Source organism: Ornithinimicrobium pekingense DSM 21552 (assembly GCF_000421185.1).
In the GTDB taxonomy this organism is placed as follows: domain Bacteria; phylum Actinomycetota; class Actinomycetes; order Actinomycetales; family Dermatophilaceae; genus Ornithinicoccus; species Ornithinicoccus pekingensis.
Window position 1 is genome coordinate 286,697 of record NZ_ATWJ01000009.1, and the last position, 57,671, is coordinate 344,367.

51 protein-coding genes (2 of these 51 running past the window's edge) are annotated in these 57,671 nt (G+C 71.5%); 8 read left to right on the plus strand and 43 right to left on the minus strand.

What is annotated here, in order from left to right:
• The 3 genes from K330_RS0108840 to K330_RS0108850 all read right to left on the minus strand — a co-directional run.
• Positions 1 to 944, minus strand: partial view of a baeRF3 domain-containing protein gene (locus tag K330_RS0108840; RefSeq protein WP_156875751.1) — the 5' portion only. 196 nt of this gene lie to the left of the window's left edge; only the first 944 of its 1,140 coding nucleotides appear in the window; the start codon lies at positions 942 to 944; its stop codon lies off the left edge, out of view.
• An 87-nt stretch (positions 945 to 1,031) separates the two neighbouring features.
• Positions 1,032 to 2,189: an FUSC family protein gene (locus K330_RS0108845; RefSeq protein ID WP_022921475.1), complete on the minus strand. Its 1,158-nt coding sequence runs from the start codon at positions 2,187 to 2,189 to the stop codon at positions 1,032 to 1,034.
• The gene (locus K330_RS0108850) at positions 2,186 to 2,611 is read right to left on the minus strand and encodes an HIT family protein (protein ID WP_022921476.1); all 426 of its coding nucleotides are present in this window, start codon (positions 2,609 to 2,611) and stop codon (positions 2,186 to 2,188) included. Before K330_RS0108850 ends, K330_RS0108845 begins: the two co-directional genes overlap by 4 nt.
• Positions 2,612 to 2,746: 135 nt before the next feature.
• On the opposite strand from K330_RS0108850, the gene K330_RS0108855 reads away from it, so the two are divergent.
• Positions 2,747 to 3,793, plus strand: a complete 1,047-nt coding sequence (locus tag K330_RS0108855; RefSeq protein ID WP_022921477.1) for a zinc-dependent alcohol dehydrogenase family protein — start codon at positions 2,747 to 2,749, stop codon at positions 3,791 to 3,793.
• 177 nt (positions 3,794 to 3,970) lie between these two features.
• On the opposite strand, the gene K330_RS0108860 is transcribed toward K330_RS0108855, so the two are convergent.
• From K330_RS0108860 to dnaE, 9 genes are all read right to left on the minus strand, one after another.
• Entirely contained in the window at positions 3,971 to 5,551 is a 1,581-nt protein-coding gene (locus K330_RS0108860) for an AbgT family transporter (protein ID WP_022921478.1), read from the minus strand.
• 89 nt (positions 5,552 to 5,640) lie between these two features.
• Complete coding sequence (locus tag K330_RS0108865; protein WP_022921479.1) at positions 5,641 to 6,990, minus strand: M20 family metallopeptidase; 1,350 nt, start codon at positions 6,988 to 6,990, stop codon at positions 5,641 to 5,643.
• 44 nt (positions 6,991 to 7,034) lie between these two features.
• A complete protein-coding gene (locus K330_RS0108870; RefSeq protein ID WP_022921480.1) occupies positions 7,035 to 8,012 on the minus strand; it encodes an ATP-grasp domain-containing protein in 978 nt (325 codons plus the stop codon).
• 200 nt (positions 8,013 to 8,212) lie between these two features.
• Positions 8,213 to 10,351 carry a S9 family peptidase gene (locus tag K330_RS0108875; protein WP_022921481.1) on the minus strand — a complete coding sequence of 713 codons (2,139 nt, stop codon included), beginning with the start codon at positions 10,349 to 10,351 and terminating at the stop codon, positions 8,213 to 8,215.
• A 61-nt stretch (positions 10,352 to 10,412) separates the two neighbouring features.
• Complete coding sequence (locus tag K330_RS0108880; protein ID WP_022921482.1) at positions 10,413 to 11,057, minus strand: hypothetical protein; 645 nt, start codon at positions 11,055 to 11,057, stop codon at positions 10,413 to 10,415.
• Positions 11,054 to 11,410, minus strand: a complete 357-nt coding sequence (locus K330_RS0108885) for a hypothetical protein (protein ID WP_022921483.1) — start codon at positions 11,408 to 11,410, stop codon at positions 11,054 to 11,056. Before K330_RS0108885 ends, K330_RS0108880 begins: the two co-directional genes overlap by 4 nt.
• Positions 11,411 to 11,422: 12 nt before the next feature.
• On the minus strand, positions 11,423 to 13,411 hold the full coding sequence (locus K330_RS20235; RefSeq protein ID WP_022921484.1) for a S8 family serine peptidase: 1,989 nt from the start codon (positions 13,409 to 13,411) through the stop codon (positions 11,423 to 11,425).
• Positions 13,412 to 13,413: 2 nt separating this feature from the next.
• The gene (locus tag K330_RS0108895) at positions 13,414 to 14,382 is read right to left on the minus strand and encodes a hypothetical protein (protein ID WP_022921485.1); all 969 of its coding nucleotides are present in this window, start codon (positions 14,380 to 14,382) and stop codon (positions 13,414 to 13,416) included.
• 138 nt (positions 14,383 to 14,520) lie between these two features.
• On the minus strand, positions 14,521 to 18,105 hold the full coding sequence (gene dnaE, locus K330_RS0108900) for a DNA polymerase III subunit alpha (RefSeq protein ID WP_022921486.1): 3,585 nt from the start codon (positions 18,103 to 18,105) through the stop codon (positions 14,521 to 14,523).
• On the opposite strand from dnaE, the gene K330_RS0108905 reads away from it, so the two are divergent.
• Together K330_RS0108905 and K330_RS20240 are read left to right on the plus strand one after the other, a co-directional pair.
• Positions 18,099 to 18,650 carry an ArsR/SmtB family transcription factor gene (locus tag K330_RS0108905; protein ID WP_308423435.1) on the plus strand — a complete coding sequence of 184 codons (552 nt, stop codon included), beginning with the start codon at positions 18,099 to 18,101 and terminating at the stop codon, positions 18,648 to 18,650. The two genes, dnaE and K330_RS0108905, sit on opposite strands and share 7 nt — an antisense overlap.
• Positions 18,647 to 20,317, plus strand: a complete 1,671-nt coding sequence (locus tag K330_RS20240; RefSeq protein ID WP_022921488.1) for a SulP family inorganic anion transporter — start codon at positions 18,647 to 18,649, stop codon at positions 20,315 to 20,317. Before K330_RS0108905 ends, K330_RS20240 begins: the two co-directional genes overlap by 4 nt.
• 26 nt (positions 20,318 to 20,343) lie before the next feature.
• Here K330_RS20240 and K330_RS0108915 read toward each other — a convergent pair whose 3' ends face one another.
• From K330_RS0108915 to mraZ, 31 genes are all read right to left on the minus strand, one after another.
• Positions 20,344 to 21,000, minus strand: a complete 657-nt coding sequence (locus tag K330_RS0108915; RefSeq protein WP_022921489.1) for a hypothetical protein — start codon at positions 20,998 to 21,000, stop codon at positions 20,344 to 20,346.
• 9 nt (positions 21,001 to 21,009) lie between these two features.
• The gene (locus tag K330_RS0108920; RefSeq protein ID WP_022921490.1) at positions 21,010 to 21,939 is read right to left on the minus strand and encodes an RluA family pseudouridine synthase; all 930 of its coding nucleotides are present in this window, start codon (positions 21,937 to 21,939) and stop codon (positions 21,010 to 21,012) included.
• Positions 21,936 to 22,559: a signal peptidase II gene (gene lspA, locus K330_RS0108925; RefSeq protein ID WP_022921491.1), complete on the minus strand. Its 624-nt coding sequence runs from the start codon at positions 22,557 to 22,559 to the stop codon at positions 21,936 to 21,938. The genes K330_RS0108920 and lspA overlap by 4 nt, the downstream gene beginning before the upstream one ends.
• Complete coding sequence (locus K330_RS0108930; protein WP_022921492.1) at positions 22,532 to 22,969, minus strand: TraR/DksA family transcriptional regulator; 438 nt, start codon at positions 22,967 to 22,969, stop codon at positions 22,532 to 22,534. Before K330_RS0108930 ends, lspA begins: the two co-directional genes overlap by 28 nt.
• Positions 22,970 to 23,193: 224 nt before the next feature.
• Positions 23,194 to 24,534: a DivIVA domain-containing protein gene (locus K330_RS22655; RefSeq protein WP_022921493.1), complete on the minus strand. Its 1,341-nt coding sequence runs from the start codon at positions 24,532 to 24,534 to the stop codon at positions 23,194 to 23,196.
• Between the two features lie 144 nt (positions 24,535 to 24,678).
• Entirely contained in the window at positions 24,679 to 24,963 is a 285-nt protein-coding gene (locus K330_RS0108940; RefSeq protein ID WP_022921494.1) for a YggT family protein, read from the minus strand.
• Between the two features lie 73 nt (positions 24,964 to 25,036).
• Positions 25,037 to 25,759: a class I SAM-dependent methyltransferase gene (locus tag K330_RS23285; RefSeq protein WP_084617338.1), complete on the minus strand. Its 723-nt coding sequence runs from the start codon at positions 25,757 to 25,759 to the stop codon at positions 25,037 to 25,039.
• A 43-nt stretch (positions 25,760 to 25,802) separates the two neighbouring features.
• The gene (locus K330_RS0108950; protein ID WP_022921496.1) at positions 25,803 to 26,324 is read right to left on the minus strand and encodes a cell division protein SepF; all 522 of its coding nucleotides are present in this window, start codon (positions 26,322 to 26,324) and stop codon (positions 25,803 to 25,805) included.
• Positions 26,325 to 26,383: 59 nt separating this feature from the next.
• On the minus strand, positions 26,384 to 27,115 hold the full coding sequence (locus K330_RS0108955; RefSeq protein ID WP_022921497.1) for a YggS family pyridoxal phosphate-dependent enzyme: 732 nt from the start codon (positions 27,113 to 27,115) through the stop codon (positions 26,384 to 26,386).
• A complete protein-coding gene (gene pgeF, locus K330_RS0108960; RefSeq protein WP_022921498.1) occupies positions 27,112 to 27,882 on the minus strand; it encodes a peptidoglycan editing factor PgeF in 771 nt (256 codons plus the stop codon). Before pgeF ends, K330_RS0108955 begins: the two co-directional genes overlap by 4 nt.
• Positions 27,883 to 27,886: 4 nt before the next feature.
• A complete protein-coding gene (locus K330_RS0108965) occupies positions 27,887 to 28,954 on the minus strand; it encodes a DivIVA domain-containing protein (protein WP_022921499.1) in 1,068 nt (355 codons plus the stop codon).
• Between the two features lie 20 nt (positions 28,955 to 28,974).
• A complete protein-coding gene (locus tag K330_RS0108970; protein WP_022921500.1) occupies positions 28,975 to 29,868 on the minus strand; it encodes a type II secretion system F family protein in 894 nt (297 codons plus the stop codon).
• A complete protein-coding gene (locus K330_RS0108975) occupies positions 29,868 to 30,800 on the minus strand; it encodes a type II secretion system F family protein (protein ID WP_022921501.1) in 933 nt (310 codons plus the stop codon). The genes K330_RS0108970 and K330_RS0108975 overlap by 1 nt, the downstream gene beginning before the upstream one ends.
• A 5-nt stretch (positions 30,801 to 30,805) precedes the next feature.
• Positions 30,806 to 32,302 carry a TadA family conjugal transfer-associated ATPase gene (locus K330_RS20250; protein WP_040657984.1) on the minus strand — a complete coding sequence of 499 codons (1,497 nt, stop codon included), beginning with the start codon at positions 32,300 to 32,302 and terminating at the stop codon, positions 30,806 to 30,808.
• Positions 32,299 to 33,486, minus strand: a complete 1,188-nt coding sequence (locus K330_RS20255; RefSeq protein ID WP_022921503.1) for a CpaE/TadZ family protein — start codon at positions 33,484 to 33,486, stop codon at positions 32,299 to 32,301. The genes K330_RS20250 and K330_RS20255 overlap by 4 nt, the downstream gene beginning before the upstream one ends.
• Positions 33,483 to 34,361: a Flp pilus assembly protein CpaB gene (gene cpaB / locus K330_RS22660; protein WP_022921504.1), complete on the minus strand. Its 879-nt coding sequence runs from the start codon at positions 34,359 to 34,361 to the stop codon at positions 33,483 to 33,485. Before cpaB ends, K330_RS20255 begins: the two co-directional genes overlap by 4 nt.
• Before the next feature lie 31 nt (positions 34,362 to 34,392).
• Positions 34,393 to 35,352 (minus strand): pilus assembly protein TadG-related protein, encoded by a 960-nt coding sequence (locus K330_RS23290; protein ID WP_169448529.1) that lies wholly within the window; start codon positions 35,350 to 35,352, stop codon positions 34,393 to 34,395.
• 35 nt (positions 35,353 to 35,387) lie between these two features.
• The gene (locus K330_RS0109000) at positions 35,388 to 35,786 is read right to left on the minus strand and encodes a TadE/TadG family type IV pilus assembly protein (RefSeq protein ID WP_040657907.1); all 399 of its coding nucleotides are present in this window, start codon (positions 35,784 to 35,786) and stop codon (positions 35,388 to 35,390) included.
• Between the two features lie 88 nt (positions 35,787 to 35,874).
• Entirely contained in the window at positions 35,875 to 36,072 is a 198-nt protein-coding gene (locus K330_RS0109005; protein ID WP_022921507.1) for a Flp family type IVb pilin, read from the minus strand.
• A gap of 343 nt (positions 36,073 to 36,415) precedes the next feature.
• Complete coding sequence (gene ftsZ, locus K330_RS0109010) at positions 36,416 to 37,705, minus strand: cell division protein FtsZ (protein WP_022921508.1); 1,290 nt, start codon at positions 37,703 to 37,705, stop codon at positions 36,416 to 36,418.
• A gap of 133 nt (positions 37,706 to 37,838) precedes the next feature.
• The gene (locus K330_RS0109015) at positions 37,839 to 38,645 is read right to left on the minus strand and encodes a cell division protein FtsQ/DivIB (protein ID WP_084617342.1); all 807 of its coding nucleotides are present in this window, start codon (positions 38,643 to 38,645) and stop codon (positions 37,839 to 37,841) included.
• Positions 38,642 to 40,114, minus strand: a complete 1,473-nt coding sequence (murC, locus tag K330_RS0109020; RefSeq protein ID WP_022921510.1) for a UDP-N-acetylmuramate--L-alanine ligase — start codon at positions 40,112 to 40,114, stop codon at positions 38,642 to 38,644. Before murC ends, K330_RS0109015 begins: the two co-directional genes overlap by 4 nt.
• Positions 40,111 to 41,217: an undecaprenyldiphospho-muramoylpentapeptide beta-N-acetylglucosaminyltransferase gene (gene murG, locus K330_RS0109025; RefSeq protein WP_022921511.1), complete on the minus strand. Its 1,107-nt coding sequence runs from the start codon at positions 41,215 to 41,217 to the stop codon at positions 40,111 to 40,113. Before murG ends, murC begins: the two co-directional genes overlap by 4 nt.
• Positions 41,214 to 42,524: a putative lipid II flippase FtsW gene (gene ftsW, locus K330_RS0109030; protein WP_022921512.1), complete on the minus strand. Its 1,311-nt coding sequence runs from the start codon at positions 42,522 to 42,524 to the stop codon at positions 41,214 to 41,216. Before ftsW ends, murG begins: the two co-directional genes overlap by 4 nt.
• On the minus strand, positions 42,521 to 44,050 hold the full coding sequence (gene murD, locus K330_RS0109035) for a UDP-N-acetylmuramoyl-L-alanine--D-glutamate ligase (RefSeq protein WP_022921513.1): 1,530 nt from the start codon (positions 44,048 to 44,050) through the stop codon (positions 42,521 to 42,523). Before murD ends, ftsW begins: the two co-directional genes overlap by 4 nt.
• The gene (gene mraY, locus K330_RS0109040; RefSeq protein WP_022921514.1) at positions 44,047 to 45,162 is read right to left on the minus strand and encodes a phospho-N-acetylmuramoyl-pentapeptide-transferase; all 1,116 of its coding nucleotides are present in this window, start codon (positions 45,160 to 45,162) and stop codon (positions 44,047 to 44,049) included. The genes murD and mraY overlap by 4 nt, the downstream gene beginning before the upstream one ends.
• The gene (locus K330_RS0109045; protein WP_022921515.1) at positions 45,163 to 46,623 is read right to left on the minus strand and encodes a UDP-N-acetylmuramoyl-tripeptide--D-alanyl-D-alanine ligase; all 1,461 of its coding nucleotides are present in this window, start codon (positions 46,621 to 46,623) and stop codon (positions 45,163 to 45,165) included. It lies immediately after the preceding gene.
• Positions 46,624 to 48,441: a peptidoglycan D,D-transpeptidase FtsI family protein gene (locus K330_RS20265; protein WP_022921516.1), complete on the minus strand. Its 1,818-nt coding sequence runs from the start codon at positions 48,439 to 48,441 to the stop codon at positions 46,624 to 46,626.
• Between the two features lie 166 nt (positions 48,442 to 48,607).
• Positions 48,608 to 49,081 (minus strand): cell division protein FtsL, encoded by a 474-nt coding sequence (ftsL, locus tag K330_RS0109055; protein WP_022921517.1) that lies wholly within the window; start codon positions 49,079 to 49,081, stop codon positions 48,608 to 48,610.
• 9 nt (positions 49,082 to 49,090) lie between these two features.
• Positions 49,091 to 50,086 (minus strand): 16S rRNA (cytosine(1402)-N(4))-methyltransferase RsmH, encoded by a 996-nt coding sequence (gene rsmH / locus K330_RS0109060; RefSeq protein WP_022921518.1) that lies wholly within the window; start codon positions 50,084 to 50,086, stop codon positions 49,091 to 49,093.
• Positions 50,087 to 50,348: 262 nt separating this feature from the next.
• Positions 50,349 to 50,783 (minus strand): division/cell wall cluster transcriptional repressor MraZ, encoded by a 435-nt coding sequence (gene mraZ, locus K330_RS0109065; RefSeq protein ID WP_029202493.1) that lies wholly within the window; start codon positions 50,781 to 50,783, stop codon positions 50,349 to 50,351.
• 535 nt (positions 50,784 to 51,318) lie between these two features.
• Here mraZ and K330_RS0109070 point away from each other — a divergent pair.
• The 5 genes from K330_RS0109070 to K330_RS20275 form a co-directional block, all read left to right on the plus strand.
• Positions 51,319 to 52,296, plus strand: a complete 978-nt coding sequence (locus K330_RS0109070; RefSeq protein ID WP_022921520.1) for an AAA family ATPase — start codon at positions 51,319 to 51,321, stop codon at positions 52,294 to 52,296.
• 51 nt (positions 52,297 to 52,347) lie between these two features.
• A complete protein-coding gene (locus K330_RS20270) occupies positions 52,348 to 53,661 on the plus strand; it encodes a DUF58 domain-containing protein (protein ID WP_022921521.1) in 1,314 nt (437 codons plus the stop codon).
• Positions 53,658 to 55,979 carry a transglutaminase TgpA family protein gene (locus K330_RS0109080; protein ID WP_156875752.1) on the plus strand — a complete coding sequence of 774 codons (2,322 nt, stop codon included), beginning with the start codon at positions 53,658 to 53,660 and terminating at the stop codon, positions 55,977 to 55,979. Before K330_RS20270 ends, K330_RS0109080 begins: the two co-directional genes overlap by 4 nt.
• A gap of 115 nt (positions 55,980 to 56,094) precedes the next feature.
• On the plus strand, positions 56,095 to 57,465 hold the full coding sequence (locus K330_RS0109085) for a sensor histidine kinase (protein ID WP_022921523.1): 1,371 nt from the start codon (positions 56,095 to 56,097) through the stop codon (positions 57,463 to 57,465).
• A 70-nt stretch (positions 57,466 to 57,535) separates the two neighbouring features.
• Positions 57,536 to 57,671, plus strand: partial view of a response regulator gene (locus tag K330_RS20275; RefSeq protein ID WP_022921524.1) — the start only. It continues 566 nt past the right edge of the window; only the first 136 of its 702 coding nucleotides appear in the window; the start codon lies at positions 57,536 to 57,538; its stop codon lies beyond the right edge, outside the window.

The following is a 57,671-nucleotide window of genomic DNA, read 5'->3' on the forward strand; positions in this document are numbered from 1 at the left end:
TCGACCCGACCCTCCTCGGCGGCGGTCGCCACGGCCTCGGCCCCGGCGGCGCCGGTGCCCCGGGCGCGCTGCTCGTGGAAGCGGTCCAGCAGCCGGGCGCCGTCCTGCTCGAGCCGCTTCTCGACCAGCTCCCAGGCCGCGGCCCGCAGGTCCTCGGCGCTCATCGCGTCGGGGTTGTGCTCGATCGCCGCGTCGACGAGGTGGGGGTAGGAGTTGAGCTCGCGGTAGACCGCGACCCACTCGGGCAGGCCGGCCAGGATCATCGGGATCGAGCGGCCCGCCAGGTGCTCCTCGACGCCGCGGGAGACCTCGCGGAAGAACTCGACCACGTCCTCCTTGTGCACGTTGTCGGTCGAGCTGGCGCCGTAGTAGACCGCGCCGCCCTGGCTCGCCCGCCCCGAGGCGTTGGGCCGCGGGACGGAGTCGGACTGCGGCCCGTCGGCCTCGAAGACGTCGCCGAAGGCCTCCGGCACGGCGGGCACGTCGAGCTCGCCGATGCGGTCGCGGCTGCCGCGCAGCACGCGGACGTGCTTCTGGCTCAGCGTGAGCACGACGTAGTTCTGGTCGCTGAGCAGGGGCAGCACCGGGCCCAGGACGAAGCCGGGGCCCACGGCCGCGAGCTCGGGCAGCTCCAGCGGGACCCGGTAGGTGGCGCTCCACCCGGGGGCGAGGTACATGGCGAGCCCGTCACCCATGTGGCTCCACGCCATACCGTCGCCGTGCAGCTCCCGGGCCGGCGCGAGCAGCTGCTCGACGTCACGCCGCTCGTGCCCGTCCTCGAGCAGCGCACCCTCGACGGCGGCCAGCAGGTTCTTCCACCGGAGGCGGTCGGCGTCGGCCTCCTTGGGGCCACCCACGCGGTGGGTCGGGGCGAAGAGCGACACCCGTGTGCCCTCCCCGTCTCCCACCAGCTGCTCGAACTCGGCCCGGGTCATCAAGTCCATGAGGTCCTCCAGTCGATCGGGGTTGCAGCCGAGGCTACGCCGACCCGGGCACTCTCGCAGGTGGGCGCCGGGAAGCGAGGTATGCCGTCAGGGCTGCCGCGGGCGGTCGGCCCTGCCGGCGGCGTCCTCGAGGGCCCGCACGGCCGCCGCGTAGGACAGCCCGAGGACCCGCAGCATGTCGACGGCGGCGGCGCGGACCTGCCACGCCAGGGCCTGCTCCGCAGGTGACGGGCCCGCCCGCAGCACGGTGGAGGCGGTGACGGCGGCGCGCAGCACCTCGTCGCGCGCCGTGGACATCTGCGCCTGGCCGCGGACCCAGCCGCGCAGGACCAGCAGGGCCTCGGCGAGCTCGTCGACGGAGGTGACCAGGGCCGCGTGGGGGTGGCTGCCGTGCCGGGCGATGGTCGCCACCGCCCGGGCGGTCGAGCGCGCGGAGGTCACCATGATCCCGGCCCGCACCGCCAGCTGCTCGATCGCCCGCAGCCGGCGCCGCTGCGTCAGCCGCACCCGCGCGGGCGCGAGCGTGATCCGCTCGCCGGTGGCGTCGATCGCGGTCTGCAGGTCGCGCCCGGCCGTCTCGAGCCGAGCCAGGTCACGGTGGGCCGCGCGGGCCAGCTCCAGGTCGGCCTCGTCGAGGGCCCGCGCGAGCTCGCGGTAGGCGGCGGCCAGCCGCTCGAGGAGCTGCTCGGAGGTGGTGAGCGCGATGCGGTGCGGGTCGGGGGCGAGCACCGCGTTGAGCGCGACCGCGACGGCGCCGCCGATCATCGCGTCGCCGAGCCGCACCAGCGCAGGGGTGTCCTGCAGCGGCACGAGCACCATGACGAAGACGCCCGCGACCGCCGCCTGGTTGGCCATGAGCTGGCTCGCGCGCAGCGCTACCGCCGCCGACATGCCCAGCAGCACCGCGATCGCCAGCTGCCAGGGGCCGGCGCCGATGACCCGGGTGAGCAGGTCGGCCATGACCAGCCCGAGGACGACCCCGGCGCTGATCTCGACCGCGCGCACGAGCCGCTGACCGGCGGACAGCCCGGTGGCGACCACCGCCGCGATCGGGGCGAAGACCGCGTCCTCGGCCGTGAACACCAGGCTGGCCAGCAGGTAGGCCAGCCCGGCGGCGCTCGCCGCCAGCAGGAGGTGCGGGGCGTGCCGTCGGACGCGCCGCACCGCGCGGACCAGCCGCGTGCGCGGCCGGGCCCGCCGCAGCCACTGCGCCGGGTCCCGCCTGCGGTCGGGGTCGGTGCTCACCCCGGGTCGGCCCCTGGTGCCAGCACCGCCCGCAGCCGGCGCCCGTAGTCCGCCGCCTCACCCTCGGCATACTTCGTGCGCGGCCAGAAGAAGCCGCGCAGGCCGTCGCCCTTGGTGCGCGGGACGACGTGCACGTGCAGGTGCGGCACGGACTGGCTGACGACGTTGTTCATCGCCACGAACGAGCCCTGCGCCCCGAGGACCTGCGTCATCGCCCCGGCCACCGTGCGTGCCGCGGTGAACAGCGGCGTCACCTGATCGTCGGGCAGGTCGGTCAGCGTGGGTATGTGGTCACGCGGCACCAGCAGCACGTGCCCCTTGAACACCGGCCGGGTGTCGAGGAAGCCGACCGCCGCGTCCGTCTCGAGGACGACCTCGGCGGGCACCTCGCCGGCGACGATGCGGCAGAACAGACAGTCCACGCGCCGATGATGGCACGCCACAGCCCTTCACCCGGCGCTACTACATACCGTAGGATCAAGGTGCAGCCCGGACGTCGACGGTCGACGGGGCCACCGCCGACCGCGCAGCGGGCGCCACGGCGAAAGGAAGCGCACATGAAGGCGCTCGTCTACCACGGACCCGGCTCCAAGGCCTGGGAGGACGTCCCGGACCCCGTCCTGCAGGACCCCACGGACGCCATCGTCAAGGTCGAGACCACCACCATCTGCGGGACCGACCTGCACATCCTCAAGGGCGACGTGCCGGCGGTGACCGACGGCCGCATCCTCGGGCACGAGGGGGTCGGCGTGGTCACCGAGGTCGGCGAGGCCTGCACGAGGGTCAAGGTCGGTGACCGGGTGATCATCTCCTGCATCAGCAAGTGCATGGAGTGCGACTACTGCAAGGGGGGGCTGACCTCCCACTGCCAGACCCTGGGCGGCATCGGCTGGATCTTCGGCCACCTCATCGACGGCACCCAGGCGGAGTACGTGCGGGTGCCCTTCGCCGACAACGGGCTGATCCCGCTGCCGGAGGGCGTCACGCCCGAGCAGGGTGCGATGCTCTCGGACATCCTGCCGACCGGTTTCGAGATCGGCGTGCAGTACGGCCACGTCAAGGACGGCGACGTCGTCGCGGTCATCGGCGCCGGACCGGTGGGGCTCGCGGCGATCATGACCGCCGCGTCATCCGGTGCGGCCAAGGTCATCGCCGTGGACGGCAACAAGTTCCGCCTCGAGGCGGCGCGCGACTTCGGGGCGACCGACACCCTCGAGGCCGGGCCCGACGTCGTCGACCAGCTACGTGCGATGGGCCGCGGCGGGGGCGGCGTCGACGTGGCGATCGAGGCGGTCGGCATCCCGGCGACCTTCACCACCTGCCTGGACTCCATCCGCCCCGGCGGCCGCGTCGCCAACGTGGGCGTCCACGGCGCGCCGGTGAGCTTCCCGATCGAGCGTGACTGGATCAACAACATCACCGTCACGACCGGGCTCGTCAACGCCACGACCACCGAGCAGCTGCTCGGTGACATCTCGGCGGGGAAGATCGCGCCGGAGAAGTTCGTCACCCACCGGTTCACCTTCGACCAGTGGGAGGAGGCCTACGACACCTTCGCGCGCGCCGCCGACGAGCACGCGCTGAAGGTCATCGTGACGGCCTGACAGCCGGGGCGCCCGACGCCCGGCCCGGCGCAGGGGGTCGGGTCGGGCGCCGTCGCGCCGGCCCACGGCGTCCCCGCGCGAGCCGCGACCCGGCACGAGCAACCTTCGTGCAGCTCTGTCGTGTCACATCGGTCGTTGGGACGACCGATGTGACACGACAGCAGCGCACGAGGGTCCTCACTCGCCCAGGAAGACGCCGTTCCCCGGGCCGAGCGGCAGGTCGGCGAAGTACCAGACGCCCGCCAGGGTCGCCCACGCCAGCCAGAAGGGCACGACGAACGGCAGCAGCCGGGCGATGACGGTGCCCAGCCCGGCATCGGGCTCGTAGCGGCGCAGCAGGCCCAGGATGACGATCATGTAGGGGTTGAGCGGCGTGATGACCTGGGTCGCAGAGTCACCGACGCGGAACGCCGCCTGGGTGAAGGCCGGCTCCAGGCCGATGAGGGCGAACATCGGCACGAAGACCGCTCCCATCAGCGTCCACATGGACGAGCCGGAGATGATGAAGAGGTTGAGCAGCGAGGCCAGCAGGATGAAGCCGAGGACGGCGGGGAAGCCGGTCAGGCCGCTGGCCTGCAGTCCCTCGGCGCCGCGGACGGCGATCCACGACCCCAGCCCGCTCCAGGCGAAGAGCGCGATGAACTGGCCCAGGATGAAGGCCAGGACGAGGAAGCTCATCATGTCCCCCAGCGCCTGGCCCATCATCGTGACGGCGTCCTTCATCGACCGCAGCACACCCATCACGCGCCCGTAGACGGCGCCCATGAGCATGAAGTAGGCGACGACGATGAAGACGATCGAGGACAGCAGCGGCGAGCGGGGCAGGAAGCCGCCCTCCTCGTTGCGCCACGGCGACCCGGGCAGGAGGACCGCCACCAGCAGCAGTGCGGTGAACGCCAGCCCGGCCAGGAGGGACAGGCGCAGCGCCGTGTTCTCCCGCGGGCTCAGCTCGGCCCTCGGCTCCTCCGCGACCTCGCGCTCGCCCTCCTGCGCCTCCTCCGAGCGCTCGGTGGTCACCCCCTGGCGCACCAGCCGCGGCTCGAGCACCTTGTCGATGATGAAGCCGCACAGCATGCCCAGCACGATCGCGGCGGCGATGTTGAAGTAGTAGTTCGAGACGGGGTTGACCGGGGCGTACTCGATCCCCGGCAGCGTCTCCATGACCGCGGTCGTGATGCCGGCGAACAGCGCGTCGAGCGAGGTCGGCACGAGCGCGGTGGAGTAACCCGCGCCCACCGCGGCGAAACCGCCGAGCAGACCGGCCACGGGGTGACGGCCGGCCGCCTTGAAGACCAGCGCGGCCAGCGGCGGCACGACGATGAAGGCGGAGTCGGCCATGATGGAGGCGGTCACGCCGACGAGGCCGACGACGTAGGGCAGCATCCAGCGCGGCGCGGAGCCGAACGACTTGCGCACGACGGCGCCGAGCATGCCGGTCTTCTCCGCGATGCCCACGGCGAGCAGGATCGGCAGCACGGTCTTCAGCGGCGGGAAGCCGAGGTAGTTCTCCCCCAGGTTGGAGGTGAACCAGGCCAGACCCTCGCCGGTGAACAGGCCCTGCATCACCACCGGCTCGCCGTCACCGCCGGGCACGACGACGGAGACGTCGGACCACGCCATTGCGGTGGAGATCACCCCGGTGAGCAGGAAGAGGATGACGAAGAGGGTGAACGGCTCGGGCAGCTTGTTGCCGACGTTCTCGACGCCCGTGAGCATCCGGTCGGTGAAGGTGCGACGTTCGGTGGTCGTGCTGCTCATGGCACTCCTGCAGGGTCAGGGTGGGGCAGGTCGGGGTGGGGCGGTAGGACGTCAGGGGTATGCGGTCGCGCCGGGGCGGGCGCGGTCGGTCAGGCGAAGTAGGTGGCCGGGTCGAGCGGGCCGCCGGCGTCGGCAAACTCCTGGGCGACGGCGGTGGCCAGCTCGTCGTCGGCCAGGAAGTCCCACGCCGAGTGGGCCAGGCCGATGGCGCCGTCGACCGCGGCCGCCTCACCGCGCGGCCCGCCGGCGGCGTCGGCGAACTCCCGCGTGTGCAGGGCCTGGTCGGGCGTGCCCACGGCGATCATGGGGTGGATGCCGGGGACCCGGACGCTGACGTTGCCGAAGTCGGTGGAGGCGGCGAGGACGTCTGGGACGACCCCGGCGGGCAGCACCTCGCGCCCGCGCTCGGCGAGCGACCTCGCCCAGTGGGCACCGAGGGTGAGGTTGCCGCGCACGGGCAACGACGGCGGGTAGTGGTCCCACTCGACCTCGACCGAGGTGTCGGTCATCATCGCCGCGCCGTGCATGATCCGCTCGACGCGGGCGGACAGGTCCAGGAGCGTCTCGGGGTAGGCCGAGCGCACGTAGAGCTGCATGGTGGAGCTGTCGGTGATGATCGAGGGTCGCGTGCCGCCGTCGGTGATCACGGCGTGGACGCGGTCCGAGGGCGGCATCTGCTGCCGCAGCAGCCCGATCGCTTGGTAGGCGAGGCTGGCGGCGTCCAGCGCGTTGCGGCCCTGGAACGGCTGGGCGGAGGCGTGCGCCGGCTGCCCGGTGAAGGTGACCCGGAGCAGGCGGCGACCGATGAAGAGCACGTCGACCACGTCATACCCGTAGGGGTGCGTCATCACGGCCGCGTCCAGTCCCTCCCACGCGCCCTCGGCGGCCATGACCTCCTTGCCGGAGTGACCCTCCTCGGCGGGGGTGCCGAGGAAGACGACCTTGCCCTCCACCTGGCTGCTGCCCGAGGAGATCAGCCGGGCCAGCGCCACGAAGGCGCCCACGCCCGTCGCGGCGATGACGTTGTGCCCGCACGCGTGCCCGATCTCCGGCAGGGCGTCATACTCGCTGAGCACGGCCACCGTGCGGTGCCGCTGCGGGTCGAACCCCGCGGTGGCGACCTCCGCGCGCAGGGCGGTGGGCACGCCGTGGGCGCCGGTCTGCACCGCCGCCCCGGTGAGGTTCGTGATGACCTCGGCCAGCAGCGCCGCGGAGCGGGTCTCCTCGAACGCCACCTCGGGGTCGGCGTGCAGGGTCCGCACGATGCGGTGCAGCTCGCCGGCGGCCTCCTCCACCGTCGCGGTCAGGTGGCTTCGGTCAGCCTTCGGCGCCCCGGCGAAGGGGGTCGACGGAGGCTCGGCGGCGGCCATCGTCGCCTGCGTCTGGGCCTCGAGCCGGTCGAGGAAGGCGGTGGAGACCGACGGCCGTGACGCGTTCATGCCGGGCACGATATACACGCGTCCGGCCGCGCCGCCATCTGATCTCAGACGCCGCTGGTCACCACCGGGCTGGCGAGGGAGGCGAGGTAGCGGGCCAGCGTGCGCGGCGCGGAGCGCGGAGCCACCGCCTCGACCGCGGCGTTGTAGTTGGTGTTGGTGTTGACGTCGTAGGTGAGCAGCCGCCCGTCGACGGACTCGATGAACTCGATCCCGCACACCTCGATGCCGTTGGTCCGGGCGAACTCGATGTACTGGTCGATGATCGGGTGGTCGAAGCCCTCCCGCAGGGAGAACAGCTGCTGGTCGGCCTCAGGCTCGACCGTGGCGCCGGGAGGCATGATCGGGCGGCCGGTCTCGGGGTCGATGGCGCACGCGTCGGCCGGGCAGAGCTGGAAGCCGCCGCGCGCGGTGTCGGCGTCGATGGCGTAGACGAACTCGCCGCCGACGATCTCGACGCGCGTGATCCGCGGTTCCCGCGCGACGACGAACTCCTGGACCAGCGTGATGCCGTCCTGCGGCTCCTCGAACTCCTCGGACTCCACATAGGCCACCAGCTCGTCGTAGGTGTCGAACCGGCGCACCCCCAGGCCCTTTCCGCCCTGGTTGTGCTTGGTGACGAACGGGGTCGGGAAGCCCTGGGCGGCGCGCAGCACCTGGTCACGGCCGATCGCGGCCACCGTGCGCGGGGTCTGGATGCCCGCGGCCCGCAGCGCCGTGAGCTGGTCGACCTTGCTCATCTCCAGCTCCAGGACCCGGCGGCCGTTGACCGTGCGCCGACCGTGCGACTCGAGCCAGGACAGCACCGCGCGGGTGTAGTCCTTGGACAACCCGTGGTCCCGGGTGTGCGCGGAGGCGCTGATCCGCGACCAGAAGATCCCCTCCGGCGGGCTCGCACCAAGGTCGAGGGTGCCCTCGGTGAGCAGCCACTCCTCGACCTCCACGCCCTCCTCGGCGAAAGCCTGGGCGAAGGGCGGGAACCACTCGGGGTTCTCGTGCAGGGCGTAGATCCTGGGGGCGGTCATGGCACGGTCAACACGGTGAGGGGCGGCTCGTGTTCCCCCGCGGTGGCTCAAGAGGGGCGCCGCGCGCGCCCTCCCGCACCGACGTGCGTCGCTGTCGTGTCACACGTGTCGTCCAGACGACCGATGTGACACGACAGACTCGCACGAAGGTTGCGCGCGGCTCGCCACACTCCCGTCAGAGAGTCAGGACCGCCCGCAGGTCAGCTGCCGCCCACGGCCTCGGTGGCACCCAGCTGGTCGACCATGAACGCGATCTCGAAGGCGGTCTCGCGCCACGCGTCATACCTGCCCGTCTTGCCTCCGTGGCCGGCGACCATCTCGGTCTTGAGCAGGATCGGCCGCTCGGCGGGGTCGTTGGTGACGGTCTCGCGCAGGCGCGCGACCCACTTGGCCGGCTCGACGAAGAAGACGCGCGTGTCGTTGAGGCCGGTGGTCGCCAGGATCGCCGGGTATGCGGTCTCGCGGATGTTCTCGTAGGGGCTGTAGGAGCGCATGATCTCGTAGATCTCGGCCGACTCGACCGGGTTGCCCCACTCCTCCCACTCGCCCACCGTCAGCGGCAGGGCCGGGTTGAGGATGGTCGTGAGCGCGTCGACGAAGGGGACGCCGGCGTGGACGACGCGGAAGCGCTCCGGTGCGAGGTTGAGCACCGCACCCATGAGCAGGCCGCCGGCGGAGCGGCCCTCGGCCGCGAGCCGGTCCGGCGCGACCCAGCCGCTCTCGACGAGGTGGTCGGCGCAGGTGACGAAGTCGGTGAAGGTGTTGCGCTTGTGCTCCATGCGACCGGTCTCGTACCAGCCACGCCCCATCTCGCCGCCGCCGCGCACGTGCGCGATCGCGTAGACGACACCGCGGTCGAGGTAGGACAGGCGCGACACCGAGAAGTAGGGGTCGATGGAGATCTCGTAGGAGCCGTAGCCGTAGATGAGCCCGGGGTTGGTGCCGTCGGGCCGCACGTCCTTGCGGGCGACGAGCGAGATCGGGATCTGCGTGCCGTCCGCGGCGGTCGCCCAGAGGCGGTGCTGCTGGTAGTCGGCCGGGTCGAAGTCGCCGAGGACCGGCTGGCGCTTGACCAGGTCGAGCTCGCCGCTGACCAGGTCGAGGTCGTAGATGCTGCGCGGGGTGACCAGCGACTCGACCACGACCTGCAGCGTCTCGGTGTCGTAGGTGGGGTTGGCACCGGTCTCGATCGAGTAGACCTCCTCCTCGACCGGCACCTGGTAGCCGTGCCCGACGGGCAGTCCGGCGGCCGAGAGCGGCAGGACCTGCACCTGGGTCAGCCCGTCGCGTCGCAGCGACAGCGCCAGGTGCCCGGAGAAGGCCTCGACGCCGCTGACCCGCACGCCCTCCTCACCCGGGATCACGGTGCGCCAGTCCTGCGCCGAGGTGCTCTCCAGCGGGGCGACCGCCAGCTCGAAGTCGCGGTGCTCGCGGTTGTGCACGATCCACAGCCGACCGCCGGCCGGCTCGACCTCGTACTCCACACCCTCCTGCCGGGGCGCGACCACGCGGAACTCGCCCAGCGGGTCCTCCGCCGACAGCAGCCGGAACTCGGAGGTGTTCTTGCTGCCCAGGCCGATGACGACGTGCCGGTCGTCGCGCGAGCTGCCCACGCCCATCCAGAAGCGCTCGTCGTCCTCCTGGTAGACGAGCACGTCGCTGTCGGCCGCCGCGCCGACCTCGTGCCGCCACACCTGGAAGGGGCGCCACGCGTCGTCGACACGGGTGTAGAAGATGTGCGCCGCGTCGGCCGACCAGGCCGTCCCGTAGCCGATCCCGGTGACGGCCTCGTCGATGACCTCGCCGGTCGCCAGGTCCTTGATGCGCAGGTCGAAGCGCTCGTCACCGCTGGTGTCGACGGCGTAGGCCAGCCGGTCGCCGGAGGCGCTGACGTCGAAGGCGCCGAGGGAGAAGAACTCCAGGCCCTCGGCCTCCGCGTTGCCGTCGAGCAGCACCTGCTCACCCTCTGGGGTCGCCCCCGGGTCGAGCACGGGGCGGTCGGGTGACTCGCCGACCGCGATCCGGCCGTGCACGGCATACTGCTGGCCCTCGATCGTGCGCGTGTAGTACCACCAGTCGCGGTGGCGCACCGGCACCGACAGGTCGGTCTCCTGGGTGCGGCCCTTGATCTCGCCGAAGATCGACTCGCGCAGGCCCTCCAGGTGAGCGGTCATCGCCTCGGTGTAGGAGTTCTCCGCGGTGAGGTGCGCGACGACGTCCGGGTCCTCCTTGTCGCGCAGCCACTCGTAGGGGTCGGTGACGTCCTCCCCGTGGTGGCTGCGGACGGTGTCGCGGCGTTCGGCGACGGGCGGGAGGGGGCGCGTGGTCTCGGCAGTCACCCGCCCAACGCTACCTGTGCGTCGCCGAGTTCGGGTATGCAGCACGCGCTCGGGTGCTCGCTCACCCCGCGACGAAGCACAGCGCCGAGATGATGCGGGTCCCGCCCGGGTCGACCGGCAGGGTCTCGTGGGGCAGCAGACCGCCGAGCAGCACGATGCTCTGGCCGGGAGCGGCCTTGACCAGGCCCAGGCCGACCTCGCCGAGCCTGCGGACCTCGTGCAGGTCCCGGCCCAGGTGGGCGGCGTGGACGAGCAGCCCGCCCGAGGGCCGGTCTGGTCCCGCGTCGTCGCGCAGCACGCTGATCAGGGTGACGTCGCAGGTCTCGATGTCCAGGTGCAGCCCGAGGTGGTCGCCGGGGTGCACGTAGTAGCTGTAGCTGCCGCGGGTGCCTGTCGGGCGGACCCGGGTCCCGCACAGGTGCGAGAGATAGTCGCTGAGCCACGGCGCGTTGTAGAGCGCGTCCTGCACCGGGCCGCCGCCGGAGGTGTACAGGTGCCGCGCCGGGGTGCCTCCACGACCGGCGGTCCCGTCGTCGACGTCGACGTCCTGCCGGTCGGACTCTGCGTAGCGACTGTGCGCCTCCTGCGTCAGCGCCCCGAGCACACCCGGCTCGGGCAGCCCGTCGACGACCATGACGCCGCCGGCCGCCCCCACGGGGCCGCGCAGCAGGCGCTGCGCGGCCCCGGGCAGGGTCGCCGTGCTCATGTCGGCTCCGGACCGTGCAGCTCGGCGGGCCGCTCGAGGGCGACGGCGACGAGCTCGCGCTGCAGGTCCTCCGGCAGGCCGGAGAGGGGCAGCTCGTCACCGACCTCCGTCGTCCAGCCCCCGTCGGCCGCCGGCACCGGTGCGACGCCGAAGGTGTCCTCGAAGGTCGCGACCGGTGCCTCGACCGCGAAGGTCGGGCCGCTGGCCGGGCCGCAGGCGAAGCCTGCCTCGGTCAGACGACCGGCGACCGCGTCGACGGCCTCGGTCGTCCGGGCCAGGACGAGGGCCACGACGGCCCTGCCCCCGTCGCCGTGGTCCGGCGGCGGCGACGGCACCGAGGGTGGGACGGACATGCTCGGCCTCCCTCAGATCTCGGGCGGGTTGTCGGACTCGATGATGAAGCGCTCCAGCTCGGCCAGGTCCTCGGCGGTGATGCCAGAGCCCTGGCCGGGGGCCGGCGCGGCGCCGGGCTGCTCCATACCCATGGCCTGCTCGGCACCACCCATGACCTGCTCGGCGCCGTAGGCCTGCTGACCCGGCTCCTGCCATCCCGGCTGCTCCTCGAAGGGGCCGGGGTCGATCGGCGGCCGGAAGGGCAGCACCGGCGGCCGGAACGGCAGGATCGGCCCGATGACGGGGTGGAACGGCCGCACCGGGCCGATCGCCGGGTGGATGGGGCGCACCGGCCCGATCGCCGGGTGGATCGGGCGCACCGGCAGCGTCGGCAGCACCGGACGGAACGGGCGCACCGGGCCGATCGCCGGGTGGATCGGCACGACGGGCACGACCGGACCGACGATGCAGCGCAGCTTGGCGATGAGCACCGCGCGGTGGGCGTCGACGAGCCCGTTGCCGGTGGCGGTGTCCGGCCCCACCACCGCGGAGTTGCCGAAGTTGGGGTGGTTGGTGCCCTGGGTGACGTCCCGGGCGGTGTCCATGAGCACCTGGCGCACCTGCGCCGGGGTCAGCCGCGCGCACACCTGCCGGATCAGCGCGCAGACGCCGGCGATCTGCGGGCAGGAGGCACTGGTGCCGCTGAAGGCGCCCCATCCGTCGTTCGTCGCCGTCTCGTCCCCGTTGGGGTGCGTGCCGCCGCCGCTGCCCTGGTCGATGGCGCAGCCGGCCGGGATGGGCAGCATGAGGTAGGCGGCTCTGGGCAGCATCCCCACCAGTCCCGAGACGTCGGGCACTCGGCGGCCGGGGTAGATGTTGGACATGAAGCCGCTGGAGTAGTCGGAGGCCTCGAGCGTGCCGTCCGGACGCCGGTGCACCCCGCCGACGGAGATGACGTCGGGGTGCTGCCCGGGGAAGCCCCAGCCGCCGTTGCTGGCGGAGAAGCAGACGATGATGCCGTTGGCCACCGCGCCGGCGACGGCCGCGGCGAGCGCCTGGTTGGCCGCGCTGAGCGGCCCGAACCGCTGGCTCGAGCCCCAGCTGTTGGTGATGATGTGGGGGTTCAGTGCTGCCGCGGCGTTGAAGGCCGCGGTGACGTTGACGAGCGCACCCGAGGCGGTCGCCGTCTTGACCGGGTAGAGCGTGATGTCGGGGGCGGTGGCGAAGATGTTGGCCGACTCCCCCGTCCCGTGACCGTTCTCGTCGATCGTCGGGTCGGCCGTGCCCGGGCCGAGCGTGGTCGGCTCGACGCGGTAGCCGTGGTCGGTGAAGAAGGCATGGTCCTGGAAGCCGGTGTCGACCATCGCGACCCGGATGCCCTTGCCGGTGATGCCGTTGCGGTGCGGCCGCTCGGCGTTGAGCGCCACAGACACGTCGTCGGGGACGCGCAGGTGCCAGTAGTCGACGATCGGCGGCAGGGACAGCGGCGCGTGCAGGTAGTAGGGCTCCTCGATCGCGACACCCTCCAGCACCTGGGCGAACTCGGTGCCCTCGGTCTCGACGAGGCCGGGCACCGCGGTGTCGGCGTTGTCGATGAAGGTCGCCTCCGCCTCCACCGCACCCGGCTTGATGACGGCCCTCTGCTCGGTGAAGAGGTGCGCACCGAAGGCCTGCTCGAAGGTCTGCGCGTCCCCGGCGAAGTTGATGAGCAGGTTGCTGACCTGCAGCACCGTGAAGCCGGCGTCCTCCAGCGCGGCGGCGGCCTGCTGGACGTCGTCGTCGGAGGAGACGAAGGCGTCGACGGTCTCGGCGGTCGCCACCACGTCGGGGGTGAAGAGGGAGGTCCCACCCACGGACGGGGGCGAGGCCACCGCATAGATGAGGTCGGGGAAGTCCCGACCCCGCCCGGACGAGCGCGGCGAGCTGCCCTTCCCCTTCGCGGCGCTCCTGGACCTGGTCGTGCTCTTCGTGGTCCTGCGGGTGCTGTTGCCTGTCGCCGGGTTGTCGTCGTCGTTGGCCATTGCTAGCTCCTGGTGTGCATGGGCATGAGCACCGCCGTGGGCGTGGACCGGTGGGCGAGCCAGCCCAGCGCGGTGCGGGTGTCGGTGGAGAAGTAGTGGCAGAGCAGCCAACGGTCGACCGGGGTCGCCCCCGGGTCGGCCAGCTCACCGTTCTGCGCGACGTGCGCGGGCGACAGGAACCCGGTGGTCAGCCCGGGGAGGGCGCCCAGCGAGAGCCAGGTGGCGACCTCCTCGACGATCCACTGGTTCGCCGACGGATAGGGCAGCGCCCGCGCGCGCTGCTCCCCCGAGGCCAGCAGGTGGGCGGCCTCGACACGCTCGAGCGTGCCGTAGCCGCTGCCCGCCGTGTGGGCGGGCGTGAGCGACATCCACACCACGAGGTGCCAGACGCACCGGACAAACCACTCGTGCAGCGCCGCCAGGTGCGTGCTGCGGCCGTGGTTGAGCAGGACCACCCCGGTGTTGAAGGGGGGTATGGCGTGCACGCCCAGCCCGTGCACGAGGCGCAGCAGCGCGGGCAAGTCGAGGAAGTCCCGGTCCGGGCCGTAGCGGCTGGGGCCGGTGTGCACCTCCTCGCGGGCGTAGACGTCGGCCTCGGTGTAGCGGGCGGCCAGGTCCTCGACGTCGCCGGCGAAGAGGGTGTCGGCGTCGCAGCACAGCACCCGGTCGACAGGGCCCAGGGCGCCGTGGGACAGGAACTTGTGCAGCGTCGGGTTCGCGGCCAGCACCGGCCAGCCCTCGGGGCACAGCGAGGCGAGGCGGGCGGCATACGAGCCCATCTCGAGGAGGTCCGCACCGTAGGTGCGGCAGATCTCCGGCAGCCCGGCGGGAGGCTCGTCGTGGACGAGGACGACCGCGGGGACGCGGGTGTTGTGCCGGCGCAGGCTCCACAGGCTGGTCCGCAGCTGGTCGAGCAGCCGGGACGGGTCCGTGGCCGGATCGAACGAGAGCGAGTACTGCACCAGCATCATGCCTCCCCGAAAGGGCCCGATACCGCTGGGGGCTCATGCTCCTCCTGAGCCGAACCCGCGCGCAAGACCCATCTGCGCAGAGACGGGGCGACCGGCGCAGATACGCCCTCTACGCCGGCCGGCCGGCGACCTCCGGGGTCAGCCGCTGATGCAGGCCGGCCCGAGCAGCGCCTTCAGCTCGCCGAAGAGCTCCGCCGAGGCTTTCACCCGCAGCGACTCGTCGAGCTTGAGCAGCACGTTGCGTCCTGGCTGCACCAGGTTGACGTGCACCTCGGTGCTGCCCGGATGGTTGGTCAGGACGCCCTTGAGCTTGTGCGCGAGCCCGTCGGTGGCGCGGGACAGCGGCATGTTGAGCACGACCGGCCCGCGCGGGCCCTGCTTGATGTCGGGCAGCATCAGCTCGTTGGCGAGCAGCTCGGAGCCGTCGTCGCCCTTCTTGAGCCGGCCCTTGACCACGGCGACGGTGTCCTCGGCCAGCATCGTCGAGATCGTCATGTAGGTCTTGGGCCAGAAGACGACGTCGATCGAGCCGGCCATGTCCTCGATGGACAGGCGGGCGTAGGGGTCGCCGTTCTTGGTGCGCTTGAGCTGCAGGTTGGTCATCATCCCCGCGACGGTGATGAAGTCACCGTCCTTGGCCCCGTCCTCGCCCACGATCTCCAGGATCGAGGCGCTGGCGTGCTGGGACAGGATGTGCTCGATGCCGTTGAGCGGGTGGTCGGAGACGTAGAGGCCGAGCATCTCCCGCTCGAAGGCAAGCAGCACCGACTTGTCCCACTCCAGGGAGGGCACCGGTGGCAGGGTGACGATCTGCATGCTCTCGTCGGGCTGCCCGTCGTCGCCGAAGCCGAACCCGGAGAACAGGCTGTCCTGCCCGATCGCCTCCTGGCGCTTCTCGTCCACGAGCGCCTCGACATACCTCTCGTGCACGCTGACCAGACCCTGGCGGGTGTGCCCGAGGCTGTCGAACGCGCCGGCCTTGCACAGCGACTCGATGGTCCGCTTGTTGCAGACGACCACCGGCGACTTGCGCAGGAAGTCCTCGAAGGAGGTGAACTCCCCCTTCTCCTCGCGCGCAGCCACGATCCCGGCGACGACGTTGCGGCCGACGTTGCGGATCGCGGAGAGGCCGAAGCGGATGTCGTCGCCGACCGCGGCGAAGTTGGCGACCGACTGGTTCACGTCGGGCGGCAGCACCGCGATGCCCATCCGCCGGCACTCGGCCAGGTAGAGCGCGGTCTTGTCCTTGTCGTCGCCCACGCTGGTGAGCAGGGCTGCCATGTACTCGGCCGGGTAGTTGGCCTTGAGGTAGCCGGTCCAGTAGGAGATGACGCCGTAGGCCGCGGTGTGGGCCTTGTTGAACGCGTAGTCGGAGAAGGGGACCAGCACGCCCCACAGCGCGGCGATCGACGCCTCGTTGTAACCGTTGGCCTTCATGCCCTCGGAGAAGGGGACGTACTCGGCGTCGAGCACCTCCTTCTTCTTCTTGCCCATCGCCCGGCGGAGCAGGTCGGCGTTGCCGAGCGTGTACCCCGCGAGCTTCTGGGCGATCTCCATCACCTGCTCCTGGTAGATGCAGAGACCGTAGGTGTTGCCCAGGATCGGCCCGAGCGCCTCCTCCATCTGCGGCTGCAGCTTGCCCTTCAGCTGCGGGTCGAGCGGGACGACCTCCTGCTGGCCGTTCTTGCGCAGGGCGAAGTTGGTGTGGGCGTTCACGCCCATCGGGCCGGGCCGGTAGAGCGCGAGCGCCGCGGAGATGTCCTCGAAGTTGTCCGGGCGCATGAGCCGCAGCAGCTGGCGCATGCCGTTGCCGTCGAGCTGGAAGACGCCGAGCGTGTCACCGCGACCGAGCAGCTTGTAGGTCGCCTCGTCGGTCATGTCCTTGGACAGCGCGTCGAGGTCGATGTCCTCGCCGCGGTTGTCCTTGATGTTGTTGATCGCGTCGTCGAGGACCGTGAGGTTGCGCAGGCCCAGGAAGTCCATCTTGACCAGCCCGAGGGTCTCGCACGTCGGGTAGTCGAACTGGGTGATGATCTGGCCGTCCTGGTCGCGGCGCATGATCGGGATGACGTCCAGCAGCGGCTCGCTGGACATGATGACGCCGGCCGCGTGCACGCCCCACTGACGCTTCAGGCCCTCCAGGCCCTTGGCGGTCTCGAAGACCTCGGCGGCATGCGGGTCCTCGACGAGCAGCTCGCGGAACTCGCCGGCCTCGCCATACCTCTTGTGGTCGGGGTCGTGGATCCCGGTGAGCGGGATGCCCTTGCCCATGACGTCCGGCGGCATCGCCTTGGTGAGCTTCTCGCCCATCGCGAAGGGGTAGCCCATCACACGCGAGGCGTCCTTGAGGGCCTGCTTGGCCTTGATCGTGCCGTAGGTGACGATCATCGCCACGCGGTCGTCGCCGTACTTCTCGGTGACGTAGCGGATGACCTCGGAGCGTCGCCGGTCGTCGAAGTCGACGTCGAAGTCGGGCATCGACCTGCGCTCGGGGTTGAGGAAGCGCTCGAAGATCAGGCCGTGGGGGATCGGGTCGAGGTCGGTGATGCCCATCGCGTAGGCGCACATGGAACCGGCACCCGAACCACGACCCGGCCCCACCCGGATGCCGTTCTTCTTGGCCCAGTTGATGAAGTCGGCGACGACGAGGAAGTAGCCGGCGTAGCCCTTGGAGATGATCACCTCGGACTCGTAGGCGGCCTGCTTCGTCGCGTAGTCCGGCACCCCCTCGGGGAAGCGCCGCTGCAGGCCGGTCTCAACCTCGGAGAGGAACCAGCTGGTCTCGTCGTGACCCTCGGGGCAGGGGAAGCGGGGCATGTAGCGCCCCTCCCCCTCGGTGAAGGAGATGTCGCAACGCTCGGCGACGACGAGGGTGTTGTCGCACGCCTCGGGCAGCTCGCGCCAGATGTGGCGCATCTCCTGGGCGGTCTTGAGGTAGTAGCCGTCGCCGTCGAACTTGAACCGGTTGGGGTCCTGCATCGTCGAGCCAGACTGCACGCACAGCAGCGCCGAGTGCGCCTTGGCGTCCTCCTGCGTGGTGTAGTGCAGGTCGTTGGTCGCCAGCAGCGGCAGGCTCAGCTCCTTGGCGAGCCTGAGCAGGTCCTGGCGCGTCTGGCGCTCGATGGCGATGCCGTGGTCCATCAGCTCGACGTAGACGTTCTCCGCGCCGAAGATGTCCTTGAGGTCGGAGGCCCACTGCACCGCCTCGTCCCACTGCCCCAGCCGCAGGCGCGTCTGCACCTCGCTGGACGGGCAGCCGGTCGTGACGATCATCCCCTGGCCGTACTGCTCCAGCAGCTCGCGGTCCATGCGCGGCTTGAAGTAGTAGCCCTCCATCGAGGCCAGCGAGGCCATCCGGAAGAGGTTGTGCATGCCGTTGTTGTTGCGCGCCAGCATCGTCATGTGGGTGTAGGCACCACCACCGGAGACGTCGTCGCGGCCACCCTCGCCGTACTTCACCCGGGTCTTGTCGGTGCGGTGCGTGCCCGGCGTCAGGTAGGCCTCGAGGCCGATGATCGGCTTGACGTCGTACTTCTGCGCGGTCTTCCAGAACTCGTAGGCGCCGAAGATGAACCCGTGGTCGGTCGTCGCGATCGCCGGCATGCCCAGGTCGGCCGCGGTGGAGAGCATGTCCTCGATCCGGGCCGCACCGTCGAGCATCGAGTACTCGGTGTGGTTGTGCAGGTGGACGAAGTTCTGCGCGGGGCTGGCTGGCGATGACATCGCAGACGATCCTAGATCGCCCCACCGACAGGTATGACGAGCCGGTCACCGACTCGTCCGGGCCGCTGCGCCGACCTGCACCGACGCCAGGGTCCGGCGCGGCGGACCGCACACCCGACAGCTCTTCCGAGCGGATTGAGCAGATGCTAAATTCATCAAACCATCCTATCTCGATCCGAGGAACCGTGCCCGACAGCTCCCCCGACGCCCCGCTCTACGAGATCAAGGCCAACCTCTTCAAGGCCCTGGCCCACCCCGCCCGCGTGCGGATCCTGGAGATCCTCGTCGCCGCCGGCGGCCCGTGCCCCGTCAGCGACCTTCTCGACGCGCTCGGCCTCGAGGCGTCGCTGCTCTCCCAGCACCTCGCCGTCCTGCGCCGCCACCACGTCGTGACGTCCACGCGCAGCGGCAACGCCGTCACCTACGAGCTGGCCCACCCGCAGGTCGCCGACCTGCTGGCGGTCGCCCGCTCCTTCCTCCTCGACCGGCTCACCACCCAGCAGAAGCAGCTCGCGCTGGCCACCCGGCTGGAGTCGGCACGATGAGTCTCGCCGCCCTGCGGGGACTGCTGCCCAGCCCGGCCGACTACGCCGACGTCCCGCGGCACTGGCGCTCCGACCTGGCGGCGGGCGCGACCGTCGGCATCGTCGCACTCCCCCTGGCGCTCGCCTTCGGCATCAGCTCCGGGGCCGGCGCCGCCGCAGGCCTCGTCACCGCCGTCGTCGCCGGCCTCGTGGCCGCGGTCTTCGGCGGGTCCAACGTCCAGGTGTCCGGGCCGACGGGGGCCATGGCCGTCGTCCTCGTGCCGATCGTCGGCGAGCACGGCGTGGCCGCGCTGGCGGTCGTGGGCATCCTCGCCGGCCTGATGCTGATGGTCGCGGGGGCGCTGCGGCTGGGCCAGCTGATCGGGCTCGTCCCGTGGCCGGTGATCGCCGGCTTCACCGCCGGGATCGGCGTCATCATCTTCCTGCAGCAGGTCCCGCTCGTGCTCGGACCGGTGGAGGCGGGCACCCGGCCTGTCACCGCAGCCTGGCACGCGCTGCAGGGCGCGGACTGGGCCGCTGCGGTGTGGCCGCTGGCGGTCGTCGCCGTGGTCGTCGCGCTCATGCTCGTCGTTCCGCTGTGGAACGACCGCCTCCCCGTCTCCCTGCTGGCCATCGTCCTCGTGACCGTCGCAGCCGAGGTGCTGGACCTGCCGCTGGCCCGGATCGGGCAGATCCCCTCCTCGCTGCCGGTGCCCACGCTCCCCTCGGTCGACCCCGCGCTCCTGCAGACGGTGCTCACCGCCGCGATCGCCGTCGCCGCCCTGTCAGCCATCGAGTCGCTGCTGTCGGCGCGGGTGGCGGTCGACCTGTCGGGCGACGCCCGCTACAACCCCGACCGCGAGCTCGTCGGGCAGGGTATGGCGTGCATCGCCTCCGGCGCGTTCGGCGGCATACCCGCTACCGGCGCCATCGCGCGCACGGCCGTCAACGTGCGTGCCGGCGGGCGCACCCGGCTGTCCGTGATCACGCACTCCCTCGTCCTGCTCGGCGTGATCTACCTCGCCTCCGGGCCGGTCTCCCGCATCCCGATGGCCGCGCTGGCCGCCGTGCTGATGCTCACCGCCGTGCGGATGGTCCCGGCCCGCGAGATCCGGACCATCCTGCGCTCCACCCGCTCCGACGCCGTCGTGCTGGTGCTCACCATGGTGGTCACGGTGCTCGTCGACCTCGTCGAGGCGGTCCAGATCGGCATCGCGGTCGCGGCGGTCTTCGCCCTGCGCGCCGTCGCCCGCACCAGCGGCGTCCGCCGGGAGCCGATCGACAGCGCGCCGGACCCCGCCGACGAGCGCATCGCGGTCTACCGGCTGTCCGGCTCGATGTTCTTCGGCGCCGCCGAGCGCGTCCGCAGCGACGTCCAGGCCGAGGGTCACATCGACGTCGTCATCCTCGCCTTCTCCCAGCTGCGCACGCTGGACGCCACCGGCGCCAACACCCTGGCCGAGATCGTCCGCGCCCTGGAGCGCCAGGGCGTCACCGTGCTCATCAAGGGGGTTCCGAGCCAGCACATGGCCCTCATGCGCTCGGTCGGCGTCATCGACGCCCTGCGCGACCGACGGCACCTCTTCGACGCCTTCCCCGACGCGCTCGAGCACGCCAGGGGCCACGTGCGCCGCGCAGCCGCCTCGCCCCCGGCCGCGCCGCTCGGCGAGCCGGTCCCGACGGGCTGACCTCACCGACCGTCGGGCGTGTGTCCTCAGAAGTCGAACCCGCCGAAGTCGCCGCCGAAGTCGCCCGAGCCGAGCTCCCCGCCGAAGTCTCCGCCGCCGAACTCCTGGCCGCCGAACTCCCCGCCACCGGCCTCGGCACCCGCCGCGTCACCACCGTCACCGGCGCCCGTGTCACCGACACCCTCTCCGGCGTCCGCGGCCTCGGGCGACGTCTCGTAACCACCGAAGAGCGACTGGGCGATGGCACTGCCCACGACGACACCGGCGATGGTGCCCAGCATCGAGCCGGCCATCATCGAGCCCATGCCGGGGCCGGCGAAGGCCGACTGCATGTATCCGGGCTGCCGCATCTCGGCCCGCGTGGCCGACCGCGCCAGGTCGCCCGGGTCGTCGGACTGCGGCGCCTCACCGGTGGGCAGGTCCTGGCTCAGCCGGCCGAGGACCTGCTGGCGCTGCTCCGGCGACAGCTGCGCGAACGCCTCGGCGTGCACCTCCTCCAGGCGCTCCGGCGGGGCGGTGCGCAGCAGGTAGCGGTAGCGCGCGACGGCCCGCTCGTTCTCCGAGGAGACGGCCTCGCCGACGGGCCGCATCGAGCCCTGCTGCGCCGGGAGAGGCGGCTCGTAGCCGCCGGTCGGCCGCTGCTGCTGCGGCTCACGTCCGAGAAGTCGATCGAGGAAGCCCATGCCTCGACGTTAGCCGCGGATGACGTCCAGCGCGTGCTGCAGGTCGTCGGGGTAGGGCGACTCGAACTCGACATACTCCCCGCTGCCGGGGTGCAGGAAGCCGAGCTTGGTCGCGTGCAGCCACTGCCGGGTCAGCCCCAGCCGCTTGGCGAGCGTGGGGTCGGCGCCGTAGGTCAGGTCGCCGCAGCACGGGTGGTGCAGCGCGGAGAAGTGCACGCGGATCTGGTGCGTGCGTCCAGTCTCGAGGTGGATCTCCAGCAGGCTGGCGGAGCGGTGCGCCTCGAGCAGCTCGTAGTGCGTCAGGCTCGGCCGGCCGTCGCGACGGACCGCGAAGCGGTAGTCGTGCCCGGGGTGGCGCCCGATCGGGGCGTCGATCGTGCCCTCGTGCGGGTCGGGCAGGCCCTGCACCAGTGAGTGGTAGGTCTTGTCGACGGTCCGGTCGCGGAAGGCCTGCTTGAGCACGGTGTAGGCCCGCTCGGACTTGGCGATCACCATGAGCCCGGAGGTGCCGACGTCCAGGCGCTGCACGATCCCCTGCCGCTCCGGCGCGCCGGAGGTGGAGATGCGGTAGCCCGCGGCGGCCAGCCCGCCCACGACGGTCGGACCGGACCAGCCGACGCTCGGGTGGGCGGCGACCATGGCCGGCTTGTCGACGACGACCATCTCGGTGTCGTCGTGCACGATGCGCATGCCCTCGACCGGCTCGGCCACCACCTCCAGGCCGGGCGGCGGCCCGACTGGCGGCAGGACGACCTCGATCCAGCTGCCACCCACGACCCGGTCGGACTTGCCGACGACGCGTCCGTCCTGGCTGACGTGCCCGCCGGCGGCGAGGTCGGCGACCTTGGACCGCGACAGGCCGAGGAGCCGTGCGAGGGCGGCGTCGACCCGCTCGCCCTCCAGCCCGTCGGGCACCAGAAAGGTGCGCGACTCGCTCACCGGCCGGGCTCCGTCCGGTCCGCGGAGGTATGCGGTGCCGCCGCGTCGTGCGTGGTGTCGTCGTCGTCGGCCTGCGTGCGCGGCGACTCATAAGCCTCGTCGGACTTGCCCTCGCGCGTGCCGTCGGGGTGGAAGCCGCGCAGCGCCAGCAGCGCGATCAGGCAGGCGGCCGTCGTCACGCCGATGTCGGCGACGTTGAAGATCGGGAAGTTGGGCAGGCGCAGGAAGTCCACGACGTGGCCAAGCCCGGGGGCGGGGGCGCGGAAGAAGCGGTCGACGAGGTTGCCCACCGCGCCGCCGAGCAGCAGCCCGAGCGCGATGGCCCAGGGCAGGCTGCGGACCTTGAGCGCCTGCCAGACGATCAGCACGGAGATGATCGAGGCGACGACGGTCAGCACGCCGGTCGAGCCGGTGCCGAGCGAGAACGCCGCCCCGGAGTTGTAGATCAGGTGCAGCCGCAGCAGGTCGCCCACGACCTGCACCGGCTCCCCCAGGGTCAGGGCTCGTTCGGCCCACAACTTGGTGACCTGGTCGAGGACGATCCAGACCGCGGCGATGCCGAGGACGAGGAGGGTCCGACGGGGGCGTCGGCTCAGCGGCGTTCCTGCTTCTGCTTGCATGTCATGCATAGCGTCGCACGGGGAAAGGCCTGGAGCCGCATCTTGCCCACGGGCCGCCCGCACGACTCGCAGTCGCCGTAGGTGCCGTTGTTCATCCGCTCCAGGGCGTGGAGGGTCTGCAGCAGCAGCGCCTTGGCGTTGTTGGTCAGCGACAGCTCGTGCTCCCGCTCCCAGGTGGCCGCCCCCGCGTCTGCCTGGTCGTCGCCGGCCCCGTCGCCGTAGCTGCGCATGAGCTCGACCAGGTCGTGCTCGGCCTCGTGCACCTCGGCGCTCAGGCGCTCGGCGTCGGCCTCCAGCTCGGCGCGCACCTCGGCCAGCTCCTCGGCCGACCAGGGCGCCTCGTCGTCGCGCACGCTCAGCGTCTCGTGCACGTCCTCGGGTGGGGTGGTGATGTTCTTCGCCTTGGCCACACCGGTGCCCTTCTCTGGCAGGAAGCCCGACCGGTCCCTGCTGCCGGATCGCGCGTGGTGCGGGAAGGATAGGACACCGAATAGCCGTTGACAACGACTTTGGTCACTCCGGTCCCTCGTGTCGCCGCGCGCCGAGGCCGGGCCCCAACGAGACCATGACCACGGCATACACGACGAGGGCGCCCCGGCCGCAGCCGGGACGCCCTCGCGCGTCGTGAGAAACGTCAGTCGTTGGAGTTCTCGACCTTGGACAGCTGGTCGGACAGGAACGCCCGGAGCCGGTCGCGCAGCTCGACCTCCTGGGTCTGCAGCTCGCCGATGCGGCCGGTCAGGGAGTTCTGCCGCGTGGTGAGGTCCTCGAGGATGCCAGCGCGCTGCTGCTCGGCCTCGCCGACCATCTGGTCGCGGGAGGTCTGGCCCTCGGTGACCAGCGTGTCGTGCGTCTGCTGGCCGGTCGTGACCAGCTCGTCGTGCTTGGCCTGACCCTCGGTGACGAGGCGGTGCCGCTCCTGCTGGCCCTCCTGGACGAGGTTGTCGTGGGTCTGCTGGCCGGTCTGGACGAGCTCGTCGTGCTTGGCGTGCCCCTCCTGGACCAGGCGGTCGTGCGTCTCCTGGCCGGTCTGCACGAGCTCGTCGTGGCGGGTCTGGCCCTCGGTGACGAGACGGTCGTGGGTCTCCTGGCCGTCGGTGATGAGCTCGTCGCGCTTCTGGTCGGCCTCGGTCACGACGCGGTCGCGGTAGGTCTCGGCCTCCTCGACCAGGCGGGCCTTGGTCGTCTCGCCCTCGGCGACGTGCTGGTCGTGCAGGCGCTGGGCCAGGGAGATGATCGTGGTGGGGTCCTCACCGGGCTGGCCCGGTGCGGCGGCGGCCATCATCGGGGCGGCGGCGCCGACCTCCTGCGCCTGGCGGGCCGACTCCTCGGCCTCGAGCGCGCGCTGCTGGGCCTGCTGCAGCTCGTCCTCCAGCTGGCGGACGCGCTCGTCGGCGGCGGTCACGCGGCCCCGCAGGTCCTCGGCCTCGGCGGTCGAGCTCTCCGCGCCCTCGCTGTGGGCCTGCTCGGCGGCACGGGCGCGCTCCTCGGCCTCGGCGCGGGCCGCCTGGCACTCCTGGAGCTGGCGCCGCAGGTCCTCGACCTCGCCGGAGCGGTCCTCGACGGCCGGAGCGGCCTCGGCGGCCTGCTCCGCCTCGCCCTGAGAGGCGACGCGCTGCTCGAGCTCGGCCGCGGTGCGGCGGGCGTCGTCGGCCTCGGCCTGGGCCCGCTCGGCGGCGGCGCGCTCGGACTCGACCTGGGCGCGGAGCTGCTCGAGCTCGGCCTCGAGGTCGTCACGGCCCTGGTCGGGCGCGAAGGAGGCGGTGCGGAAGTTGTCGGTCTGGTCCCCGCCGTAGCCCTGCCCCGCACGGCAGTCCTCGAGGTCGGAGCGGAGCCCGTCGTTCTCGGCGAGCAGCCTGCGCAGCTCGACGACCACCTCGTCGAGGAAGTCGTCGACCTGGGTCTCGTCATACCCTCGCCTCAGGTGCGTCGCACTGAAGCTCTTCTTGATGACGTCCTCGGGGGACAGCGCCATGTTTCACCTCGATCAGGAAGTCACCGGCCGTGCCCCCTCACGACAGGGCATGCCCGATGACGTGCGGTCATGCACGTGCAACGGCAACTCTAACCCACACCCGGCACGCCGGCCACGCGCGAAGCAGCAGGCCAGCGGCCCGCCTCAGAAGGGCAGGGCCAGGACCAGCTGCCGACCGAAGCTCACGGCGATGATCAGCACCAGGAAGCCTAGGTCGAGCGCGACGTTGCCCAGCCGCAGCGGCGGGATGACGCGGCGCAGGGCGCGCAGGGGCGGGTCGGTGAGCGCGTAGATCCCGTTGGCCAGCACCAGGATCGGCCCCTTGGGCCGCCAGTCCCGCGCGAAGACCTGCACCCAGTCGAAGACCAGGCGTCCGATGAGGACGAAGAGGTACAGGCTGAGGATGAGCGAGAGGAGCTGGCCGACCATGCGCCAAGGTTACGTGACCGTCATGGCCGTCAGGTCCACGAGCAGGGCACCTGCCCCCGCCAGGGCTGCGGACTCACCGGGGACCGTGGTGATCAGCCAGAGCAAGGGGCCGGCGCGCGGTCACGAACACCGAGACACCGGGCGCTCGACGGACGGGCAGGTGGCGTTCGAGGCGGACGACGAGTCCCAGAGCGGTGTTGACGACGGCGCGTGGCTCGTCCAGATCACTGCCGGACGAACGACGTCGGTGCAGAGCGACGAGGGGTCTGAGCAAGACCATCCACGAACGTGACTCCACCACCTCCAGCCCGGCGCTCTCGAGCAGGGCGAGGAACTCTGGTCGTCGGTATCGACGCAGATGCCCCACCGCAACGTCATGGGCGGACCACAGTCCCGGGTCGACCGGGACAGACGCGATCAGCGTTCCCCCTGGTTTGAGGACACGGACCACCTCGGCCACGGCGCACCTGTCATCAGACAGATGCTCAAGAACATCAAGCGCAACCACCAGGTCGAACGCGCGGCTCGCGACCGGCAGGTGGTGCGCATCCGCCCTGACGACCTCCAGCCCGCGCTCCCGTGCGGACTGGCCGCCTTCCCGCGTGAACTCAAGGGCGATCACCTTCCACCCGAGAGCCTTCAGCACACGGGTGTTTCCGCCTCCCGCCGCGCCGATGTCGAGCGCCAGCCCCGGTGCGAGATCCCGGGCGCGACGCCTGAGCAGGTCACGTCGTTCGGCATACCACCAGTGCCGATCCTCCAGCCGCACCAGCTTCCGGATCTCTTCCGCGTCCAAGCCGGCGCCGTCAGACGTAGATGCGCTGGGAGGGGTCCAGGCCTCAGCTCTGGTTGAAAGGACCCTGGGCGTTGCGCGCCGGGGTCTCCGCCCCGCCGTCCACCTCGATGTACTCCGGGCTGAGCAGGAAGACCTTGCTCGTGACCCGCTCGATGGAGCCGTGCAGGCCGAAGGCCAGGCCGGCGGAGAAGTCGACCAGGCGCTTGGCGTCGGCGTCGTCCATGTCGGTGAGGTTGATGATCACCGGGACGCCGTCGCGGAAGGCCTCACCGATGTTCTTGGCCTCGTTGTAGGTGCGCGGGTGGATCGTGGTGATGCGGTTGAGTTCGCTCATCTGGGGCTCCCGGACGACCTGCTTGGCGGGCGTGCGCCGCGGAAGGGGGGTGACCTCGGCGCCCACGTGCGGGCGCTCCTCGTCGTCGCGCACGGCACGCACCGGCGAGACCGGGGCCTCGTCGCGGACGGGCTCGCGACGGGTGTCGTCGTAGGCGTCGTAGTCGTCGTAACGCTCGTCGGACTCGGCGAGTCCGAGGTACTCCATCGTCTTGCGCAGCGCCCCGGCCATGTGTGCGAGCTCCTTGGTGCGACGGGCTGACACCCGTGGTGGATCGGTCGCTGCCGACGCTACAGCCGGGACCCCATGATGGCGGTGCCGACACGCAGGTGTGTCGCACCACAGGTCACAGCAGTTTCAAGGTCGCCGCTCATGCCCGCGGACAGCCACGTGGCCTCCGGGTGCTCCCGGCGCAGGTCCTCGCCGAGCCGGGCCAGCCGCTCGAAGGCCGCACGCGTCCCGTCATCGTCGAGACCGAGGGGCGCGACGGCCATGAGCCCGCGCAGCTGCAGGTGCTCGGCGGCCGCCACGGCGTCCGCGAGGGCGGGCACCTCCTCGGGCGCCGCTCCCCCGCGGCCCCGGTCCTCCCCCTGCCCCAGGTCGACCTGCAGGGTCACGGCGAGGGGGGTATGGCGTGCGCCCTCCTCGAGGGCGTTGCCCACGCCGCGGTCCAGCGCCCGGACCAGCTTGGCGCGGTCGACCGACTGGACGACGTCGGCATACCTCGTGACGTGGTTCGCCTTGTTGGTCTGCAGCTGGCCGATGAAGTGGACCGTGAGCCGCGACCGCACCTGCTCGTCCAGCTCGGCGACCTTGGGCCCGGCCTCCTGGTCGCGGTTCTCCCCCACGTGCTCGACCCCGAGCCCGGCCAGCTCGACGACGTCATCACCGGGGAAGAACTTGGTGACGACGACGAGGGTGACCTCGGACGGGTCGCGGCCCGCAGCACGGCAGGCGTCGTCGATGCGGGTCTGGACGGCGGCGAGGTTGGCGGCGAGCTCGTCGCGTCGGCTGTCGGTCACGCGACCTGCTCCCGCTCGAGCAGGCGCACGACGCCGACGAACCGGCCCGTCTGGCCGTCGCGGCGGTGGGAGTAGAGGTCGGGGTTCTCCCGGGTGCAGCCGGGCAGCCACCGCACGGGGACACCCTCCCGCACGAGCTGCTCCACGACACCGGCCGCGACGTCGATCGCGGGCGTCCCTGTCCAGGTGACCGCCGCGGCGCTCGGAGCGACGGCGGCCGCGGCGTCGCGCATCTCGGCCGGCACCTCGTAGCAGCGCGCGCACACCGACGGCCCGACCAGCGCCTCGATGTCCTCGGCGCCCAGCTCCCGCATGCCCGCGACGGTGGCGGGTACGACGCCGGTGACCATGCCGAGGCGGCCCGCGTGCACCGCGGCGACGAAGCCCTCGGTGCGGTCCACCAGCAGCACCGGCACGCAGTCGGCCACCATCACGACGAGGGCCTCGTCCGTCCGGCCGGAGATCAGCCCGTCGACGGAGGGTGCGGCGTCCGCCTGCTCCTGGTCGTGGTCCTGCGTGCCCGGCGTGACGGCCACGTCGCAGCCGTGCACCTGATCCATGAAGCGCAGGTCGGCCAGCCGCAGCCCTAGCTCGTGGGCCAGGCGGTGGCGGTTGGTCGTCACCGCCTCGTCGAGGTCACCGACGTGGCGGGCGAGGTTGAGCTGGTCGAACGGTGCCTGGCTCGACCCGCCCCGGCGGTCGGTGAAGGCCCACTCGACGCCGTACCGCGCGCCGCTCGGCTCGATCCGCTCCCGCCAGAAGAACACCTGGTCAGGGTAGCGCCGGGGCGTGGGCCTCCGAGCCCGTGGTCGCGCCGAGCCGCCACTCCTCGTCGTCGAGGCTCGCGAGCTGCTGCTGCACGAGCGCCCGCAGCCGGTCGCGGTAGGCACCCTGCTGCTCGTCCAGCTCGACGATGCGCCGCTCGAGCACCGCGCGCCTGGCCTGCAGGTCGGCGAGGATGCCGGCACGCTCGGCCTCGGCGTCGGCGATGAGCCGGTCCCGCTCGGCCTGGCTCGCCTGCACCAGCCGCTCCTTCTCCACCGTCGCCGCGTCCGTCATCTCGCGCGCCTGCTGGTGCGCGGTCGCCAGGATGCGCTGGGCCGACGCGGTGGCCTGCTCCTTCTCGGCGGCCGCCTCGGCCTGCAGCCGCTCGGCCTCCGTCCGCGCGCCAACGCTGAGCCGCTCACCCTCGGCGCGCCCCTGCTCGACGAAGTGGTCGTGCAGCTCGGCGGCGATCGTGGCTATGACCTTGAGGTCGTCCACCTGTCCTGTGTCGTCCGTGCCGGTGGTGAAGAGGTCGTGCTGGCCGAGGACCTCAGTAGCCTGCGTCTCAGCCGTCAGCCGCAGGGTGCGCAGCTCCTGCACCAGCGTCTCGTGCGAGCCGAGGAGCACGTCGTGCTCGTGCGTGAGCCGCTGCAGACGGCGGGAAGCCTCGGCCTCGGCGGCCTCGGCCTGCTGCTGCCGCTCCCCCGCCTCGGTGGCGGCGCGATCGGCGTCGGCGACGCGCGCGTCGGCGCTCTCGATGTCGGCACGGGCGTTGTCGAGACGGGTCTGGTAAGCGGCGAGCTCGGCGACCAGCTCGCGCCGCTCGGTGCGGATCAGCTCGAGCTGCTGCCGCTCACGCACGACGCGCTCGCTCTCCTGCTCCTCGTCCAGCTGCTGCAGGCTCAGGGGTCGGAGGCGCGCCGCCTTGAGCTCGTCGACCTCTGCGTGCAGACGCCGAAGCTCGACGACGACCTCCTCCAGGAAGGAGTCGACCTCCGTCTCCTCGTAACCACGCTTGAGGTAGTTCGCAGAACGGAAGCTCTTGCGGACGACGTCCTCCGGGAGTAAAGGCATGTCTGGTCCCTACCGATCGACTAGCTGAAGACTTCGATGATGTTGATGGCGGCCGGGCCGAGGATGACGATGAACAGGGCCGGCAGGATGAAGAGCACCAGGGGGAAGACGACCTTGACGGGGATCTGCATCGCCTTCTCCTCGGCGCGCTGCCTCCGCTTGAGCCGCATCTCGTCGGCCTGGGTCTCGAGGACCTTGGCCACCGAGACGCCGTGCTTCTCGGCCTGGACGATGGCCCGGACAAACCGCCGGAGGTCGGGCACCGCTACTCGCTCGGTCAGGGCCGTGTAGGCGTCGCGACGCGGCTGGCCGACCTGGATGTCCTGGAGCGTGCGCAGGAGCTCGTCGGCGAGTGGCCCCTGGCTGTTACGGGCCACGTGAGCCATGGCCGCCTCGAACCCTAGGCCCGCCTCCACCGCGATCGTGAGCTGGTCGAGGGTATCGGGGAGCGCGAGCTGCACCTTGTCGCGACGCTTGATGGCTGCGTTGTAGAGAAGCAGCTCTGGCATGAACCACACGAACGCCAGCACGAATGCGGCAAGGAGGATCGTCCGCAGCGCTGGTGCACCGCCCACGAGCAAGAACGCGAATCCTGCCGCCCCGGCCGTGGACACCATCTTCAGGACTATGACCCGCTCCAGCGGCCAGGAGGCCGGTCGTCCTGCACGCCCGAGCAGGCGGTCCAGCGTCCGGACGGAACCCGTCGGTGTCAGACGCCGCGCGAGTCTGACCAGGGTGCCCCCGCGCAGCTGGGGGCCGTCGTCAGCGTCACGGCCTGCCGTCAGGCCGCGTTGCAGGTTGGCTACCGCTCGACGCCGGACCGCGTCGGGCTGGGCGGTGAACGACCACAGCAGCAACGGGACGGCGAGCGCCAGGCAGGCGGCGGCTGTCAGCACTCCAGGGGCGAGCGTCATCAGAACTTCACCTCGATGGCCTTCCGCAGCCAGAGCGCACCGATCGTCATCAGGACCGCTCCTGTGGCGATGAGGATGTACCCGAGGACGTGGCTGGTGAGCGAACCGATGTAGGTGGGGTTGAGGACCATGAGTGCCAGCAGCACGACGAACGGCAGCGCCAGCAGGATGATTGCCGACATCTTGCCCTCGGCCGCGAGTGCCTTGACCTGCCTGCGGATCTGGCCGCGTTCGCGGATGGTGCCGCTGACGCCGTCCAGCACCTCGGCGAGGTTACCGCCCACCTGTCGGTGGATGGCGATTGCCTGAGCGACCCACCGGAAGTCGTCGCTGTCCATACGCTCGGCCGCTGCCTCGACGGCCTCTCCGAGGTCCCGCCCGACCCTCACCTGGTTGACGATGCGCGTGACCTCCGTGGCGCCTGGCTCGTCGAGCTCGGCGGCGACAGAGACCATCGCCTGCTGGACGCTGTGCCCGGCCCGCAGGTTGCTGGCCAGGAGCTGGAGCAGGTCATCCAGCTGGTCGGCGAAGTCGCTCTTGCGTCGGTCGGCCTTCAGAGCGACGTAGAAGTAGGCCCCCACCGCTCCGACGAACGCCATGAGCACGCCGCCAAAGATGCCTCCGATGACGGCTCCTGCAGCGAAACAGGCGATGATGCCCGCTCCCACGAGGAGAAGGAAGTCAGCGGGGTCCTGACGGATGCCGGCGCGGTCCAGCTTGTTGGCGAACCGCTCGGACTGGCCACGCCTGTTGAGCACCCCGGCGATCGCTGCTGTGCTCTTCTCCGCCGACCGGCCCAGGAACCCGACTGACTGCACCCCGTGGCGTCGGCGGTACAGCGGTACGCTGCGGGACGGCACCATGGCCCACACCGCCGATCCACCCGCCAGGAGGAGCGCCAGGACTGCCATCTGGACGAGCGGCGAGCTCATCGCACTCACCGGAACCGCCCCCGCGGCTGCTCAGGCGTCTCGAAGATGGACGGGGCGACGTGGATGCCCTGCTCCTCGAACCGCTCCGTGAAGTGGGGCCGGACGCCGGTCGACTTCGTGGTACCAAGGAACCGACCCTGCGCGTCGACGCCGGCCGAGTAGTCGAAGACGAATGCGTCCTGCAAGGTGACGATGTCCCCCTCCATCCCCTGGACCTCGGTGACGTGAGTGACCCGACGCGTGCCGTCGCGCAGGCGGGTGAGCTGCACGATGACATCCACAGCTGAGGCGATCTGCTCGCGGATAGCGCGCAGCGGCAGGTCCATCCCGGCCATGAGCACCATCGTCTCCAGACGGGAGATCGCATCGCGCGGGCTGTTGGCGTGCAGGGTCGACAGAGACCCGTCGTGACCGGTGTTCATCGCCTGCAGCATGTCCAGGCTCTCACCGCCACGAACCTCGCCGACGATGATGCGGTCCGGCCGCATGCGCAAGGAGTTGCGCACCAGGTCACGGATGGTGATCTCCCCGTGACCCTCGATGTTCCGGGGCCGGCTCTCGAGCCGCACGATGTGCTCCTGCTGCAGCTGGAGCTCGACGGCGTCCTCGATCGTCACGATGCGTTCACCGTCCGGGATGAAGGAGGACAGGACGTTCAACATGGTCGTCTTTCCGGTGCCCGTGCCACCGGAGACCAAGATATTGAGCCGCGCCTCGACGCACGCCCGAAGCAGCTCCACCATCTGCGGCGAGACACTTCCACGCGCGACCAGGTCCTCAACTCGCATCGGCTTCTTGCCGAACTTTCGGATCGTCAGGGTGGATCCGCTGAAGGCCAGCGGCGGGATGACGGCGTTCACACGCGAACCATCCTCGAGGCGGGCGTCCACCAGCGGTGAGCTCTCGTCGATCCGTCTGCCGACACGGCTCACGATGCGCTCGATCACCCGTCGCAGGTGGTCCTCGGAGGTGAACCGGGCCTCGGCACGGCGTAACGTTCCCGAGGACTCGATGTAGATCTTCTCCGGCCCGTTGACCATGATCTCGGTGACGTCATCGTCGTCGAGCAGCTTTTGCAGCGGGCCGTATCCGAGGACGTCGTCCGTGATCTCCTTGATCAGACGCCGACGCTCATCTGTCTTCAGCGGGACGGACGCTGCGTTCACGAGATTAGTGACCTCGCGGCGCACCAGCTCCTGCAGTTTTCCTTCGTCCAGCGCCGAGTCGCTGATGCGGTTGCCCAGCCGTGTGAAGAGCTCCTCTCTCGCCTCTTCCTTGAGCCGGACCACGACGTCCGACTCACGAACAGGCGGTGGCGCTGGAACCGCGACGGCGTTGTCAGACTCGACGGGTGTGGGAGTCGGCACCTCAAGATCGACGGTGGACATCGGCTCAACCGTCTGCGACGAGGCGACGGGGGCCTGGGGGGACGGCAGCACGGTTGGCGCTGCCGGCAGCTCCTCACGGCTGCGCGCCGACCGCAGTCGCTCCGAGAGGTTCATCGCCGGCCCCTCGCTCGGTGCCCCAGCCACGCAGACCGCGTGGTGGCAGGGGAAAAGCGGTGCACGAGCTGTACAAGTTCCCTGCTCAGCGGGTCTCTCGGTTGGCTCTCCACGATGGGCGACCCCTCGTTCGTCGACCTCATCACCTTCATGGACCGCGGCAGGACAAGATCGACCGAGGCCCCGATCGTCGCCTCCACATCCGGGACCGCGAGCCCGCCGCCCTTCTCAGCCATGTTGACGACGATGTGTCGCGTGGCGGGTGTCAGCTCCAGCTCACCGAGAAGCTCAAGCTCCTTCCGCAGGCCACGGACGCCGGGGACGTCCAGGCTGGTGATGAGGACGAGATCGGTGGTGTGATCCATCGCCGCAAGTGTTTCTTCACTCATGCCGGGCGCCGTGTCGATGACCACGAACCGGAACTCCTGCTTGAGCGAGGCGATCAGTGTTGCGATCTGCGCCGCCCCGATGTGGTCCGCCTCAGCCGGGGACTTCACGCCGGGAAGGACGTGAAGACCTGACGGATGTGCGGTGAGCAGCGCCTTGAGAGCGATGGGGTCCTGCGCGCTCGGCCCGCTGACCACATCGCTCAGCGTGTAGACCGGGTCCAGATCCAAGGCGGCCGCCACGTCGCCGAACTGGATGTCGAGGTCGATCAGGACGGTTCCCTGCGGAGACTGCTGGGTGAGCCCCATCGCGATGTTGGTAGCAAGCGTGGTCTTGCCGACCCCTCCCTTAGGAGACGCCACGGTGATAACCCGCCCACCGAAGCTGTCCGCAGGCGCGCCGCTTGATGAACGCCCGGTTGTGATCTCGCTCGCGCGGCGGATCGCCCACCGGAACTCCTCGACGTCGAGCTGGGGGCTCATGAGGTCCTTGACACCCGCCCGGAGCGCCGAGAGGGCCAGCTGTTCAGCCTGCTGTGTGATGAGCAGCAGTGAGACGGTGGGGAACTGCTGCTCGAACTTGCCCGCCAGCTCCAGCGTCCGGTTCGCCAGCTCAGCGTCCCCGTCGGCGTCGACCAAGACGGTACGAACCTCCTCCGGCTCCTCCGTGAGCGCCAACAGCTGGGCCGGTCCCGCGGGTAACTGATGCCGAGTCAGCACCAGCAGGTTATCGTCCGTGGCCAACCGGACCCGCCTGACCAGGTCGGTTGACTCACTCACCAGGATGACTGCGGTCATTCGAGCACGTTCCTTCCCGTGGACGGAACGGTGATCACGATCGTGCGTGCATCGTCGTCGTCAGCGCCCTCCGGTTCGAGGGTCAACCACACGCTCCCGTACTCCTTGGCGTAGATGACCCTTGCGGCATCTTCAGCAGGGAGAGCAAGGGTCACGTGGATCGTGTCCGCCGGCGCTTGAGCCTCGGCGTCCTCATCGCGTGCGTTCGAAGGGGGGGCCACAAAGCCACCCTCTACGCGCACGACCAGCACTTTGTGCAGGAGCAGGTCGGTGATGGTGAACGACTCGCCTTCGTCCTCCGACGAGCCGTCTTCGCCCCCGGTACCGGAGTCGGCGGACTCCTCCTGCTGGGCCCGCTCGTCGAAGACGATGTTGCCGTCGTCATCGAGCACGTAGTTGTGCTCCGTCTCGATGTCGAAAGAGCCAAACACGCCAACCCGGTCGCCAGCGACAATGCTGCCGCCCAGTGCTCGCGGGTTCTCCAGCGGGATGGTCAGCTGGTGGTAGGTCTCGGCTTCTTCAGGCAGAGTAAAAGTGCCACGCGCTCGTACCTCTTCGGGCGTGGCGAACCGACCCAACTGCAACTGTTCACCCTCCGAGATCGCGGCAGTCACGACACGGCCCTCAAGATCACTCAGATCAGTCACCCGACCAGCGACCTGGAACTGTTTCGGTATGGCTTGGGTGTCGACGAAGGTGCCGAGCTCCTCCGCAGTTGTTCCTTCCGGGATGGCCGCCGCAGCGACATAAACGTTGTCCGTCTCCATCCCCTCGAGCGCACGCGCGTCAGCGTTGCTGGCGTAGTTCACCACGAGAAAGGCTGCTGCTGCCGTCAGCACGATGGCGATCATGGCGGCAATCACTCGCTTGAGCACGGGTTCCCCTTATGACTTAGAATTGTTCTTGTTAGTCCACGAGCGCGACGACAGCAGCGCCCCGGTCAGGCCCGTCGCCGTACTCCCAGGCATCGTCCAGTGACACGTACTCCACGAACGCGCCCCTGATGCAGCGGTCCTCGCCCTTGCACGGGACGGGACTACCTGCCTCGATCGACCCGAGGTAGTAACCGCTGATCTTGATGGCAGCGAAAGACTCGATGTGGTACCACCTGTCCCAGCTCTTCGTGTAGCCAGGCGGCTCGGGCGCGCCCTGTGTGCAATCCTTGACGTTATGTTTATCCGTCCAGCAGTAGTCGTAGATGGGGACCAGAACAGTCGTTCCAACCTCGATGTCTTCTGCCTTGCAGCCCTTCGGCGTATTACCAGTCTGCGAGGCGATCCACCCGCCTGCTTCGACAAGACGACCGCAGCCCGATGTAGCTCCTTGATCGTCGATATAGGCAAAGCCCGCCGGCATCGCGACCCCACTTGTGCTGGTGATGCAACTCTCGCTACCGTCCAAATGCTTCGGTAGGTAAAGAACAACATCTTTGCCTGTCGCCCCGCCCTGCTTCTCAAAGCTGCAGCGGGAAAAGGTCAGGGGCATGGTCGTAACCCCCTTGGTGGGCACACCCCACACTGCAGACGCACTCTCGCCTATTTGAGTTGAATCGATATTTAGGATGGCAAGGAAGTAGTTGTCGTGCTGACCTTGAGCCCGAACCGAGACTCGATTGGCGTCTGGATAGGTCACATCTACGGCCACAGATTCCTTTTGACTGCGAACATTCGCGGCGACAAAGGTCGAGGCTAGGTCGTCATCATCTGGACACCCCTCCGAACCAGCACACTGTTGCGCCACGGCTAAAGCTGCAGCATCCGCCCCGTTTTGCACCTCCTGCGATTTCGCATAGATGGAGGCGAGATCCACTCCTGCGCCAACAAATCCAATCAGAACCATCAACGACACGGCAACCATAACGGCCACAGCCCCACCGTCTGCCGGTGATGACATAATCCTCCTTAGCCGCCGCATCGCATTGCCCCTTCCCCAGTGAGAGTGTACTCCGAGACGAAGAACCCCGTCCATGACTTCGCCGTATATTCTGCGGACGCAGTGTGCTGACACGCGTCATTAGGCAATCCCGTAACTTTGGAAAAGGTCACAGTCGCCTTGGCCGCATCCGCGTCACTCTCACCGAACGGCAGGAAAGATTGGTAGAAATGCTGTCGCGCCAGCGTTTCGTCATCTTTGATAGCCATCTCCCGCGCCGCCTCGCGACTGGCTTGCGCCAGGTTGGCCTGAATGGCCCAAACGCGTCCAAACTCTATGACGCCCATAAGCAAGGCGAGCAAAATGCTCAGCACCAGCGCGAATTCGACGGCCGCAGCCCCTCTTTCCGCATGCCTTTCTGCGTACATACCCATGGCTCCTTGTCCTGGCGCGCGAGACCACGAACTGACAATGCCGGGGCGGTAGTTTCACCACCCCGGCACGTCAAACTGCAGCTCAGGGCGTCTTGGCCTCAAGCGGCGTCAAGACGGCGTCGAACATCTGGTCGAGCTCTGGGCCGATGAGGAACACTGTGGTGATGATCGCCACAGCGATGGCGGCGACCATGATGCCGTACTCGACGGCGGTCGCACCGCGCTCCTTATCGCCGAGCTTGGCCTTGAGCGAGGAAAGTGCGTAGAAGATGGCAGCCATGATGGGCTCCTCCGGGAACAGGTGCCGGCCCCCCGTTGGGGCCCTGCACGACTGAATGGGACGACTGGTCGAGGTGGATTACCCCTTCCAGCCACCATCAGAATGCACCCCGTCAAGTACCGACACAAGAGTTACCTGTGTGACGAGGGGCACATACGCGTTCAAAGAGGTAAACACTTTGAACGGACCTGAACACGGCTTTGCCCGCGCTTTACCTTGAGCGCCCGCAGAGAGCCAGAGGTCTCCGTCCCGCCGCCGGTCGGGCAGCGGCAACCGCAGCGGCGAAGCATATCGACAACGGGGCCCGACCGCCAGATGCGGTCGGGCCCCGTCCGTCGGGCTCCTACTTCAGGAAGTCAGGCACGTCCAGGTCGTCGGTCTCGTCCTCGAAGGTCACCTGCCGCGGCGGCTGCACCGGGCGCTGCTGCTGGACAGGGCGCTGGCCGTTTGAGTGCTGTGTCTGCTGGACACCCGCCATCATCCGCTCCCCTTCGTCAGATGACGAATCGTCAGACGGAGCAGCTTGGATGTGGCCGTTGTGGGCGGGGGCACCCACGGGGCGCGCCGGCGGCTGCTGTGCCTGAGACGGCTGCGACTGCTGCACCGGCCGCTGCTGCGCCTGGGGGCGCGACGCACCACCGGCCTGCACCTGGCCGAGCGCGCGCTCGTTCTCCCGCGTCTGGGGCGACCCGCCGTCGAAGCCGGCGGCGATGACAGTGACGCGCACCTCGTCGCCGAGGGAGTCGTCGATGACCGCACCGAAGATGATGTTGGCCTCCGGGTGCGCGGCCTCCTGCACCAGGCGCGCCGCCTCGTTGATCTCGAAGAGGCCAAGGTCGGAGCCGCCCTGGACCGACAGCAGCACGCCGTGCGCGCCCTCGATGCTCGCCTCGAGCAGGGGCGAGGAGATCGCCAGCTCGGCTGCCTGCACCGCACGGTCCTCGCCGCGGGCCGAGCCGATGCCCATGAGCGCCGAGCCGGCGCCCTGCATCACCGACTTCACGTCGGCAAAGTCGAGGTTGATCAGACCCGGGGTGGTGATGAGGTCGGTGATGCCCTGGACACCGGAGAGCAGCACCTGGTCGGCGCTGCGGAAGGCGTCGAGCATGCTGACCGCACGGTCGGAGATCGACAGCAGCCGGTCGTTGGGGATGACGATGAGGGTGTCGACCTCCTCGCGGAGGGTCGCGATGCCGGACTCGGCCTGGTTGGCGCGCCGACGGCCCTCGAAGGTGAAGGGGCGGGTCACGACGCCGATGGTCAGCGCCCCGAGCTGCTTGGCGATCTTGGCGACGACCGGGGCTCCACCGGTGCCGGTGCCGCCGCCCTCGCCGGCGGTGACGAAGACCATGTCGGCGCCGCGCAGCGCCTCCTCGATCTCCTCGGTGTGGTCCTCGGCGGCGCGGCGCCCCACCTCGGGGTCGGCGCCGGCACCGAGGCCACGGGTCAGCTCACGACCGACGTCGAGCTTGACGTCGGCGTCGCTCATGAGCAGCGCCTGGGCGTCGGTGTTGATGGCGATGAACTCGACACCCTTGAGGCCGACCTCGATCATCCGGTTGATGGCGTTGACGCCACCACCGCCGATGCCGACGACCTTGATGACGGCCAGGTAGTTCTGAGCAGCGGACACGGTGGACCTTTCGAGATGGAGACCAGGGTTGTGTGGTTCTGTGCCGCGAGCATAAGACGGGGGTGCCATTTGGCCCCTTGAGCGTGAACCTCGACTTCAGGTCGAGGGTCTAGGCCGCCACCGAAAGGCGGCGTCAGCCCTGCGGCGCGGCCGGCAGCCCCGTCACGATCGGCGTCTCCGGCGAGCTCACGTCGATCTTCTGCGGGATGCCGCCGAGCGGGTCGATGCTCTCCTGGTCCAGGAGGGCGGTGACGACCTTCCACTTCTTCTCGGACTCGGTCGGCTCACCCCACGCCAGGGTCAGCTGGTCGACCGTCATCGTCACGGTGCCGTTGGCGGCGTAGGTCGGGACCGACAGCTCGCCCTCGAGCGCCTTCGCCTCCGGGCGCAGGCTCCACAGCTCCACCAGGCCGCGCACGGTCTCGCGAGACAGCGCCTGCGGCTCCTCGCCGGCGACGCGGACCAACGGCACACCCTTGGGTCGCTTGCCCACCTCGTCGTAGACCACGCCGCCGGCATCCGCGACCCACGTGCTGTCACCGCGCCGCAGCGCGAGCGCCGGCTCGCGCAGCTCGACCTCGTAGACCACCGTCGAGGGCCACCTGCGGGTCACGTCGATGCTGCGCACCCGCGTGTCGCCGGCCAGGACCCGCTCGCTCACCCGGCTCTCGGAGACCCGTGCGAGCGGTCGTCCCTGCGGGATGTCGGCGTGGCGAACGACGCTGTCGGCGACCTCGCCCTCGACCCCGCTGACCCGCACGGTCTCGACGGTAAAGGCCACGGAGTAGAAGAACAGGAAGACCAGCGCGGCGGCGAGCACGGCGACGAGGCTGCCCCAGCCGAGCACGGCGCATCGCCACGCCTTGGGCCCGCGCACGCCGCGCCTTTGAGCCCGCCGCTGCCGGCGGCGCTCGGCCATCCCCTTCGGCAGGATCCTCACGACGCCTCCTCCCCCAGCAGCTCGAGCAGCTGTGGCCCGACGGCGGTGATGTCGCCGGCGCCGACGGTTACGACGAGGTCGCCCGGACGCACGAGGGTATGGAGCATCTCGGCGGCACGTCCGCGCTCGTCGAGCAGGTGCACCTCGGTGCCGGTGCCGGCCTCGCGCACGAGGTCGGCGAGCAGGCCGGAGGTCACGTCGGGAAACTGCTCCTGGGCCTCCCGCGCGCCGTAGACCGGCAGCAGCAGGAGCACGTCGGCAGCGGCCAGGCCGGCGGCGAAACCCTCGGCGAAGTCGCGGGTGCGGGAGAACAGGTGCGGCTGAAAGGCGATCACGACACGCCGACCCGCGGCGGCCGAGCGTGCCGCCTGGACCACGGCGGTGACCTTCGGCGCGTTGTGCGCGTAGTCGTCGACGACCTCGACGCCGCCGGCGGTGCCGACGTGCTCGAAGCGCCGGTGCGCGCCGGGGAAGGCCGCCAGCCCCGCCAGCACCGGCTCAAGCGGCACGCCAAGGCCCGCGGTTGCGGCGAGCAGCGCGGCGGTGGCGTTGTGCAGGCTGTGCAGCCCGGGCACCGGAAGCCGCAGCTGGGCGGTCGTGCCCTCGGTCACCGGGCCGAGGGTGCGGCTCCAGACCAGGGTGGCCGAGGACGTCATACCCTCCGTGCGCGCGTCGCGGACCAGCACGTCGGGGGCCTCCCCGGCCCCCGTGCCCCAGGTGACCACGCGCGTGCCCTCGTCGCGGGCGCGTGCGGCGAGACGGGCGGCGCCGGGGTCGTCGGCGTTGGTGACGAGCAGGCCGCCGGGCGCGATCGTGCGGGCGAAGTCGGCGTAGGCGCGCTCGACGCCGGCCTCGTCGCCCCAGAAGTCGAGGTGGTCCGGCTGGACGTTGGTCACGACCGCGACCCGCGGGCGGTAGACGAGGAAGGAGCCGTCGCTCTCGTCGGCCTCGACGACGACGGGGCTGCCCTCACCGCCGGGCGCGGCGTTGGTGCCGGAGCCGGCCAGCGGCGCGCCGATGACGTAGGCCGGGTCGGCGCCGGCGGCCTGCAGGGCCACGGTCGTCATCGCGCTCGTGGTGGTCTTGCCGTTGGCGCCGGCGACCGCGACGGCGTCGCGGCCGGGCAGCAGCGCCGCGATGCCCTGCGACCGGTGCAGCACCCGCAGCCCGGCGGCACGGGCGGCGGCGAGCTCGGGGTTGTCCTCCGGTATGGCGCTGCTCACCACCACGGTCGAGGCACCCTCGAGGTGGGCCGGGTCGTGCCCGACGAAGACGCGGGCGCCCTCGGCCTCCAGCGCGCGCAAAGTGGCGCTGTCGGCACGGTCGGAGCCGGAGACGGGGATGCCGCGCGCAAGGTACATCCGGGCCACGCCGGACATGCCGGAGCCGCCGATGGCGACGAAGTGGACCGCGCCCAGCTCGTCGGCGGCCGGCACCGCGGCCGTGAAGTCGAAGCGGGGGCTGCTCACCCCGCCGCTCCCCGTCCGGCCGTGGTCAGGATGAGGTCCACCAGCTGGTCGTCGGCGTCGCGCTCGCCGTGCTCGGCCGCCGCGCGCGACATCGCGGCGAGCCGCTCGAGGTCGCAGGCCAGCGGGATGACGGTGCCGCGCACCCAGTCGGCGTTGACCTCGGCGTCGTCGACGAGGAGGCCACCGCCGGCCTCGACGACCTCGGCGGCGTTGAGCCGCTGCTCGCCGTTGCCGACGGGCAGCGGCACGTAGATGGCGGGCACGCCGACGGCCGACAGCTCGCTCACGGTGCCCGCACCGGCGCGGCACACGGCCAGGTCGGCGACGGCATACGCGAGGTCCATGCGGTCGGTGTAGCTCATCGCGACGTAACGCGCGCCGTCGAGCCGGGCCGGCACCTCGATGTCCTTGCCCTCACCGGTGAGGTGCAGCACCTGCACGTCGGCGGTCAGCAGGTCCTCGGCCGCGGCGGAGAAGGCCTGGTTGAGCCGCTGGGCGCCGAGCGAGCCGCCGAAGACCAGCAGCGTGGGCCGGTCGTCGTCGAGGCCGAAGTGGGCCAGCCCCTGCGGCCGCAGCGCGGCACGGTCGAGGTCGCGGATCTCAGCACGCAGCGGCAGCCCGACACGGGTGGCACCGGGCAACTCGGTCGCGTCGAAGGTCGTCGCGACGGCGTCGGTGAGGCGGGCACCGAGGCGGTTGGCCAGGCCGGCGCGGGCGTTCTGCTCGTGGATGACGATCGGGGTGCCGGCCCGGCGCGCCGCGAGGTAGGCCGGGGTCGAGACGTAGCCGCCGAAGCCGACCACCACGTCCGCCTCGCACGCGCGGATCGCATGGAGGGCGGCGCCGATCGCCGAGGTGAGCGCGGTCGGGAAGCGCAGCGCGGTGGCGTCGGGGCGGCGCGGGAAGGGCACCTTGGGCACGAACGTGAGGTCGTAGCCGCGCTCGGGCACGAGCCGGGCCTCGAGCCCCTCCGTCGTGCCGAGCACGCAGATGTGGACGTCGGGTACGCGGCGGCGCAGGGCGTCGGCGGTGGCCAGCAGCGGGTTGACGTGACCGGCCGAGCCGCCGCCGGCCAGCACGACGGAGAGGGGTCGCTCGCTCATCGGCGGCTCCCCCGCCCGGCGGCGCGGCGGGTCGGGACGACGGCCAGGGTGCGGCGCAGCGCGGAGGGGCGGGCCTTGAGACGCTCGGCCGCACCGGGCACCGAGCGGGCCAGCGCGAGCAGCAGCCCGACCCCGATGAGGGCGGCGATGAGCGCCGACCCGCCGCTGGAGACCAGGGGCAGCGGCACGCCGATGATCGGCAGCATCCCGATGACCGAGCCGATGTTGAGCAGCGCCTGGCCGAGCAGCCAGATCATCACGCCGGCGGTCGCGAGCCGGATGAAGGGGTCGTCGGACTGGCTGACGATGCGGAAGCACGCGTAGGCAAGCACGGCGAAGAGCAGCAGCACGGCCATGGTCCCGGGCAGGCCCAGCTCCTCGCCGATGATCGCCAGGATGAAGTCGTTGTGCGGCTCGGGCAGCAGGCCCCACTTCTCGCGGGAGGCGCCTAGGCCCAGCCCCCACCAGCCGCCGTCGGCGAGGGCGTACTCGGCGTGGACCTTCTGGAAGCAGCCGCCGTTGGCCGCGTGCGGGGAGTCGCAGATGTCGCCGAGCCACACCTGGATGCGCTGCATGCGGTTGGCGCTGCCGGCGGCGAGGAAGGCGACGCCACCGGCGGCGACGGCGCCGACGCCGACGAACCACTTGGCGGGCAGTCCGGCCGCCCACAGCATGCCGACGACGATCGCGACCATGATCATGGCGGTGCCCAGGTCGTGACCCTGCAGCACCAGCCCGACGAGCACGAGGCCGAAGGGGAAGACGAACGGCGCGGTGGCCGGGACGATCCGGTGGATGACCTTGCGCCGGTTGGCCAGCACCGCCGCGCCGAAGACGACCAGTGCCAGCTTGCCGAACTCCGAGGGCTGCAGGCTGAAGCCGGCGATGCTGATCCAGTTGCGGTTGCCCTGGAACTCCACGCCCAGGCCGGTGAAGACGGCCGCCTGCAGGCCGAGCGCGAGCAGGATCGCGGGGAACGCCATGCGCTTCCACCAGCGCACCGGCACCCGGGAGCCGACCAGGGCGAGGACGATGCCGACCCCGGCGAAGGCGACCTGCTCGAGGAAGACGGTGTAGGAGCTGCCGCTGTCGACGAACGAGCGGGGGCCGCTGGCCGAGAGCACCATGACCAGCCCGAGGGCGGTGAGGATCCCGGCCGAGGCCAGCACGAGGTAGTAGGGCGCGACCGGGGAGCGCAGCCACTCGCCGACCGAGGCGAGGCTCCACTCCGACGGGCTGGTCGCGGGCTGCCGGGAGGTGCGCGGGCGCACCGTCGCCGTGGGCCGCGGTCGGGAGATCGTGGTCACGACCTCTCCTCCCCCGCCAGGTGGCGGCGCACCGCGTCGGCGAACTCGTCGCCGCGCGAGCCGTAGCTGGGGAACATGTCCAGCGACGCCGCCGCGGGCGAGAGGAGCACGACGTGGCCGGGTCGGGCCATGGCCGCGGCAGAGCTCACCACGTCGTCCATCAGCCGGGCCAGCGCACGCATGTCCCCATGGTCGGCGACCCCGGCGTCGTGGACGGGGACCTCGGGCGCGTGTCGGGCGAGCGAGGTCGCGATCTGCGCACGGTCGGCGCCCAGGAGCACGACCCCGCGGAGCCGGTCGGCGACCCTGGCGACGAGGTCGTCGACCTCGGCACCCTTGAGCTGGCCACCGGCGACCCAGACGATGTCGGGGTAGGCGTAGAGCGCGGCCTGGGCGGCGTGCGGGTTGGTGGCCTTGGAGTCGTCGACCCAGGTCACGCCCTCGTGCTCGGCGACGATCGTGGTGCGGTGCGAGTCGGTGCGGAAGGCGCGCAGGCCGTCGCGGACGGCGGCCGAGGAGACGCCGGCGGCCCGGGCGAGGCCGGCGGCGGCCAGGGCGTTGGCGACCAGGTGCGGCGGCGGGGTGCCGGTGCCGTCGCCGCCGGAGGCGCGGGCCAGGTCGGCCAGCGTGCCCAGCTCGGCCGCGCTCGTCGCACGCTCCTGGATGAACGCGCGGTCAGCGAGGACGTCGTCGACCACCCCGAGCATCGACAGGCCGGGCGTGCCGAGCGTGAAGCCGACCGCGCGGCAACCCTCGACCACGTCGGCCTCCTCGACCATGCGCTCGGTGCGCTCGTCCTGGACGTTGTAGAGGCAGGCCACCTGGGTGCGCTCGTAGATCCGGGCCTTGTCCGCGGCATACCCCTCGAGCGAGCCGTGCCAGTCGAGGTGGTCGGGCGCGAGGTTGAGCACGACCGAGGCCAGCGGCGACATCGAGTGCGTGAAGTGCAGCTGGAAGCTGGAGAGCTCGACCGCGATGACGTCGTAGGGGTCGGGGTGCTGGACGGCGTCGAGGACCGGCGTGCCGACGTTGCCGGTGGCGATCGCCCGCAGACCGGCGGTGCGCAGGATCGTCTCGAGCAGCTGCACGGTCGTGGTCTTGCCGTTGGTGCCGGTCACCACCAGCCAGGGCGCCGCGCCCACGCGTGGCTGCAGGCGCCAGGCGAGCTCGACCTCCGACCACACGGGTATGCCGCGCTCCAGCGCCGCGTCGAGCACGGGGTGGCTGGGCGGCCAGCCGGGCGAGGTGACGACCACGTCGACCTCGAGGTCCTCCGGCCAGCCCTCGACGTGCTCGGGCCCCAGCCGCACGTCGGCGCCGAGGATGCCGAGGATCCCGGCCTGGGTCTCCTGCTTCTCCGTGCCGTTGCCGCGGTCGACGACGGTGACGCGCGCGCCGTGCTGGAGAAGCGCGTCGGCGGCGGCGAAGCCGGTGACGCCGAGCCCGGCGACCAGCGCGCGCAGGCCCGACCAGTCGGCGTCGCGGTGGGTGAGCTCGTCCAGGTCCGTCCGCCCGCTCCCGCTCACAGGTTGGCCACCCACTCGCCGTAGAACAGGCCCAGCCCGACGGCGACGCACAGCCCGGCGATGATCCAGAAGCGGATGACGATCGTCACCTCGGCCCACCCGAGCAGCTCGAAGTGGTGCTGCAGCGGCGCCATCCGGAACACCCGTTTTCCGGTCATCTTGAACGAGGCGACCTGGATGATCACCGACAGCGTGATCATGACGAACAGGCCGCCGAGGATGGCCAGCAGCAGCTCGGTGTGGGTGGTGATGGCCAGGCCGGCCAGGCCGCCGCCGAGGGCCAGCGAGCCGGTGTCGCCCATGAAGATCTTGGCCGGCGAGGCGTTCCACCACAGGAAGCCGAAGGTGGCGCCGGCCACCGAGCAGGCCACCACAGCCAGGTCGAGGGCGTCGCGCACGTCGTAGCAGTTGGGGCCGGGGGCGAGCTGGCAGTTCTGGTTGTACTGCCAGATGCCGATGACCGAGTAGGCGCCGAAGACCATCACGCTCGCGCCGGTGGCCAGCCCGTCGAGGCCGTCGGTGAGGTTGACCCCGTTGGAGGCGCCGGCGATGAGGATGTTGGCCCAGATGATGAACAGGATCGTGCCGATGACCGGGCCGGCGAAGGCGAGGTCGACCGGCGTGTCCCGCACGAAGGAGATGGCCGTCGAGGCGGGGCTGCGGGTGTTGTCACCCGGGGTCTGCAGCGCACCGACGGCGAAGATGATCGCCACGACCGCCTGGCCGGCGAGCTTCTCCAGGGAGGTCAGGCCGAGGCTGCGCTGCTTGGAGATCTTGGTGTAGTCGTCGAGGAAGCCGATGAACCCCAGCCCGGTGAGCAGGAAGAGCACCAGCACCGCGCTCATCGTGAACCGGCTGTGCGTCACCTCCACCAGCCCGGACATGTCGAGCAGGATGAGCAGCAGGTGGGAGAGCACGTAGCCGGCCAGCGTGGCCAGGATGATCACCGCGCCGCCCATCGTCGGCGTGCCGCGCTTGGTGTGGTGGGAGGTGGGGCCGTCGTCGCGGATGAACTGGCCGTAGCCGCGGCGGACCAGGAACTTGATGAACAGCGGCGTGCCGAAGAGCGCGATGACCAGCGACACACCGCCGGCGAGCAGGACGTTGACCATCTAGCCGTCCCTCCCCGCCAGGGCGTCGCCCAGGAAGCGCAGGCCCGAGTCGCGGCTGGACTTCAGCAGCACCACGTCGCCGGGGCGCAGCAGGTCGGCCAGGAGCTCCTCGGCGCGGTGGCGGTCCTCGACCGCGTGGTGCGTGGCTCCGCCCGCCTGCAGGTATGCCGTGCCCGCGGGCCCGGCGAGGTCGCCGACCGTGACGAGCGCGTCGACGCCGAGCTCGCCGGCGAGCCGGCCGACCCCGGCGTGCTCGGCGTCGCTGTCGTCGCCGAGCTCGAGCATGCCGCCGAGGACGGCGAGGGTGCGGCCCTCGGGCCGGCGCATCGCCGCCAGGGCTCGCAGCGCCGCCTTCGTGGAGTCGGGGTTGGCGTTGTAGGCGTCGTTGACCACCGTGACCCCGTCGGGGCGGGTGGTGACCTCCATGCGCCATCGCGACTTCGCGGTCGCGGCGCCGAGCGCGTCGGCGACCTCGGGCCACGGCATTCCCCACTCGTGGGCGGTGGCGGCGACCGCGAGGGCGTTGCCGACGTGGTGCTCCCCCACCAGCTGCAGCTGGACCGCAAGCCCCTCGGCAGGGCCGTCGGGCGCGTGCAGCGTGAACGACGCGCGGCCGTCGGGGTCGAGGACGACGTCGGTGGCCCGCACCTCGGCGTCCTCGCCGCGGCCGACCAGCAGCGTGCGCGCCTGCGTCCGCGACGCCATACCCGCGACGACGGGGTCGTCGGCGTTGAGGACGGCCAGGCCGTCGGGGGGCAGCGCCTGCACCAGCTCGGACTTGGCCTCGCCGATCGCCTCGCGCGAGCCGAACTCGCCCAGGTGCGCGGTGCCGACGTTGAGGACGACGGCGACCTGGGGCGGTGCGATGCCGGTGAGGTGCTCGATGTGGCCCGCGCCGGAGGCGCCCATCTCGGCCACGAGGAACTCGGTGTCCTCGGCGAGCCGGCAGACGGTCAGCGGCACGCCGACCTCGGAGTTGTAGGAGGCCTCGGGGGCCAGCGTCGGGCCGAGCGCGGGCAGCACCTGGGCCATGAGGTCCTTGGTCGAGGTCTTGCCGGAGGAGCCGGTGATGCCGACGACGCGCAGGCCCCCGGCCGCGGCGCAGCGGTCGTGCACCTCGCGGGCGACGGCGGCGAAGGCGCGGGTGACCGCGTCGTAGGGCGGCAGGTCGACCCTCCGGGTGGGATCGTGGTCCGGAGCCTCGTCGACGACGACGCACGGCAGCGCGTCGGTCTCGCGGTTGGTCAGCGCGGCGGCGCCACCGGCAGCGGCGGCGTCTCCGAGGTAGTCGTGGCCGTCGGCCGACTCACCACGGCGCGCCACGTAGAGGCTCCCGGGCTCGACGGCCCGGGAGTCGGTGACGACGCTCGTCGTGATGGTGGTCGCGGCAGCCTCGGCGGTGTCGGGATGGACCCGTCCACCGGTGACCCGGGCGATGTCGCGGAGGGTCAGGGGGATCACTCACCGCCTCCCTTCGTCCTTGATGGCAATGTCCCCCAGTGTGACACCGGATCCTTGACCCGGCGCCTTCTTCGCCGGGTCGTACTCGAGGGGCACCTCCAGCGGCGGGCCCTCGGCGGGCTCGACGCCCTCCTTCTGCAGCGCGTAGCGCATGACCGAGGAGAAGACCGGGCCGGCGATGATGCCGCCGAAGCGGTGGATCTTGGTCGGGCGCTGCACCGCGACGCCGACGACGTACTTCGGGTCGTCCGCGGGCGCGAAGCCGATGAAGCTCGAGGTGACCCCGCTGTAGCCGCCCTTGGTCTCGTCGAAACGGTCGGCGGTGCTGGTCTTGCCGGCCACGTGGTAGCCGTCGACGGCCGCCAGCGGCGCGGTGCCGCCGGTCGCGGGGATCTGCTGCATGATCTCGGTCAGCGTGTCGGCGGTCTCCTTGGAGACCACCCGCGTGCCGGTCGGCAGCGGCAGCTCGGCGTAGCGGCCCTCCTCGTCGACCGTGCCCTGGATGAAGGACGGCGTCAGGCGGGTCCCGTCGTTGGCGATGGTCTGGAAGACGCTCACCTGCTGCAGGAACGAGCCGGAGTAGCCCTGGCCGAACATCAGGGTGTACTGCGTGGTGTCGCTCCACCCGGCGGTCCCCGGCTGGGGCACCAGTCCGGCGGACTCACCGGGCAGGCCGTGCCCGACGGGGCTGCCCAGCCCGAACTTGCGGATCCAGTCGTAGAGCTTCTGCTCGCCGAGCTTCTCCCCGACGAGGATCGTGCCCATGTTGGAGGACTTGGCGATGACGCCGGCGAAGGTCAGGTGCTGCACCGGGTGCGGCTCGACGTCGCGGAAGGAGGTGCCGCCGCGCGGCAGCGACACCGGCACCTCGACGGGGGTGTCGCGCTCGACCAGGCCCTCCTCGACGGCCGCGGCCGCGGTGATGAGCTTGGCGGTCGAGCCGGGCTCGTAGACGTCCTCGATCGCGGCGTTGCGCATGTCCTCCGACGTCTGCGTGTCGTCGGCGGGGTCGAAGCCGGGATAGCTGGCCAGGGCGACGATCCGGCCGGTGCTGACCTCCTGCACCACGGCATACCCGCGCAGCGCCCCGGCGTCCTTGACCCGCTCGCGGATGGCGTCGTAGGCGTACCACTGCAGGTCGGCGTCGATGCTCAGGCGCACGTCCTGGCCCGGGACGGCCGGGTCCTCCTGGTAGAGGCCGGTGCTGATCCGCTCGCCGCTGGAGCCGACCTCGAAGACCGCCTCGCCTGGTGCGCCGGTGAGGTCGTCATGGTGGACCAGCTCGATGCCGCCGGCGGGCATCTCCCCCGCGCCCATCCACCCGACGAGCGGCGCGGCTGCCTCGCCGAGCGGGTAGTCGCGGCGCATGACGTTCTCGGCGCTGACGCCGCGCACGCCGCGGGCGCGCAGCTCCTGCCAGGTCTGCGGGGAGACGTCCTTGACCAGCACGGTGTACTTCTCCCCCGGCGGGTCGGTCAGCGCCTCCAGGATCGGACCCTCGTCGGCGCCCGTGACCTCGGAGACGACCTGGGCCGCGGCCGCGAAGCCCTCGGCGACGACCTCGCCCTCGTCGTCCTTGAGCGTGTAGTCCTCGACCAGGGTGGGGTCGGCGACGATGCGGCGGCGCTCGACGCTGACCGCGAGCTCGGCCCCGGAGACGTCGGTGATCGTGCCGCGCTCGGCGGGGATGGCGCGGACCTCGAGCCGGCCGTTGACCGCGGCGGCGGACACGCTGGCGGCGTCGAGGCCCTGCAGCCGCACGAGCTGGGCGGCGAAGAGGCTGAGGACGACCATGACACCCACCAGCATCGTGCGCATGCGGCGACGCGGGTGGACGACCCCGGGGGCGACGGGGCCGCGCCGCGGCCTGCGCGCTGCTGTCACGGAGGTCATCACCCCTGTCGATGGAGTCCGTCGGTCGGCTGGTCAGGAGGCCCGCCGGCCCGTGGTCACGGACGGTCGGCCGGGGCGTGAAGGTCGGTGGCTAGCCGTCCTTCTCGCCGGTCGCCACGCCCGTGGAGGGCAGGTCAACGGTAATCGTGCGGCCGCCGTCGACCTTGGAGGCCACGCCGGTGATCGAGCCGTCCGACAGGCGCAGCGTCGCGGTGGAGGTGGAGGGCACCATGTCGAGCTTGCGGGCGCTCTCGGCCAGCGTCTCGGCCGACTGCAGGTGGGCCAGCTGCGCCTCGAGGGTGACCTTCTCGTCGTGCAGGGCGGTCGCCTCCGACCCCAGCCGGGACAGGATGTAGGAGCCCTCGGCGCGGGCGGTGTTGAGCAGCAGCACCGCGGCGAAGGCGCCGAGGACGACCAGCAGGCACAGCACCCGGAAGCCGGCGTGCGCCACGGCGGGCGCGGCGTCGACGACGCGGGTGCGGCCGCCGCGGGCGGTCACCGGGCGGGAGAGCGAGCGGGCGGGTGCGGCGCTCCCCAGGCGGGGGGCGAGGGTCATCTGGCTCATCGGTGCACCTCAGGTCTGGTCGGGGGTGGTCCGCGTGCGCTCGGCGGCACGCAGGCGGACGGAGGCGGATCGGGGGTTGGCGGCGGTCTCGGCGTCGGTCGCCTGTTCCGCGCCGCGGACGAGCAGCCGCAGCCACGGCTGCTGCTCGGGCAGCACGACGGGCATCTGCGGAGGGGCCGAGCTGGTGGCCCCGGCGGCGAGCCCGCGCTTGGTGATGCGGTCCTCCAGCGAGTGGTAGGACAGCACGACGATGCGCCCGCCCACGGGGAGCGCGCGCAGGGCCTGGGTCAGCGCCTGGCTCCACACGCTGAGCTCGGCGTTGACCTCGATGCGCAGCGCCTGGAAGGTGCGCTTGGCGGGGTGGCCGCCGGTGCGCTGCGAGGCCGCGGGGACCACGTCGTGCAGCAGCGCGACGAGCCGCCCGGAGGTGGTGAAGGGCTCCTGCTCGCGCTGCCGGACGACGGCCCTGGCGATGGGGCGGGCGAAGCGCTCCTCGCCGTACTCCTTGAGGATCCGCACCAGCTCACCCACGTCGTAGGTGTTGAGGACGTCGGCGGCGGTCAGCCCGGTGCTCTGGTCCATCCGCATGTCCAGCGGCGCGTCGGTGCGGTAGGCGAAGCCGCGCTCCACCTCGTCCAGCTGCAGCGAGGAGACGCCCAGGTCGAAGAGGATCGCGTCGGCGCGGCGCAGCGGCGGCTCCAGGCCGGCCAGCACCTCGGGCACGTCGTCGCTGACGGCGTGCACGCCGGTGAACCGGTCGCCGAAGCGTGCCAGGCGCCCGGTGGCCAGGGCCAGGGCCTCGGGGTCTCGGTCGATGCCGACCGCCCGGGCCGACGGGCAGGCCTGCAGGACCGCCTCGGTGTGGCCGCCCATGCCCAGGGTGCCGTCGACGAAGACCGCTCCCTCGTGCTGCAGCGCCGGGGCGAGCAGCTCGACGCAGCGCTCGAGCATCACGGGGGTGTGGCGTGCGCTGGGAGGGCGGTCCTGAGGCTGGTCGGTCGTCATGGTCGTCTGCCCGGGTCGAGGAGGTGTCGCGGCGGGCCTGTCCTGCTCCGTCCCTGTCCCTGGTCCCCCACCGTCCATCCGGTCCTCGTGCCCGGCGCCGGGGAAGTGGCGTCGGGATCGAAGGACTCGTTCCGGGTCCGGCACGGGGGAAGTCGTGCCGGCGTCCGGGCTGCGGGTCCGGCACGGGGGAAGTCGTGCCGGCGTCTGCAGCAGGTGTGGACGGGGGGAGGCCAGGGACAGGGTGGAAGGGGTGCACCGCGGCTCACATCAGTCCGGGCACCACCTCCTCCGACTGCTCGGCGAAGGCGTCCTCGGTCTGCTCGAGGTATGCGGTCCACGCGGCGGTGTCCCAGACCTCGACCCGGTTGCCCGCCCCGATGACCGTGCACTCGGTCGACAGGCCCGCGTAGTCGCGCAGGATCTGCGGGATCGTCACGCGCCCCTGCTTGTCGGGCACCTCGTCGGAGGCGCCGGAGAGGAACACGCGCTGGTAGTCGCGCACGGCCCGGCTGGTGGTGGGGCTGGACTGCCACTGCATCGCGATCCGCTCGAACTCGTCCTGCGGGTAGACGTAGAGGCAGCGCTCCTGGCCGCGGGTGACGACCAGGCCCTTCTCCAGGCGGGGGCGGAACTTGGCGGGCAGGAACATGCGGCCCTTGTCGTCGAGCTTGGGCGTGTGGGTGCCGAGGAAGAGCACCTGCACCACCCCCTCTGATCAGCGCGACCGGTGAACTCCTGCTCCAGTGCGCCCCACTTTACTCCACTTTGCTCCCCTGGCAAGCCGTTTCGGCATCCTATCGCGAGAAATTTCGTGCGTTTCTGCAGGTCACGGGCGGGGAGCGCGGTGGAGCGGATCGGAGCCCCTGGCCTCGGTAGGCACCCATCCCCTCGGGTGGCGCCGCGGGTCCGGCTCCGGCCGGAACGGCATACCCGCAGGTCAGAGGATGTATGGGGTGGAGGGAGCTCCGGGCCAGGGAGCGCGGTGGGGAGCGGTGGAGCGCCCCGGTGGTGCGAAGTGGAGGGCCCCTGGAACGAGGTGGAGGGACCGCATACCCGTGCCGTTCTGTCGTGACACGGTGGTCGTGCCAGCGACGCCCGTGTCACGACAGCGCCGCACGAGCGTTCTTCCCGGCGCCTCGAGAGTCCCTCGCGGAGCCCCCGCACCGGCCCGTCAGCACAGTCTTTCGCGTCCGGCACTGTCGGGAGGGACCTGCGTTTGGCAAGATCACGGTATGTCTGCGATCACCCCTGCGCCCGAAGCCGTCGACCTCGACGCCGTCCAGTCCGTCGCCGGCGCCATCCACGGGGCCATCACAACGGTGATCGAGGGCAAGGACGAGGTCGTCTCCACGGCCGTGACCGTGCTGCTGGCCGAGGGTCACCTGCTCATGGAGGACGTGCCGGGCGTCGGCAAGACGATGCTGGCCAAGGCGCTGGCCCGCGCGATCGACTGCCAGGTCTCGCGCGTGCAGTTCACCCCCGACCTGCTGCCCAGCGACATCACCGGGGTGAGCGTGTTCAACCAGGACACCCGCCAGTTCGAGTTCCGCAAGGGCGCGATCTTCGCCAACGTCGTGGTCGGCGACGAGATCAACCGCGCCTCCCCCAAGACCCAGTCGGCGCTGCTGGAGTCGATGGAGGAGCGCCAGGTCACCGTCGACGGCACGACCTACCCCCTCCCCCGGCCGTTCCTGGTCATGGCCACGCAGAACCCGATCGAGATGGAGGGCACCTACCCGCTGCCGGAGGCCCAGCGCGACCGCTTCATGGCCCGGCTGTCGATGGGCTACCCTTCGGCCGCCTCGGAGAAGGCGATGCTGCTCTCCCACGGCGGCGCCAACCCGCTGGACCGGCTCACCCCGGTCACCACCGCCGAGGACGTGCAGCGCCAGATCGAGGCGATCCGGCACCTGCACACGGCCGACGCGCTGCGGCAGTACGTCGTGGACCTCATGGCCGCCTCGCGGGCGCACCGCCAGCTGCGGCTCGGGGCCTCCCCCCGCGCCGGGCTGCACCTGCTGCGCGCCGCCCGGGCGCACGCCGCGCTCTCCGGCCGCGACCACGTGCTGCCCGAGGACGTGCAGACCATGGCCGTGCCGCTGCTGGCCCACCGGGTGCTGCCCACCGGCGAGGCGTCGCTGGCGCGGCACAGCACCTCCGACCTGGTGCGCGACCTCATCGGCCGCACCGCGGTCCCGTCGGGCCGCTGAGGGCAGGGCAGGGGTGAGGGTGCCGGTGCAGCGCCAGCCAGGGGGCGGGCCGTGAGGTCGCCGTGGGCGCTGCTGACCACCCGCGGCAAGCTGTTCGTCGTGCTGGGGGCGGTGGTCGTCGCCGCCGGGGTGGTCCTCGGCTACGAGGACGTGACGCGGATCGGGCTGGTGCTGGTCGCGCTGCCGGTCCTCGCGCTGATCCTCATGCCGCGGCGCACCCCGCGCGTCCGCGTGCACCGCGACGTCGAGCCGAGCCGGCTGGCGCCCGACGAGCGCGGCCAGGTCGTCGCGCACTTCACCAACGTCGGCAAGCGCCCCACCCCGCTCTACCTCGCCGAGGAGCACCTCGACTTCCAGCTCGGCGACCGGCCGCGCTTCGTCCTGCCCCGCCTCGCCCCGGGCGAGGACCGCAGGCTCCGGTATGCCGTGCGCAGCCGCCACCGCGGGGCCTACCCCCTGGGGCCGGTCCTGCTGCGCCAGCGCGACCCCTTCGGGCTGACCTTCCTGACCCTGCAGCTGTCGTCGACGACCGAGATCCTCGTGCTGCCCCGCATCCACCCGCTGGGCGAGGGCCGCATCCGCGGGATGTCCCGCGGCAGCGAGGGCGAGATGCCGCAGATGGTGGCGCTGCACGGCGAGGACGACGTGAGCATCCGCACCTGGCGCGAGGGTGACGAGCTGCGGCGGGTGCACTGGCCGGCGACCGCGCACCGCGGCGAGCTCATGGTCCGCCAGGAGGACCGCCCGGCCCGCAGGCGTGCCCTGCTCATCCTCGACTCGCGGGCCGCGGCCTACCCGGGCAGCGGCGTCCGCCCCGCCTACGAGTGGGCGGTGTCGGCGATCGCCTCGGTCGCCCGCCACCTGGTCGCCGACGGCTTCGTGGTGCACCTGCTCACCGACACGACCCTGCGGGACGGCACCACCGACCATCCGGTCGAGCTCGACGCCGCCCTCGACGCGCTCGCCCGCGTCCAGCCCGATCAGGACGCGCGGCTGGACCGGCTCGCCGCCGCGGCCGCGCCCTTCACCACCGGTGGCGTGCTCGTGGTCGCCGCCGTCGTGGCGCACGACGAGGAGGCGCTGCGCACGCTCGCCGCGATCCGCCAGCCCGGCTCACGGGCGATGGCCTTCGTGCTCGACCCCGAGAAGTTCGGCACCCGCACCGAGAGCCGCAACGGCACCGCGCGGGGCGACCGGGACGCGCGGGGTGGCCGCGACTCCGCCGCCGACGACGGGCGGCGCGTCGCCCCGACGGCGCTGCTCGCCGACTCCGGCTGGCAGACCGTCGTGGTCGGCCCGCACACCGAGGTCCCCCGCGCCTGGGCGGCCATCGGCAGCACCACCCTGGCGGGGGCCCGCGCATGAGGCTCGACACCAGCAGGGACGCCTTCGCCCGGGGCATGTGGCCCGAGGGCCTCGTCGCGGCGCTGGCCACCCTGGCCGTCGCGTGGCCGCTGACCGGGCTGCTGCGCGAGGACAGCTGGTTCGTCCCGGCCGTCCTCATGGTCGGCCTCGTCGCGCTGACGGGCGCGGTCCTGCGCACCCTCGACGTGCCGCCCAGCCTCACGTCGGTGGTGCAGCTGCTCGTCAGCCTCGTCGGGCTGTCGCAGGTCTACCTCCGCGAGTCGCTGTGGCGGGGGCTGGTGCCGACCCGGGACACCCTGCTGCTCGTCGGCGAGCTGCTGCGCGAGGCCGGAACCGTCCTGCAGACCTACGCCGCGCCGGCCCCGACCACCCAGGGCGTCGCCTTCCTCGTCGTGTCGCTGATGACGCTGACCGCCGTCTCGGTGGACTCCATGGGCGTCACCGGGCGCGCCCCGGCCAGCGCCGGCATCCCGCTGGCCGCCGGCTTCCTGGTGTCGGTGTCCAACTCCGGGCAGGCGATGGAGCCGTGGTACTTCGCCGCCGTCGCCGTGCTGTGGCTGGTGATGCTGGCCCAGCAGGGCCACCGGGTGCTCGCCGGCTGGCCGTCGGCCAACCGCCGTGAGGCGCACGGCCGCGACGACGTCACCGCGAACGTCCCGACCTACCGCGGGCTCTCCCAGGTGCTGGGCGCCCTCGCGCTGGTGGCCGCGGTCGTCGGCGCCGCCGCGATCCCGCACCTGCCGCCGACCTTCCTCGGCGACGGCCTGGCCCGCAACCCCGACGCCCGGAACGCCGGCGAGGGCAGCGCCCAGGTGTCGTTCACCGAGACGATGGACCCCGCGCGTGACCTGCGCAACCAGTCACAGGCGCCGGTGCTGACCTATCGGACCACCGCGACCCGCCTCGAGCCGTTGCGGGTGACCGCGACCGAGCGCTGGGACGACGGCCGCTGGGTGGCCCCGAACCGTCCGGTGTCCGGGCTGCTGCCGGTCGACGCCCCGATCCCCCGGCCCGCCGGGCTGGCCGACGGCGTCCAGCTCCAGCAGGAGCAGGTGACGGTGACCGGCAACGCGCTGGACGTGCCGCACCTGGCCGTCCCCTTCCCCGTGGCCTCGGTGCAGCTGCCCGACGACTCGGCATACCGCTTCGACCCCGACGACTCGACGGTGGTGCTGCAGGCCCCGGCCGACCAGTACACCGCCGCCTACCTGTCCGTCGCCGGCGGCGGCGAGCTGCCCGACGGCGTGGGTGAGGCCCCGGCCGACCCGGCCAAGTTCGACGAGGAGGTGCTCGCGGTCGACCCCGTCTCGGCCGAGGCGGTCGGCGCGCTCACCGACGAGGTGGTCGCGGGCACGTCCAACGCGCTGCAGGCCGCGATCCTCATCCAGAACCACCTGCGCAGCGCCCCCTACCAGTACTCCCTCACCCTGGCCCCGGCGGCGGAGGCCGACGCCAGCGACCCGATCGGCGGCTTCCTCGAGACGCGCCAGGGCTACTGCGTGCAGTTCGCGACCGCGATGGTCATGATGGCGCGCTCGGAGGGGATCCCGGCGCGGATGGCCGTGGGGTTCCTGCCCGGCCAGGTCCAGGTCGACGGCACCCGCCGGGTCATCGCCGCCGACGCCCACACGTGGCCCGAGCTGTGGATCAGCGGCATGGGGTGGACCCGCTTCGAGCCCACCCCCGGCATCCGCAGCGAGGCCCCGCCGGTCTACGCCCGCACCCCGGCGACCACCGGCGACGCCGCCCCGACCACGACCACCGTGACGCGCACGCCCGAGCCGACGACGACCGCCGCCGCCCCGACGCCGGAGGAGGAGAGCGGCCTCTCCGAGATCTGGCCGACGCTGTGGCGCACCCTCGTGGGTGTCCTGGTGCTGGCGCTGCTCATGGCCCTGGTCCCGCTGGTCGGGCGGCGCTACCGCGAGGAGGCGCTGCGCGCGGCCGCCACCCCCACCGAGAAGGTCGAGGGCCAGTGGCTGGTGCTCACCCGCAGCCTGGGCGACCTGGGCGTGGACGAGCCGCCGGCCCGCAGCCCGCGCGACATGCGACGCCACTACCGCGAGAACACGATGATGAACCGCTCGGGCGAGGACGCGCTCGGCCGGATCACGGCCACGCTCGAGCGCTCGAGGTATGCCGCGCCCGACCACGTGGCGGACGCCGACGCCTCCCGCATGGGCGAGGACGTGCGCACCGTGGTGGAGCAGGTCCGTGAGGCCACGCCGTGGAACATCCGCGCCAACGCGGCCCTCCTGCCGCAGAGTGGCCTCGCCGGTGTCCGTGCCTGGGTGAGAGGAGTGTTCCGTCGTCGCTGACCACTCCCCTGCCCCTGCCCCCGCCTCGGTCCCTCCTCGCTACGCACCCCGCCACGCCCGGCACGCACGACGCCCGGACGGACCCGACCCCTCCGAGCCCTGGCTGACGACCCTCGTGGGCGGCCGCCTCACCCTCCTGGCGTGGGCCGGCGGCGCCCTGCTGACGGTGCTGATCCTCTCAGGCCCGGTCCTGCAGGTCGTCTACCACAGCCCCCGATCGCGGCTGGTGATGACCACCGTGGACGTGTGCGTGGCGCTGCTGGCCGCCTACCTGGCGCACGGCCGCTTCGTGCGCGGCCGGGTGGCCGACGACCTGCTCATGGCGCAGTGCCTCGTGGTCCTGGCCGTCGCCAACATCCTGTCCACCGTCCTCCAGCTCTCCGTCGGCGACGCCGCCACGGACGTGTGGCTCGCCTCGGCGCTGCGCGTGGCCGGCGCGCTCCTGCTCCTGGCCGCCGCGCTCGTGCCGCCGGACCGCACCCTCCCGCTGCGCGCAGCCCGGTGGACGCTGCTCGGCCCCCTGCTCCTGCTGCTGGCCGGCATGGTCGTGGCCGTCCTGCTCGGGCCGGCGCTGCCCGCCCCCCTCGACACCAGCGCCTTCGACGGTCGCGGCCACCCGCCGCTGCTCACCGGGCACCCGCTGATGATCGGCGGCCACCTGCTCGCGGCCGCCTGCTTCCTGGTCGCCTCGCTCGTCTTCACCGTGCGGGGCGCCCGCACCGCCGACGACCTGCTGCGCTGGCTCGGCGCCGCCTGCGCCCTCGGCGGCTTCGCCCGGCTCAACTACGCCCTGCTGCCCTCGGGCTACACCGACTGGCTCTACACCGGCGACCTGCTGCGCACCGGCTTCTACCTGGTGCTGCTCGTCGGCTCGGCCCGCGAGCTGTCGCTCTACTGGACCACGCGCGAGCTGCGCGCGGTCGACGAGGACCGCCGCCGCCTGGCCCGCGAGGTGCACGACGGCGTCGTGCAGGAGCTGACCTACATCCGCGTCGAGGCGCACTCCATACCCGACGAGGCGCTGCGCGAGCGGGTGCTCGGCGCGACCGACCGCGCCCTCGACGAGGCCCGCACCGCCATCCACGCCCTGGGCCACCTGCACGCCGAGCCGCTGCCGGACCTGCTCGACCGGGCCGCGCGCGAGCTCGCCCGGCGCCACGGCCTCGAGGTGGAGGTGCAGGCCGACGAGGACGTCCCCGTCGACCCGCAGCACCGGCACACCCTGCTGCGCATCGTCCGCGAGGCCGTCACCAACGCGGCCCGGCACGGGCGGGCGAGCACCGTGCGCATCGAGCTGGCGCACGACGACGGGGCCAGGGTGATGCGGGTCACGGACGACGGGAGCGGCTTCGACCCGCGCGCTGTCGCCAGGAACACCGCCGGCTACGGCATGATCAGCATGGCCGAACGCGCCCGTTCGCTGCCCGGCAGGCTGGAGGTCGACAGCACCGTCGGCCGGGGCAGCGAGGTGTGCGTACGGTGGTGACCCGGCAGGAGCTGCCCGTCGGGACTCGCGAGGACGCGCCTCGCAGCTGGTGGAAGGAAGTGCACGGCAGATGAGCGACGACGGTGTCGCGGCGACCACGGCCGACCCGGTCCGCATCGTGCTGGCCGACGACCACGCCCGGGTCCGCGCCCAGGTGCGCCAGGCCCTCGAGGCCGGCGGGATGGAGGTCTGCGGCGAGGCAGCCA

Excerpts from the sequence above, each read along its gene's own strand:
- K330_RS0108855 (WP_022921477.1), top strand. The coding sequence starts at position 2,747 with ATGAAGGCGCTCGTCTACCACGGACCCGGCTCCAAGGCCTGGGAGGAC.
- K330_RS0108860 (WP_022921478.1), bottom strand. The coding sequence starts at position 5,551 with ATGAGCAGCACGACCACCGAACGTCGCACCTTCACCGACCGGATGCTC.
- K330_RS0108865 (WP_022921479.1), bottom strand. The coding sequence starts at position 6,990 with ATGAACGCGTCACGGCCGTCGGTCTCCACCGCCTTCCTCGACCGGCTC.
- K330_RS0108870 (WP_022921480.1), bottom strand. The coding sequence starts at position 8,012 with ATGACCGCCCCCAGGATCTACGCCCTGCACGAGAACCCCGAGTGGTTC.
- K330_RS0108880 (WP_022921482.1), bottom strand. The coding sequence starts at position 11,057 with ATGAGCACGGCGACCCTGCCCGGGGCCGCGCAGCGCCTGCTGCGCGGC.
- K330_RS0108885 (WP_022921483.1), bottom strand. The coding sequence starts at position 11,410 with ATGTCCGTCCCACCCTCGGTGCCGTCGCCGCCGCCGGACCACGGCGAC.
- K330_RS20235 (WP_022921484.1), bottom strand. The coding sequence starts at position 13,411 with ATGGCCAACGACGACGACAACCCGGCGACAGGCAACAGCACCCGCAGG.
- K330_RS0108895 (WP_022921485.1), bottom strand. The coding sequence starts at position 14,382 with ATGATGCTGGTGCAGTACTCGCTCTCGTTCGATCCGGCCACGGACCCG.
- K330_RS0108905 (WP_308423435.1), top strand. The coding sequence starts at position 18,099 with ATGACATCGCAGACGATCCTAGATCGCCCCACCGACAGGTATGACGAG.
- dnaE (WP_022921486.1), bottom strand. The coding sequence starts at position 18,105 with ATGTCATCGCCAGCCAGCCCCGCGCAGAACTTCGTCCACCTGCACAAC.
- K330_RS20240 (WP_022921488.1), top strand. The coding sequence starts at position 18,647 with ATGAGTCTCGCCGCCCTGCGGGGACTGCTGCCCAGCCCGGCCGACTAC.
- K330_RS0108915 (WP_022921489.1), bottom strand. The coding sequence starts at position 21,000 with ATGGGCTTCCTCGATCGACTTCTCGGACGTGAGCCGCAGCAGCAGCGG.
- lspA (WP_022921491.1), bottom strand. The coding sequence starts at position 22,559 with ATGCAAGCAGAAGCAGGAACGCCGCTGAGCCGACGCCCCCGTCGGACC.
- K330_RS22655 (WP_022921493.1), bottom strand. The coding sequence starts at position 24,534 with ATGGCGCTGTCCCCCGAGGACGTCATCAAGAAGAGCTTCAGTGCGACG.
- K330_RS0108940 (WP_022921494.1), bottom strand. The coding sequence starts at position 24,963 with ATGGTCGGCCAGCTCCTCTCGCTCATCCTCAGCCTGTACCTCTTCGTC.
- K330_RS0108950 (WP_022921496.1), bottom strand. The coding sequence starts at position 26,324 with ATGGCCGGGGCGCTGCGCAAGACGATGGAGTACCTCGGACTCGCCGAG.
- K330_RS0108965 (WP_022921499.1), bottom strand. The coding sequence starts at position 28,954 with ATGCCTTTACTCCCGGAGGACGTCGTCCGCAAGAGCTTCCGTTCTGCG.
- K330_RS0108970 (WP_022921500.1), bottom strand. The coding sequence starts at position 29,868 with ATGACGCTCGCCCCTGGAGTGCTGACAGCCGCCGCCTGCCTGGCGCTC.
- K330_RS0108975 (WP_022921501.1), bottom strand. The coding sequence starts at position 30,800 with ATGAGCTCGCCGCTCGTCCAGATGGCAGTCCTGGCGCTCCTCCTGGCG.
- K330_RS20250 (WP_040657984.1), bottom strand. The coding sequence starts at position 32,302 with ATGAACCTCTCGGAGCGACTGCGGTCGGCGCGCAGCCGTGAGGAGCTG.
- K330_RS20255 (WP_022921503.1), bottom strand. The coding sequence starts at position 33,486 with ATGACCGCAGTCATCCTGGTGAGTGAGTCAACCGACCTGGTCAGGCGG.
- K330_RS0109000 (WP_040657907.1), bottom strand. The coding sequence starts at position 35,786 with ATGTACGCAGAAAGGCATGCGGAAAGAGGGGCTGCGGCCGTCGAATTC.
- K330_RS0109005 (WP_022921507.1), bottom strand. The coding sequence starts at position 36,072 with ATGGCTGCCATCTTCTACGCACTTTCCTCGCTCAAGGCCAAGCTCGGC.
- murG (WP_022921511.1), bottom strand. The coding sequence starts at position 41,217 with ATGAGCGAGCGACCCCTCTCCGTCGTGCTGGCCGGCGGCGGCTCGGCC.
- mraY (WP_022921514.1), bottom strand. The coding sequence starts at position 45,162 with ATGGTCAACGTCCTGCTCGCCGGCGGTGTGTCGCTGGTCATCGCGCTC.
- K330_RS20265 (WP_022921516.1), bottom strand. The coding sequence starts at position 48,441 with ATGCGCACGATGCTGGTGGGTGTCATGGTCGTCCTCAGCCTCTTCGCC.
- ftsL (WP_022921517.1), bottom strand. The coding sequence starts at position 49,081 with ATGAGCCAGATGACCCTCGCCCCCCGCCTGGGGAGCGCCGCACCCGCC.
- rsmH (WP_022921518.1), bottom strand. The coding sequence starts at position 50,086 with ATGACGACCGACCAGCCTCAGGACCGCCCTCCCAGCGCACGCCACACC.
- K330_RS0109070 (WP_022921520.1), top strand. The coding sequence starts at position 51,319 with ATGTCTGCGATCACCCCTGCGCCCGAAGCCGTCGACCTCGACGCCGTC.
- K330_RS0109080 (WP_156875752.1), top strand. The coding sequence starts at position 53,658 with ATGAGGCTCGACACCAGCAGGGACGCCTTCGCCCGGGGCATGTGGCCC.